This is a genomic window from Microcoleus pseudofavosus SVA1_A4, assembly GCF_036700565.1.
GTDB lineage: Bacteria > Cyanobacteriota > Cyanobacteriia > Cyanobacteriales > Microcoleaceae > Microcoleus.
Map to the genome: position 1 here is coordinate 1 of NZ_JAUBPE010000072.1, position 42,120 is coordinate 42,120.

The following is a 42,120-nucleotide window of genomic DNA, read 5'->3' on the forward strand; positions in this document are numbered from 1 at the left end:
AGAGGGGGAGAGGGGGAGAGGGGGGGAGGGGGGGAGGGGGAGAGTATTTTTCTCTGTTCCCTGTTCCCTGTTCCCTGTTCCCTGTTCCTTCTGACCAATGACTACTGACCAATGACTATTGACTACTGACCAATGACTATTGACTACTGACTATTGACTACTGACCAATGACTATTGACTACTGACTACTGACCAATGACTACTGACCAATGACTATTGACCAATGACTATTGACTATTGACTACTGACTATTAACTACTGACCAACTGATTTTCCTGCCGCAGATAAGCTTGAATGAACGGTTCTAATTCGCCATTCATCACATCTAGGATGGCGGTGGTTTCCACTCCAGTCCGCAAATCCTTGACCATTTGATAGGGGTGAAACACGTAATTCCGAATTTGCTGGCCCCAAGCCGCCTCTACCATGTCGCCCCGAATCTCGGCAATTTCCGAAGCCCGCTGTTCCTTCGCAATCACCAACAGGCGCGCTTTCAGCAGTGCGAGAGCTTTTTCCTTATTTTGTAACTGACTGCGTTCTTCGGTGCAACGGACGGCTAAACCAGTCGGAAGGTGAACGATGCGGACTGCGGTTTCTACCTTGTTAACGTTTTGTCCGCCCTTGCCGCCTGCGCGGGAAGTAGTCACTTCCAAATCTTTTTCTGGGATATCCAATTGTACGGATCGATCGAGCACTGGCATCACTTCCACGCCCGCAAAACTGGTTTGACGCTTGTCGTTAGCATTAAAAGGCGAAATTCTGACCAAGCGGTGAGTGCCTTTTTCCGATCGCATATAACCGTAAGCGTAGCGGCCGACAATTTCCAAAGAAGCAGATTTAACACCTGCTTCCTCTCCCTCGGAAATTTCCATTAAATGTACTTTGTAACCTTGACTTTCCCCCCAGCGGGTGTACATCCGCAGCAGCATTTCGGCCCAATCTTGAGCATCTGTGCCGCCGGCCCCGGCGTTAATCGTCAAAACAGCGCCGCCTTCGTCGTAGGGCCCCGATAGTAATTGTTGCAGTTCCCACTGGTCGAGTTCGCGGGTTAACTGAGAAAGACTCGATGAGGCTTCTTGGAACAGGGACTCGTCAGCTTCTAACTCCAGCAGTTCTAAAATAGCTCTAGCGTCTTCCAAGCTCGTTTGCCAGCCGCGATATTGGTCTAAATGAGATTTGAAGTCATTAAGTTCTTGGAGGGTTTCTTGAGCTCGATCTTGGTCGTCCCAAAATGCTGGCTGGGCGCAGATTTGCTCTAAGTCTTGAATTTTGGCTGTAAGTGCGGGGATGTCAAAGATAGTCCTGGGTTGTACCCAGTCGATCGGACAAAGTTTCGATATTGTGTTTGATGTCTAGAACTTCCACTGTGAGTTTTCCTAGTTGTGGGGTGTTATATTAATTTTAGCTTGCTGCTGACTTGTTGTTGCACAAATACTAAGAACGTTTTTTAACGGCAGATGAACGCGGATGAACGCAGATGTTTCTAAATATACTGCGAACCTGTTGAATTGAAAGTTTTACCGCATTCGTGAGCGCATACGTCCAACCTTTTGGAACATGAAAAACTTTTTGTGAGGTCTTCGCGAAACCAATCTCTGGCGATCGCATCTTTCACCGATTGAGTTCTGAGAGAATTAAAACCATTTCCGTACTTTTCAATTAAAGCCAGCATTTGCGGTCTGTAAGTGTGGTTGTAAACAGCGTATTTAGTATGGCTTACCCAACAGCAAGGCCAGAGTTCCGCTTCAAAACTGATGAAAATCTCTTTAGTGGCTTGAGTTTGACAGCTAATTTCTACATTTCGGTAGTAATTGTTTAGGCTACCAAAATTTTCTACAGCTTGGATAAATTGGTCTCCCTGGGGATTTTTATATTGTTCCAACGATGGGGGTTGGAGTTCTTCGCTGGCTGACTTTGATGGAACAGAAGGAGTTGGTTCTGGTGCTTGAGAACTTTCGATAGCTATCGCTTGATACCAAGCATAATTTGCTTTTTCTGGTTGCCCCAACTGCGTCAAAACTTTAGCTAAATTGCGATAAGCTCCTGCAAAATTGGGTTTAAGCTCGATCGCCTTTTGGTAATAAGCACTAGCTGGCTGCCACTGTTGCTGTTGAGCATAAAGACTGCCGACATTAGCATAAACTTCAGGAAAATTAGGCTGAATTTTGAGGGCATTTGCGTAACAATCTGCTGCTGCTTGCATCTTCCCCAAACCTTGAACAGCGTTGCCTAAAGTTTTCCAGGCTGCTGCAAAATTAGGTTGAATTTTCAGGGCTTTTTGGCTGGCTGCGATCGCATCTGACAGTTGCCCTTGTTTCAAGCATTCCTCAGCTTGTCGGTGGAACTGAAGCGCGGCCTGTTCTTGATGCTGAGGGGCTGCTACATTAGCTGTTGCTGGTTGGTTTGGGCGATCGCTCTTAGCCTCTATCTGAGAGTTTTCTGCCTTCTGAGGCTGTTGATTGGCGGACTCTTTGTCATAAATCTCTTTCGCCGCAAAACGAGAAGTAGCTTTCGGTACAAACTCGACAAATCCTAATTGTTGGGCTAAATCGCGTGCTGCTTCTACTTGGTGCTGGTTGTGTTCAAATATCAAGTAGTGCCATACAGCTTTTCCGCCTGCTTGGATAAAGGCATTAACCGACTGCATTATCCTGTCCCAGTTGGTATTTTGGCGGTAGATGCTGTTAGTATCTGCCAACCCGTCGATACTAAAAATTACGCGATCGTGTTCTCCTGTCATCGCCTTTGCCAGGGCTTGCCACCAGTCTGGATTGCGTCCGCTACCGTTGGTGTACAGGCTGATATGAGGAACTCCCATGCGGTGCAAATACTCGATCGCCGGAATTGTGGTATTGCTAGTCATAGCATCGCCGTAGTTGCCGCACATATAAACCAAATCCAACTGAGAGCAAAAATCTTTTGGGAAAATTCTCTCAATATCCTCCATCTTTAATTCCGCCCCCGGCAAAATCGGGTTGCCGGTGCGGGGACACTGGGGGCAAGCTGCATTGCACCTGGAGGTAATTTCTACGCTGACTATCCTGATATCTTTATATTTTAAGTACAAGAGTGTTCTCCTATGGATTTTTTATTAATTCTGAAAGCAGACGCCACGAGCGCTATCTTAGTTCCTAAACTTAATAATAAAAAAAAACTGCGGCTCGATCGAGCCGCGGTTTTTTTTTAAGCTAAAGTTTCAATTATTAATCGCGGCTGTTGATAGCAATCAGCAGGCGCAGAATAAAGATGAACAAGTTGATGTAGGTCAAGTACATCGACAGAGCAGCGGGCAAATACTGGTCGTCGCGGTAGCTGCGGGGTAATATGTAAAAATCGACGATCGCAGCGCCGGCGAACAGAAATACGCCGATGCCGGAAATGCCAATTTCCAACCAGGTTGGGGTGTAGATGCCAAATAGTGAGAGCAGAAATTGACCGCCAACGACGACTAACAAAGCAATGACACCTAAACTGATAGTTTTGGTGAGGGCCATGCCGTCTGTTTCGGACAAGTTGGAGCCAATTTGGCGGGCGGCGATAAAGGTAATGCCGCAGCCGAGTGCTGCAAAACCGATCCCGGAGATGCCGACGCCTTGGGTTCTGAGGGCTGTAAATACCAATCCGCTGAGGGTGTAGCCGGAAAGCAGGCTGTAGGTTGCCAGCAGGGGCAAAGCGGTATTTTTGTTGCCTTGTTCGGCGGCACCGCGGGCGACGAAGAACAGAATTAATTCTACGACGATCGCGGCGATGAAGGTGGGAAAGAAGATTGCCGGGTAGTTGCGGATCACTCCGAGGCCGCCGTAGGCGCCTACCGCAGTTAAGACGAGTCCGCCGCCCACGAAGGGGAGAGCGTTGGCGATGACGTTGGGCCCTACTAGCGCTTGGTTTTTGGCCTCGCGCACGGCTTCGCGAAAATTGCTTGTGTTACTCACGAGGATTTACCTAATTTTGGCTGAGAATTGCTATCTATATTTTGACAGCTTTACAGTTTGTTTGCAAAACCTGAAAGAGTTTAAAGATTTGATAAAGAACGGGGGTGAAATCACTCCAAAGCAGGGATCGATTGTTTATAATCGACTGCGTACAAGTCTGTGCCGTGTTGCCCTCTCGCACCGTTGCGCGTCGCTGCAGAGCTATCATTGAGGTTCAAGGGCCGGCGCTATCTGCGGGAGGGGCAAGCTGAGAGTGGATGGAATCGCAGATAGCTGAAGTCAATCAATTTTGGATTTGGGATTTACGATTTGGGACTGAGGACTCTATGCTAGAGGTAGGGGCCGCAGTTGATTTTAGGTTTTTGATTTGCGACGCGAGTTGAAACTAGGGACGGGAAACTGCAATCATCTAAAATCTCAAATCGCTTGGGTTAGTTGCTAAGGTAGCTCAGACAGGGAAGGCCCAAAAAATTAACGATCGAGAGATCGAGTTCGATCGACAAAATGCTAAATAGGTAATGTCCAATGCCCACCTTTTTTCCTAGCAAATTATTGCCAACTGCCGCCGGAATTTTATTGGCCGCCGCCGCTGTGATTTCCGGCGGTCAAGCTGCCGTTGCAGCTAATGTCCAAGCCGTTTCTACCGCTGCTTCAGGGCAGGGTTCAGAAAATTTGTTGCTGGCTCAAATCAGTCAACTCCGCGACGGTACAACTTCTCCAAGCCCTAGCCCGGGAACCGTAACGCCGGTGCCTCGGCCCGTGAGAATTCCTGAGCCTTCGACGGTGGTAGGGTTGGGTTTAGTTGCGGGTTCGCTGGCGGTGACTCGCCGGGGTCGATTGAAAAATTAGACTTTTCGCGAAAAGTCTAATTTTGGGATTTTTAACCGCAGATAAATACGGGTATCAGGATTTTAGCCGATCGCATCGCGCAGAGCATTTTTAGTCATAGCTGCGATCGACTGTTCGGTAGCTTTCGGCAAGTGATAGTATTTCCCGCCAGAAGTCTTGGCCAACTCCTTCGCAAAGCCAGTAGAAATAAACTTGCTCTCGGTATCAATCACCAGCAACTGCATTCCCAACCCGCGAATTTTGGCAGCAATTTCTAACAATTCCTTCTTAATATCCGGCTTTTCTCCATCTACAATCGGTTCCCCCAAAGAACGAGCCAAAGGAATATTCCCCCGCCCGTCGGTAATTGCGACAATCGCCACTTGACCGATATCTCCAGACTGCCGCGCGTTGACTCCCACGCGCACGGCTTGAGTCAAACCGTGGGCCAGGGGGGAACCGCCTCCGCAGGGGAGTGTTTCCAAACGCTTGCGGGCCAAAGCTATCGAGCGCGTGGGCGGTAGCAGCACTTCTGCTTGTTCTCCGCGAAAGGGAATCAGAGCAACTTGGTCGCGGCTTTGATAAGCTTCCGTGAGTAGCTGCATGACTGCACCTTTCGCCGACTGCATCCGGTTGAGGGCCATCGAACCGGAGGCATCGACGACAAATACGACTAAAGCTCCAGCTTTTCTGGCCAAGCGCTTCGCCCGAATGTCTCCCTGTTCCACAAATACACGGCGCTCAACCCCCCCTTGCCCCCCCTTGCTAAGGGGGGGTTGACTTGCCTGTTGCCCCCCCTTAGCAAGAGGGGGTTGGGGGGGGTGAGAATTCCTGTCGCGGCGGGCCTTTTGGTAGGGTGCGGCGGCTCTGAGGGTGGCGTCAACGGCGATGCGGCGGACGGGGCCTTTGGGCAATACTGGCTTGACGTAACGGCCTCTATCTTCCGAGAAAATGGTGCTGCGGCTGCCCGATTTGCCTTGGCGGTTGGCGGCTTGGGCGAAGAAAAGCACGCTGGGGTCGAGAATTACGCCTTCGGGGTCGAAGAGAAATTCTTCGGGAATGGTATCTTTTTCTGGTTCTTCTTCAGGTTCCGGGTTGTCTTCATCCTCTTGGTTTTCTTCGTCTTCTTGCTCGTTTTCTGGTTCGTCTTGTTCTTGTTCTGACTGCTTTTGGGGTGGCGGCGGCGGGGGGGGAGGAGCAGAGTTTTCGTCTGGGGGGGATTGGACGATGGTGGCGCGGGGTACGATGACTAATTCTACGGCGCGGCGCAAGTCTTCGGCGTTAACTTCTGTGCGTCCCTCGATGGCGGCGGCAGCTTTGGCGACGCGGACTGCGAATATTTCGGCGCGGTGTCCTTGAACTGCGCCCCGGATGGCTTCTTCTACTAGGTAGGCAATTTGTTCGCGTTTAATGCTGACATCTTTGAGCCATTCTCTGGCTAGGATGATTTGGGTTTTGAGGTTGTCGGTGTCTTCGGTGTATTGATTCAAAAATTCTTGGGGGGAGCTGGAGTAGGATAAAGCTTGTTCTACTGCATAGACTCTTTGTTCTAGTTCGAGTGCTGCGTCGGCTGAAAGTACGATCGCGATGCGATCGAGCAAATGTTCTCTGAGCGGCCCTTCTTCGGGGTTGTAGGTGGCGATGAATAGAGGTTTGCAGGGGTGTTGAAAGCTAATGCCTTCGCGCTCTATTTGGTTGCGTCCTTCGGTTAATACTGTTAGCAATTGGTTGGAAATATTGTCATCGAGGAGGTTAATTTCGTCTACATAAAGTACGCCTCGATTTGCTTGGGCCAAGAGTCCTGGTTGAAATACGGTTTCGCCGAATTTTACTGATTGTTCGACATCGACTGAACCTAAGAGTCTGTCTTCGGTGACACCCAAAGGAATTTGAATGAACGGTGTGGGAATTATTTCTGTATTTGGGGAATTAGTATCGGTGGTGCGGACCTCTTGCCCGCTTTTTTCAAATAGAGAAGATGCCTGTTCGGCAATATTTTCATCAGGTTCGGCGTTGCAAAAAGAGTCTTTAACAATTTCAATTGGTGGCAGTAAGGAGTGCAAGGCGCGGGCCATAACTGATTTGGCTGTGCCGCGGCGGCCTGCGATCGCAACTCCTCCCAATCCGGGATCGACTGCTGCTAACAGCAGGGCTAATTTGATTGCTTCTTGCCCGACTACGGCTGTGAGGGGAAAGGCTGTGGTGGAAGGGCTAATGTTGGCTGCGGGCATAGGATTTTCGTTAAAATTTGAACTTAATGTTTAGCTTACTTCTTGGAGTATTTTAACTTCTTGCGGCAGAATCACGGTAAAAGTTGAGCCGACTCCTATTTCTGATACTAACTCGATTTTGCCTTGCAGCAGCGTGACGAGCCGCGATACTATTGCTAATCCCAGCCCGGTGCTTTCGGAGGGAAAGTGCTGTTGGCCGGCTTCTCCTGCTTGAAAGAAGGGGTCAAAGATGCGGTTTGTATCTTTGGGGGCGATGCCAATGCCGGTATCTGTAATTGCGATCGCCCAATTTGCTTCTCCAGCGTGGTGGCAACTTAATTCGATGGTACCGGATTCTGTATAGCGAATGGCATTGCTCAGCAGGTTGGTCACAATTTGTTGCAGCCGCTGTCTGTCGGCGATTACTTGTTTTGGGGCGCAGTCGCTGTTAACAGCGAGCTTTAATCCTTTAGCATCAGCCATTGGCTGCATCATTTCTACTACGGTGTTAATTACAGATCGTACATTAGTTTGCCGCAGGTGAAGTTTAATTTTTCCGCTGTCGGCGCGAGAAAGTTCTAGTGCGTCGTTAATCAGGCGCAGCAACTGTCTGCCGTTGCGCAATACTCGCTCGATGTGTTCGATGCCGGGGAGGGTATCTTTGATTTCAGATTGCCATTTTTCTTGGCGCAAAAACAGTTCGGAATAACCGATAATTGAGTTGAGGGGAGTTTTTAGTTCGTGAGCTAAATGGTAGACGTTTTCTTGGTTGACGCTGACGAGGCGATTGAGTTCTTGATTTGTGAGTTGTAACTGAGTTTGGATTTGTTGAAGTTCCCGCAGCCTCTGAGCGACGTAGCTATCGAAACACTGGGCAATTGCTTCGTCTACTACCGCATCTATCAGCCGAAAAGCTCTGAATACTTCTGCGGCCGTTCCGGCTAGCAATTCTGCTTCTAATTGGGAGAATATTACTTGACGCAATAAATGGTATTCCCGGGCTAGTTCTGCTGCGTCGTAGCCTTGTTCGGCTCTGAGAAATCCGTGATCTAAACTGGCTTCAATTATTAGTTTTATTTCGCTGGTTTGATGTTGGGAAAGCACTGTGGCCATCGCCTCCAGCAGGTAAGGTATGTGATTTTCGATCGCTGACTGCGGTAAGCTGTCAGCGGTTTCAATTTTCCGATCCAAGCGTACTGCTTCAATCCAGTTTTTGAGGATAGTATCGGTTTTTTCGGCGAGCACTTGGCTGTAGTCCATGATTTCTGCGTGGGGGTTGAGTTTGGCAGATATTGCCCATGCTTCATTGTAGTTGAGCGCTCGCCCGATCGCCATACCAAACTTCGGGCGATCGCGACCCTGCCAAAAGAAGTAGTTTTGAGGTGATTTTTTCCCCGTGCCGGATCTCTGTCGAGTGCTCGTTGCCAGCTTGTTGCTACCAAAACCAGCACTTAAACTTATTGACAGAAAAGCCATAAAGTAGTATAATCCCTAAAACCGATAATTTTTAATTTTTAATTTTTAATTTTTGCAGGGGACTAAATGGAAAACGTGCAAGCTGCGATGGCTGCGGCAACATTTATCGGTGTAGTTTTCTTAATAATTACAGAATGGATACACCTAACAGTTGCGGCATTTCTGGGAGCGCTGATTCTGGTTTTTACCCACGTAATGACGTTAAACGACGCGATCGAATATATCGGTCGCAGTCACGGTACGCTGGGCTTATTCTTCGGCGTTATGGTAATGGTGAGAGCCTTTGAGCCTACCAAAGTATTCGACTACTTGGCAACTCAAATGGTGCTTTTGGCTAAAGGCAAAGGTAAAAATCTATTGCTGGGCATTGTCGCGATTACTACGCCAATTTGTGCAGTTTTGCCCAATGCCACGACAGTCATGCTGCTAGCCCCATTAATTCCGCCAATGGCAGAAGAAGTCGGAGTAGATTTTGTGCCGTTACTGATTTTAATGGTATTTGTGGCTAACAGTTCGGGGCTGCTGACAATCGTGGGAGATCCGGCGACATTCATTGTCGGCGATGCTATTAACATGAGCTTTGCAGATTACCTGGTAAAGTTAAGTTTGGGCGGGGCGATCGCAGTAGGAGTGATAGTAGTTATTCTGCCGTGGCTGTTCCCCGAAATCTGGCACAAAGAATTAGACGATTTGGAACACTTGCCGCACCCAAAAATCAATCACCCGCGAGTCTTAGCAGTGGGCGGTTTAATTATAGCTTTCGTGCTGACATTTTTTGTAATAGGAGAGTCGATGCCGGTGCCTATTTCACCGGCATCGGTTGCTTTGTTGGGGGCTGCTTTGGCAATGCTCTTAGCTCACCATTCCCAAATTGATTCGGTTAACAATATTTTGCGGGATTTAGATTGGAGCACGCTGCTATTTTTTATGTCTATCTTTGTGCTGATTGGCGGTTTGGAAAAAACCGGAGTCATCGCCAGTATATCTGGAATATTAGCAGTAATTTTAGGTAAAAATATTTTTGTTGGTTCCCTAGCTTTGTTATTTTTTGTGGGTTTGATGTCGAGCGTTGTGCCAAATATTCCGCTGGTAGTGGCTATGGTGCCGCTGCTAAAACAGTATGTTGTCAATGTCGGGCTCGCACCTGCCCAGGTGCTGGCGCCGGATTTTGCAGGGCAGTTTCCACCTGCTGTGCTGCCGCTGTTTTATGCGATGATGTACGGAGCAACTTTAGGCGGAAATGGCACTTTGGTAGGAGCTTCTTCTAATATAGTGGCGGCGGGAATTTCTGAACTGCACGGGCGCCGGATTTCTTTTCAAACTTTTTTGCGTTACGGGCTTCCTGTGATGGCGCTGCAATTAATAAGTGCGACTGTTTATGTAACGATTCGGTTTCTAATTTGAAGAAGTCATTAGTGATTAGTCATTGGGCATTGGGCATTGGGCATTGGGCATTGGGCATTGGGCATTGGGCATTGGGCATTGGGCATTGGGCATTAGTTATTGGTCATTAGTCATTAGTTAACAGTCAGCAGTTAACAGTCAACAGTCAACAGTCAACAGTCAACAGTCATCTAAAATCCCTCCAATTCTAAGGGGAAAATTACAGTGAAGGAGGAGCCAACTCCTACTTCAGAAACTAATTCGATTTTACCTTGCAAGAGGTTGACTAATCGAGCGACAATTGCTAGCCCTAAGCCGGTACGGTCAGGAATCCCAGAAGCCAGGGAGTTGTCGGCTCGAAAATAGGGCGTAAAAATCCGATCGCAGTCTTCTGAAGCAATGCCAATTCCTGTATCGGTGATGCAGATAGTCCAATGTTTGTCAGACAATAATTCGGTTTTTATGGTAATAGTACCGGCTTGGGTGTAGCGAATGGCGTTGCTCGCCAAGTTGGTGATAATTTGCTGCAAGCGCAAGTAATCTGTCATAACTCGATCGAGAACCGGATCGCACTCAACGGCGATCTCTAAATTTTTTGCTTTAGCCAAAGGCTCGATTATTTCGACAACAGTGCCGATCGCCGATCGCACATTTGTCGCAGTTAGCTGCAATTTTATGCGTCCCGCGTCGTACCGCGAGATTTCGAGAGTATCGTTAATTAATCTAAGTAAGCGTCTGCCGTTGCGGAGGACTTTATCAATATGTGCCAAATTGGGAGCAGAATCTTTAACTCTAGGATTGTTTGTTTGGCGCAAAAACAATTCTGAGTAACCAATAATAGAATTGAGGGGGGTTTTCAATTCGTGAGCTAAGTGAGATAGAGTTTCTTGACTGGCGCTAAGTAAGCGAATCAGCTCTTGATTTGTAAGCTGCAATTGGTTTTGCAAATCCTGTAGTCCTTGCAATCTTTCCTGAGTATAGGTTTTGAAACAGTCAGCAATTACTTCGTCGAGGGCACTGTCAATTAAGCGGTAAGCTCGGTTCACTTCAGCGGCTGAGCCTTTTAGCAATTCTGGCTCTAAAGCCGAGAAAATTACCCTCCGCAGCAAGCGGTATTCCCGCGCAATTTCTTCGGCTTCGTAGCCTTGTTTTGCCCTGAGAGTCCCGTGGTCTAAACTTTCTTCTACGAGTGTCCCAATGTCGCTTTCTTCTGATTGGGACAGCATAGTTACGATCGCTTGCAGTACGATGGGAAGGCTGTCGCGCACGGAAGTGTAGGTGAGTTGCTTGGCGGTTTCGATTTGCTCGTCGGAGCGAACAGCTTCGATCCAGTTTTGGATAATTATGTCAATTTTATCTTGTAGCGCTTGGCTAAAATCAATCATGGCTCTTAGATATAAATCAAGTGAGCGATCGCATTTTATATCTCTAGGTTAGTTTAATAATTAATTTTTTGAATTTTATCTCAACTTTTGAGCTTCGCTGAGCGCAAATAGCTACTCCTAAAGACATATTGACAAAATTATACGGTCGTGCTAGCTTAATATAAATTGGCTTAAAAAGTCAAGCCTAATCCAGCACTGCGCGATCGAACCAAGCGTGTGGCTGGAGCGGAGGAACCAATTTTCGGGGCGAATCTCTACAGAATTATAAAGCAAAGTTAAAAATTGCCAAATTTGAGTGTAATTTTTGATTTTGAAATCTAAGGAGAAGGACATCTCTCAGTCCTAGCCCGTCAGCTAACTTCGCAGGCATTGAGAAGAGACTGAAGAGTCAACTTGTCTTCAATAGATAGTTTGGCTTCATCAGTGTCTCCGGTTGGTATTGTTCAAGATTTCTTGTACCGCCCCTGACTCTGAAGGAGATTGAAATGTTCGTACAGCTTAATTTATCTGCGATCGCACTTGCAGGAGTTGCAGCGTGGAAGCGTGTAAAACCCGTTGTCATCCGAGATGCCGTTTTGTTGCCTGCTGCGGGTTTTTTGGGAATTATTGGCTTGTGGTGGATTGTTGCCAGCTTCAACAGCGATTTGATTCCCACTCCGTATCAGGCATTAATCGCTAATTTAGATTACATATTGCATCCATTTTACCAGCGCGGGCCTGGAGATTTAGGCATAGGCTGGCTGTTGCTAGCGAGTTTGCGACGGGTGTTGGTGGGATTTTTCCTGGGTGCAGCAGTTGCAATTCCCGTGGGATTTCTGATCGGGATGTCGAAACCGGCAATGATGGCGCTCAATCCGCTGATTCAAATCTTCAAACCGGTGTCGCCGCTAGCTTGGCTGCCGATAGCTTTATCGATTTTTAATTTAGCAGAGCCGTCGGCAATTTTTGTCATATTCATCACGTCTTTGTGGCCGACAATTATCAACACAGCTTTGGGAGTTTCTAGCGTTTCCCAGGATTATCTGGATGTGGCGCGAGTGTTGGAAATGCCGCGCTGGAGGCGGATTACCAAGATAATTTGGCCGGCGAGTTTGCCATACATTTTTACAGGTTTGCGGATTAGTTTGGGGATTGCTTGGCTGGTGATTGTGGCGGTGGAAATGCTCACAGGCGGTGTAGGAATAGGCTTTTTTGTGTGGGATGAGTGGAGCCGTTTGAATCTGAGTTCGGTATTTTTAGCGGTGTTTGTAATTGGCTTAACTGGATTGTTGCTCGACGCTGCTGTTGACAAAGTTCAGGAATTGGTCACGCATCGATCGGTCATTAATCATTAATCATTAGTTAGTTGGCAGTTGTCAGTTGTCAGTTGTCAGTTGTCAGTTGTCAGTTGTCAACAGTCAACAGTCAACAGTTAACAGTCAACAGTCAACAGTCAACAGTTAACAGTCATTAGTCAAATTAAATATGAGTGACAAGTTTTCCAATGAATGGAAGCGCCGAGAGTTTTTGCAAGCAATGGGCTCGGCGGCGGGAATGGCTTTATCTGGTTGTGGAATTAGCGCGGATCGATCGGCAAAAGGACTCACTGAAGAAGCCGAAGCGGTAAAGCCGGTCGTCGATTCCCGAACCTTAGAAAAACCAAATTTAACCGTAGGATACGTGCCGGTTAACGATTGTGCACCATTTGCGATCGCCTGGAAAAAAGGCTTTTTCCGCAAATACGGTTTAAACGTCAAACTCAACCGCGAAGCAAGCTGGGCAACCTCCCGCGACGGCGTAATCTTCGGCCGCCTCGACGCCTCCCCAGTCGTATCCGGCGCCGTCACAAACGCCCGAATTGGCGCCGAAGGAGCGCGGCACGCACCCCTGTGCGCGGCAATGACAATTCACCGCCACGGCAACGCCATGACCATGAACAAAGCTATGTGGGATTTCGGTTTACGCCCGTGGCACGAATACAACGGCAATTTGGAAGAATTTGGCAAACAATTTCGAGCCTTTTTTGATAGTCAGCCGTCGGAAAAAAGAGTTTGGGCAGTGGTTCTGAGTTCTGCGATTTACGAATACTTTGTCCGCTACATATCGGCGGCTGCCGGTGTCGATCCGTTCAAAGAATTTCGGGTAATTATTGTGCCGCCGCCGCAGATGGTAACTAATATCAGGATTGGCGCCATGCAGGCTTACATGGTGGCCGAACCTTGGAATACGCGGGCAATTCAAGGCAATTTGGGAGTGGGTTTTACCTTCGTGCAAGGCAAGGAAGTTTGGCTGGGACATCCCGATCGCCTTTTGGGAGTAATGCAATCATTCATTGAGGAAAATCCGAAGACTTATTACTCGCTTGTTAAGGCAATGGTGGAAGCTTGTCAGTATTGCAGCAAGCCGGAAAATCGCAATGAAATAGCGGCGCTGCTGACTGAGCGATCGTTTACGGGGGCGAAACCGAAAAAAGGGGCGATCGACAAATTTACGCGGCCGGGAATAGTTGGCGAATACAATTATGGAGGGTTTGACGGAAAAGATCGCACTATACAATCGGAAGATACAACTATTTTCTATGACATTCCTAAGAATTTGCCTCAAATACCGGGAAATCATTCAACATTTATGTGGCAGTCTCAGAGTCTGTGGTTGATGACTCAAGCCGCTCGCTGGGGACAGATTAAAGAAGTTCCCAAAAATGCTGAGGAATTAGCTAAAAAAGCTTGGAGAACCGACCTTTACCGCAAGATTGTTGCCGAAATGGCGATCGGTTGTCCCCAGGAGGATTACAAAGTGGAACCTGCGGAAGTTTTCATTGATAAAAAGGCATTCGATCCTAGCGATCCGGTGGGTTATTTGAATAGTTTTGAAATTCGAGCCAACCGCCCTCAGTCTTTTTTTCAGTCTTAATTTCTACATTCCTGAACGCAGAAGCTAAGGGAGCATCCCAAGTAGGGTGCACAGTGCGCTATTCAGTTTTTCGACCCCGAGTCAACAGTCAACAGTCAACAGTCATTCCGGTGTAACCGGAATTGATATTACTACTTTTTAGGAGAATACCGTGAGTCAATACACTTCTACTTCTACCAGTACCAAAAGTTCCGTCAATAGCGATCGTCTATTTCTGGAAATTGACAAGTTGTTCAAGTCGTATAAAAATGCTGATGGTAGCGAATTTAAGGTCTTGGAAAATATCAACTTAAGTATTGGAGAAAACGAATTTATTTCGGTAATCGGTCACTCGGGTTGCGGCAAATCAACGCTGCTGAAAATAGTGGCAGGTTTGGAAAAACAGAGCGGAGGAATAGTGACACTGGAAGGAAAAGAAATTCGCAAACCGGGAGCCGATCGCATGATGGTATTTCAGCACTACGGATTGCTGCCTTGGCTGACGGTGCGGGAAAATATTCGGCTGGCAGTTGATGAAGTTTTGCAAAGTCTCAGCCGTTCCGAGAAGATTAGTCTTGTCAACGAACACCTAGCAATGGTAAACTTAACAGCAGCAGCCGATAAATATCCAGACGAAATTTCAGGAGGCATGAAACAGCGGGTTGGGATTGCGCGAGCTTTGGCGATTCGACCGAAAATGTTATTAATGGACGAACCGTTTGGAGCGCTGGATGCTCTGACTCGCGGCAAGTTGCAGAAACAGGTGCTGGATATCTGGGAAAATCACAGACAAGCTGCAATGATGATTACTCACGATGTGGATGAAGCTATCTATATGTCCGATCGCATTGTGCTGATGACAAACGGCCCGGCGGCGACAATAGGGGAGATTTTGTCAGTGCCGTTTGCACACCCGCGCGATCGCCAGGAGTTGCGGGAATCTCAGGATTATTACGAACTGCGCAACTATGCTTTGAATTTTCTCGATCGCTACTTTACCCAAGACGAATAACGCCCGACGGACAGACAAAACAATTTACTTAAGAGAGGTCAAGCCTGTGAATCTCAAAACAATTTTAGCGCGTTTTGAAAGTGCATTGGGATACCAAAACTTAGCAGAAGAAATGGTGTTGCTGCCGGAGCCACAAGTGCAAAGATATCAGAAATCAAAAGCTACAAAACAGGCAAAAACCATCAATTTCATTGTCGGTTACAACAGTTCTCCCCAAAGTCAAATAGCTCTGGACATTACCCTTTGGATGGCGCATCAAACTCGTTTAGTAACAACTAAAGAAGTCACAGTTCAAGTCGTCTACGTTATCGACGAAGCGCCCAAAAGTTACGGAGAAGATACTTGCAAATTGGCTGTAAAAAATGCCTTGGCAGCCCAGAAAGTGTCGGATTTAGAGGAAACATTCGCCCTTAATCGTGCAGCGCCTGCGATCGCTTTACCTCCAACCGAAATCCAATCAGTATCCCAGGAAAAAAGTTGGATCGATCCACTGTATTTCCAAGCAATTTTTGGTCAAAGTAATGAGTACGAGGTAGCAGATAAGTTGCTGTGGCAAGCGCGCTGTTTGGCTGAGGAATGGCGCGGTTTATTCAAAGCTCATTTGCGCATCGGGCGGGTTGCTACAGAACTGAGAAATGTGGTTGAATTAGAATCTGCAAATTTACTGTTCTTGGGCTGCGATTCGGGCAACCACTCGCTGGTTAGGGAACTAGGAAATAATTTTCCGTGCTGCGTGCTCGGGATTCCTGCGGCACTCAGCTATCAGATGGATATTCACCCTGAAGAAAGTGCGAGCAAGTTGCAGTTAACTACAGCTATGTCTGCACATTAAGCTTGGGGAGCACTTACGCAAAACTATATGTAAGGTTCGCAGTGCAAACCCTACCGCTATAAATTCGCGCGCCGAACCTTTTTTTGCGTAAGTTCTATATCGATCAAAAATTAAAAAGGGTTCCTTGCTCGAAGTCCTAATTATGAGACAATTAGGACTTTTTTTGATTGTGGAAATTTGAAAAATTATCGTCAATGAAAATTATCGGCACATATCTGATCGTAGACAGTTCGTTAACTAATTTTATCCTTCCCCGGCACACAGAGCGCAGCAGCCGATCGATCGAGCGTTTGTCTTCCTCAGTCAAAGTTTCATCAAAAATAGCAGCCATCAAACCGTACCGATCGGCTAAAGTAATGTAGCCATGATGATTGACTTCGGCAAACAGCTCGCCCAAAGCAGATGGAATCAAGTGGATAGGAGTTTGCATAGCGATTGAGTCTGAACTCGACGATCGCGCGAGCGGGCGTTTCTGCGTTAACAAAAGGCGATCGCACTCTCATATCTTGTCAGTGTATTGCCTTAAAAGATGTGACAATCAACAGCAAAAACTTGTGACAGCAAATAGCCCAGTTTGTGAACTACATCACATTTAATATTTCCGACTTATGATAGAGCTTGCAGTTTCGTTTTAGCGAAGACAGAGCAACTGCAAACTTACAGCATATTCCAGGTTCATGAAGTACACTATAAAGCTATATTGTGTGGTACGTGTTATGTAGGGTGCGTCGCCGCTCCGCAGGTTCAATGGAACTTGCAGATTGACCGGTGGCGACGCACCTTACTTACGACAAGATTGTGTGTACCACATATACATGGAATAAGCTGTCGCGCATTTAAATTGCATATTCGAGGCGGGCGAGACGCCCACCCCACAAGAATTAGATAGTTTTTTGACAGACAATTTAAATGCAGAACAGCTTATGCTGTAATTAGTTCTAAAGATTGTAAATATGCACTTCCTCCACAGGTTCAGCTAACTCAAACTTAAACACCCGGGAATAGAAATAGAATTCGCCATCAAGAGTTCTTTTGATATTTTCAGCGCGGCGAAAACCGTGCTGTTCCCCTTCATAAGCAACGTAAGCAACCGGCAAACCTTTAGCTTTCAATATCTCTACCATCATTTCCGCTTGATTGGGGGGAACCACTTTATCTTCTAATCCTTGAAAGAAGATAACGGGACAAGATAAACGTTCGGCGGAATGAATGGGCGAACGAGCTACATACAAATCTTTTCTTTCAGGATAAGGCCCAATCAATCCATCCAGATAGCGCGCTTCAAACTTGTGAGTATCCCCTGCCAAAGCTTCCAAATCGCTAACTCCATAATAGCTCGCACCGGCCTTAAACACATCGCGGAAAGTAAGAGCGCACAGAGTGGTGTATCCCCCTGCGCTGCCTCCGGCGATCGCCATTCTTTCGCCATCAACTAAACCTTTTTGAGCTAAATATTTAGCACCGTTAGCGCAGTCGTCAACATCCACAATCCCCCAACTATCTTGCAGTCTTTTTCTGTATTCTCGGCCGTAACCAGTGCTGCCACCGTAATTAACATCGAGTACGGCAAAACCGCGACTCGTCCAATATTGAATTTTTAAATTCATGCTGCTAGAAGTAGCAGCAGTTGGGCCGCCGTGACTTTTGACAACAAGCGGGGGTTTTTCACCCGCAGGTGCTGCGAAATCTTGATTTTTTGGAGGATAGAAGAAACCGAAAGCAGTCAAATTATTTTCCGTGGGAAATTCGAGCGGTTCCGGTACAGATAAATAACCCGAATTGATGCTTAAATTGCTCGATTGGCGCAAGATTGACCGTTGACTTGTTGCTAAATTTAATTGTACAATAGCAGTAGATTCAGTCGGCGAACCTCCCAAAAAAACAACAGTTTCCCCCCGCGCTTGGAGCGACGAAATATCAGTGTAAGGCGTCTCAATTGTTGTCAAATGCTTTGTCGTTAAATCGAGACTCGCTAAATGCCACTTGCCTTGCTGAGTGTAGGTGCAAATAATTTTGCTTTCCGAGACAACGGCATAAGTAGACATTCCAAAAACCCACTGAGGAAGGCCGAATTCAGCCGCCATTTCGCACAAAGGTTCAATTTCTTGTCGTTCCCTGGGTAAACTGGGATTAGCGGTTCTATAGAAATTCCACCAGTTCGACTTGTCAGAAACAAAATACAAAACTCCATCAAGCGACCATTCCGGTTGAAAAATAGACTCATCAACCCCGCCAGCAACTAAGTTTTTTTCACCTAAAGAACCATCAGCATTAATTTCTGCCACCCACAAATCTGTGCCATCCCACGGCATATTTGGATGGTTCCAACAAATCCAGGAAAGTAGAGAACCGTCTGGACTTAAACGAGGGGAAGCATAAAAATCATTGCCCTGAGTTAAGATTTGAATATCTTCGCCGTTATCTAAATTAATGCTAACAATAGTATTGACAGGTTCGCCCTCACCTGCATGGTCTTCGCGCACGCAAATCAAGCGATTTCTTTGCTTGTCAACTATCGCATCTGCATAGCGAGAATTAGCAGCAGGAGTCAGAGGTTCTGGTTGAGAATCTAATGCTTGAGAATAAATACGTTGGTCGGCAAAATGAGAAAAATAGACAACACCGCCAGCAACTGCAAAAGCAGCGCCGCCGTATTCGTTAACGCGAGTGCGAACATTAAAAGGAGGGGGTGTCACGTCGCTGATTGTACCGTCAGGAGTGCGCCGCACGAGGACGCTCCGCCCCGCTTCCGAAGGCCTTCCCTCAACCCAGTAAATATCATCGCCGTCAATAGCAATTTGTCCGAGTCCGACAGTTCCCGAAACAATTAAATCTGAGGTAATGGGAGATTTCCAAGAGCCGTAAGGTGCTACTGTATTCATATAGTTAAGGTTGTTGTGTTTGACGCACAAAAAAAATTAATATTTGTACTTTACACTAATTCAGTCACCGGGGAAGCAAAATGTCTAAAAAACTCGTACTGATGGATCACGACGGTGCAGTTGACGACTATCTCTCAGTCGTGTTGCTGATGACAATGGAAGAAGTCGAAACTCTGGGAGTAATTGTAACTCCTGCGGACTGCTACATTCAACCGGCGGTGAGTGCAACGCGCAAAATCCTCGATTTGATGGGGCGTTCAGATGTTCCGGTGGCGGCGAGTACCGTGCGGGGACTCAACCCATTTCCGGTGTTATTTCGGCGAGATTCCTTTGCGTGCGATCGACTTCCCATTCTAAATGAAAAAGCAACCATTGACACGCCGTTAATATCAGAACCCGGACAAAACTTTATGGTGCGAGTTTTGCAAGATGCAGCCGAACCAGTCACATTAATGGTAACGGGGCCGTTAACAACAGTAGCGCAAGCTTTAGATATCGCGCCAGAAATTGAAAGCAAAATTCAAGAAATTGTCTGGATGGGAGGCGCCCTCAATGTTATCGGCAATGTTAGCAAAGATATGGAACCGGGACAAGATATGTCGGCAGAATGGAATGCTTACTGGGACCCGATAGCAATCGAGAGAATTTGGCAAACCCAAATCCCCGTTGTCATGTGTCCTTTAGACATCACGAATAATGTACCGCTGACTGTAGAATTTTCCAATCTCTTAGCAAAACAGCGCACATATCCAATTTCCGACTTAGCAGGACAGTGTTATGCCCTAGCAATATCTCAAGATTACTATTTTTGGGACATTTTGGCAACCGCTTATTTAGCGCATCCAGAATTTTACCAACTGCGAGAATGGGAAACCGAAATTGTGACCGAAGGTATCAGTCAAGGACGCACAAAAATTAAAACAGGAGGACGCCAAATTCAAGCAATGGATAAAGTAGACACCGGAAAGTTTTACAATTACATATTGCAGCAGTGGGCGCGTTAAGCATAACAATATCTGCGAGGGGCGGGTTGAGCGGGAAATATCCGTACAAAACCCGCCCTGACCGGAATATTTACGCGATATTCTCTTTCCTCTCTTTCTCTGCGCCCTCTGCGGTTAATCAAAAAAAAATCTCATTCACAAATCAAACAAAATTGCGATAAGTGGCGCGGACTTGGTTTGTCTATTGTCGATATTGGAAAAAAGGTCGGATGAAATTATTCTCAAAAAATTTCTGGATTATTGCCTCTGTTTTGTACTTTTTAATTATTCTCAGTATCATGCTTTTAGCAGATATGGGAAAATTAGTTAACTTTCCTCTCGCTCATCCGCCTTATGACAAACTCGGCCACTTTGTTTTGTACGGAATAGCATCTTTTTTGTGCCATAGAGCAACTGGCAAAAAAAAGATGAATTTGTTTAATTATTCAATTCCTTTCGGGCCTGCAATTTTTACTGTGTTCGCTGCTGGGGAAGAAATGCTGCAAGGGATTTTACCCAATCGTACTGCTAGTATTGAAGATTTTTTAGCTAGTTTTGGCGGGATTGCAGTTTTTTATTGGATTGGAGAAGTTTGGGAGAGAAAAAAAGGGAATTGATATAGCAGAAGGAAGAAGGAAGAATCGCAATGGTTTCACCAATTTAAAATGTCCTAACCGGCTTGGCCGTTGCTATAAAAACTTGCTAACCGTCAGGACACTTGCTATATCAAATCAAATCCGGTAACATCGGAATTAATATTACCCACAGTCAGGACACGGCAGTGCCGTTTCCCTACAATTAATCGGGCGATGGTTACATTTTTTATAGAGGAAGATTGATTATTTTGGGGTAAGGAAACGGCACTGCCGTGTCCTGCGTTGCCTATAATGCGGCTGCAACCGGAATTCATATTATTGATGCCTAAGTTCTGAGATTTTGATGAAAAATAGTCAATTAGGGTGCGGCGCGGGGTGCGCACCCTACATGAGTTACTTTGTTATGTCTTTGATAATTTGTTCGAGTGTATTTGCTTCTTGAGTTTTGCCTTGGTTTCTAAATAAATCCCTGGCTTTTTTTACCGACTCTACTGCATCTGCCACTTTATTTTGTGCGTACAGGACTTGCGCGAGCATATAATAAAATTCTGGGACGTTAGGTTTGAGGCGAATTGCGGTTTGAAAATTGGGCAGTGCTTCTGCTAATTTGTTTTGATTGGCTAGAATGCTGCCTAAGTTAGCGTAAGCTTCGGCAAAATTGGGGTCTATTTGAATAACTCTGCGAAATGCTGCTTCTGCACCTTCTCTGTTTTGTTGGGCGGCAAAATTTAAGCCTTGTTGGAAATATTCGTTTGCTCCCGTATTTTGAACTAAACTATTTTTTACAGGTGACTCTGCCGGTCGCACGGGTAAAGAGATATTTGCAGCACAAACAGGAGCAACTGTCAATACGCTGGCGGCTGCTGCCGCAGTTAAAAATTGATTTTTTTTGAACTTGTTTAACATTCGTAATTAACCGGGATTTCCCATCTGGACAATGTGTTTGAGAGCGTTCAATTACTCTCTTCCAAAAAGGTTTGTACTCGACCGTTCGGTCTCAAAACAACTCGAATTTTAGGGTTTTTCCCATTAGAAACGGCGGAAACAAACGGCTCGCCGACTAATGGCATATTAGTGCGATCGATATAATCTGCTGCTGCTTTTCCCATCGGCACAATACTTTGAATTGACCCAGTTTCATCGATCTGCACGCTGTATTCCAAAGTTTGTTCCATGCCTTCTGGTGGCTTCCAGCGTTCCTCAAAGTAAGTTCTAGCTTCTGAAACTTGAGGAATTGTATCAAATAAAGTGCGGTTTTTTTTGCTCGCCGCCACCTGGTTGTTATCCTCGGACTCGGCGGTTGGTTGAGTGTCCTCAAGGGCTGGGAGTTCGGTACTGGCGGGGGGGACGATCGGCTCGATGCGACCGGGGAAGGGTTGCGGCGGGGGAACGGGAAATCGGGAAGCAGATAGGGAGGGGGGCAGAGGCGGCGGTACGGCGGGAGCTAGTCTGGGCGGTACGGGGGGCAGCAGGTAGGGTACTGCTGCGGGCGCTTGGGAGGCGGAAATGGGCGGTTCTTCGGGGGCGGGAATAGTGATTGTTTGCCCTTGAGGGAAAGCTGGGGCGCTCTGTGGGGCGCTGGGTGCGCTGCCGTTGGGGGGAAATAGGAGGGGTGGCTGCTGGATGGGGCTGGGTTTGTTGGTGGGGGAAGTTGGGGTGAGGGCGATGGGGGGCAAGCTGGGGCTGGGGGAGGCGGCGGTGTTGATGGGCGGGGGCGGTAGGGGCGGTAAACCGGGTGTTGCTGCGGGTGTTGGTGCTGGGGGTGTCGGTTGGGCGAGAAGGGGACTGGGGGAGACGCGGGCAGCTAGCTGGGGCTGTCCTGGAGCGGGGGCTGAGGCGGTTTGTGGCGCGGTGGCGGGTCGATCGAGCATTTTGATAGTTCCTGTCGTCAGGCCCGCCATCGCGACCAGCATTGCTGCCACCTTGATCCCGGGTAGTGCTTTCTGCCGTCCGCGCTCGCGGTTGAGGTTGGGAAGCGCCATTACTTCGGCGGCGCTGTCATCTAGTGCTGTGGCCAAGTCAAACAGTTGCAGGGTGCTCAAGGGAACTACCGGCCCGGATTCTCCAGCGCTCAAAGAGCCTAAAAACAAGTTGTGGGCGAGCAAGCCGCGGGGCTCTAAGCGGGGGGGAACCGGAAGGTAGGAAGTTGGGAGAGAGTAGGGGTTGGAAGTTGCTAGTTTGGAAGTGTTGACGGCTCGATCGAATATCACGGCGTTACGCGCGGCTTCTGGCGAGTCGGGGCCTGCTGCGGTAAGCCCGGTTTGAGAGTTGAGGTTGTTTTCCCAATCGCGGGATTCGCCGAGCAAGTTTTGGACGTAGGTGCTAACAGCTTCGTGGAGGGTTTCGAGTTGAAGTCGATCGCCCCTGAGAGTAACGTGTTCGGTATCTGGTAGCCGCGGATCGTCGAGTCGCAGCTCAAAACTTAAAGATTTAAACACGGGTTGGCCCGCCCAGCGAGAGAGAGGCGAACTTTTGGCTGTAATTTCCAGCGTGCAAGTGGGGGGCGTGTACCGTTTGAGAACCATAGCAGAAAGTCTGTTGACTGTTGACTGTTGACTGTTGACTGCTGACTGTTGACCGTTGACTGTTGACTGTTGACTGCTGACTGTTGACTGCTGACTGTTGACCGTTGTTTAATTTTTAGCACGGTCTAGAAGAGCCAGCCAGAGGCGGCGGTGGCCCCCGGGACTGCTGTAAAACAGCAAATCGATCAGGAGTTTGAGGGCCAAATCAGTCAATACTCGGGCCGATAAATTTTCTGCATCTTCCATGCGCGAGGCATAAGTGTTGCTGAACCTGTCAATATAATCTCCCAACAAAGCGACTGTGTGAGGTTCGCGGTTTTGCTCTGCCATTTGTTCTAGCAAAGCAACAGCGCGGCGGATTAAAGCTTGGTGCTGTTTTGCCAAATGACAGCTTATCAAAACGAGCGATCGAGCTTCCTCAACATCAAGTTTTTTGCGCCCTCCCTGGCCTTTCCGCAGCGGGTTAGACTGTCGCAGCCGCCACAAAGCAACCCGATCGGCAACCATTGGCTCTAAATTCAGTTCGGCTGCTACCTTGAGCATCGCCTCTGAGCCAATTTCTGCCAGTGCTTCTAGGGCTAACAGCACTAAATCCAGTTGGGCTTTAATGTTGTCCAACTGGGTAGGTTCTGGTGCTTTTTGGGTCAATTCTTCCCAGTTGGGAGATGGGCCCGTTTCGTTTGTGGGAGCGGAGGGCTTTACGGTCGAGCGCATGGCTTCAGCACGGGAAATAAGACAGCTTGAGGCAGGATATCGAACAGTATGCAGCGATGAAAGCTTGGCGGGCGATCGGACAAAAGCATATCTGTTAATTAATTTGTCTCCATAGCTCGTTGCTTTGATTCCGGCAATCCTAACTGCTGGACGGATTTGCCAGTGGAAAGTTGCGGTTGCAAGTTCGATCGATCGCAACCAGCAAAACCCATAAATTTTCACCCCTAACCATGCTACGCCACAAAGTGACCGAAATCAAATCAGTGCTTTGAAACTATCGGGACTTATATCAATGCCAAGATCCTAGCGCTCTCGAATGCTACTTATAGTCTGTCGCTACTTATAGTCTGTCAGATTATAGTTGTCATTGCTTAATCTGGCGCAATCTATGGATATTACCGAGCAATTTGGTAAAAAAGTTAGACATTTCAGAAAGCTCAGAAATCTTTCCCAAGATCGGCTTGCAGAACTATCTGAATTACATCGCACCTATATTGGTTCAGTTGAACGAGGTGAAAGGAATATAACGCTGCTTAATGCCAGCAAAATAGCCAAGGCATTATCCGTTAGTCTAGCCGATCTGGTAATTGATGATGACTGAAAGAAGACCAGAGCAAATTTTAGCAAGATACCAAAACTCATTTACCAAAAAAAATTATGCAGAAGAGAATGAAGAACACGATATTTTAATGGATGTGTTTGGTATTTCTCCCCTAATAAAAAAAGAAACTAGGCAATATTGGGGACGTGAGTTAGGTATGTGTTGGCAATTGTTAGTTACTGAAACGTGTAAAACATATTGCAGTAGCTTTCAGTCAGTATTGAAAGTTGAAAGCGGTGAGCCGTGCGGTCTGATTGTTGATAGGTACGCAATAGATACAAAATATCGTATTGGCTCAGGAGACTCGGGAACACTGAATAAGTTCAAAAATAATGGCAAACTACTTCGTACTTATAATTACGAACCCATATTTTTAATTCTTAGGCAAGATAATTTGCCCGCAGCTATTACAGCGTGCCAAGTAGGGACTTGGAAAGTTTACACTGGGGAGGATTCGTTTGAGTTCATAAAAACAATAAGCGGGTTTGATTTAAAGTCATTTCTTATTGAAAAAGTGGGAGAATTCCCTGTATACCGCTGAAACTATCAAGGCGCTTGTTGATAATCTCTATGTAGTCAGGTACAATTTCAATGCCAACATACCTAATGCCAAATTCTTTCGCCGCCAGCAATGTGGTTCCCGATCCAGCAAAAGGATCGATGAGAATAGAATTTTCCAAACGCGGTACAAATATTTCGACCAGCTTTCTCATTAGAGCAATTGGTTTAACTGTACAATGGACGTTAAACTCCTCGGTTTTCTCACGCTGTATACCTTCTAAAATATTTGACTGAAAACCACCGCACCTATCTTTAGTATAAAAAAGACCAGTACCGTACTCCTGTAGAGTTTCCAAGTAATTATTGACCAGTGGTTTTTGAAGTACGCAGATTGCTTCCCATTCGTTCCTCAGACAACTGTGCCAACCATCCCATTTTTCAGAATTTTCATATCCTTTCTTCTCCAACTGTTGTTTGATATTGACACCTTTAGGGATACCGCTCGATCTTTTATAAACAAGAATATCTCTCGCATAGAAACCAGCATTTTCAAGTGCTACTTGTACGTGAGCAACAGTCCGCGTGCTGTTGAAAACTAAAACTGTCGCACCCGGTTTGCATATCCGAAAAAGCTGCTCGCCCCAATCAAAGCACCACTTTTCATAATCCAGAGTGTTGTGGCGATTCCTTTGATACCATTTTTCGTTTCTGACTCCACCTGCTAAACCACTGCCATAGGGAATGTTTTTAACAAGGGTTTTATTTCCCTTGCCATTGACTCTTTCAATACGCCTTTGAATTTCTGAGTCATCCCATTTATGACCAATAAATTCATAATTATAAGGTGGGTCAGTGATACACGCAGAAATATAATTTTCTGGCAATGTCTTCATCACTTCACGACAGTCGCCCACCAAAACTTCATTTGAGGGAATTTTTTTCATTAGTCAGGCAGTTACTAAAGTGGTAAATCAACTCTTAATTATGCCAGATTTGCAGTATAGTATCCATTCCGGTTGCATCAGTATGATATGTTCCGTGCGACTTATTTTGCTGCATACAACTATACAATTACGAGTCAACCGGAAATGCCTAAATCCTGACTATTTCAAATAAACCACCGTCACACCTGCACCTCCTTCTTTTTGACTGGCCAACTCGTAGCGGGAAACCTGCGGGTGAGAATCGAGGAACTCGTGAACCCCGCGCCGCAACTGTCCCGTACCTTTGCCGTGAATTATCCACAGCGCACCGTATTCCACGGCTTTGGAAAGAGCTCTGTCTATTTCGATTTCGGCGTCTGAGACTCTCGCACCCCGCAAGTCGATCGAATTATTAGCAGTGCGAATGGCAATTTCGGGATTGGGTTTTGCAGTTTCCGACGCTGCTTGCTTGGCTTTAGCGGTAGCGAGTGCTTGGGCTGCAACCTTGGCTAATTGGGCTTTAGTTTCCGGTTTTTGACCGTCGAGGGATTCAATTTCTCCCAGTTTCACAGTCATTTTCATAATCCCAAACCGCACGCTCAACTCTTCGTTAGCATCGGGGCCGCTGAGCACTTCGGCGGTTTGGCCCAAGCTGGGAATGCGGATGCGATCGCCCGCTTTCGGCATAAAACCCGGTTTGGGTTTCGCCGGTTGTTTCCGAGAGGGCAGATGTTTTTCAGAAATTTGATTTAAGGTATATGTTGCTTGTTGGGCATTTTGAGCCGTCGGGTTGCCCGACTGCAAGCGACGAATGATTTGAGCAATTTCTGATTTTGCCGACCCTATCGCCTCATTTACTGCCACTTCCTGAGCTATTTTTAGTTCTCGCTCCCGCTCTTGCAAAGCGGCTGCTTTTTGAGAAACTTCTCTGTGCAGTTTTTCGGTTTGGTGTAGCAGTTGAGTTGCTTCTCTGGCCTTGGTTTCCTGTTTCCGTCGCTGTGCTTCGAGTCCGGCAATCACTTGATTGACATCTTGAGACGCTCCCCCGACATAGGTTTGAGCTTCTTCGACTATTTCTGTTAGCAAACCGAGTCTTTTGGCAATAGTGAGAGCGTTGGAACGTCCGGGAATTCCCCACAGCAACCGATAGGTTGGCTGCATGGAATTGTCGTCAAATTCTACTGAGGCATTTTCAAAGCGGGAGTCTTGATATTTGAGGGCTTTGAGTTCGCCAAAGTGGGTAGTTGCAACTGTTAATAGGGAATGTTGGGCGAGATATTGCAACAGGGCGATCGCCAATGCACTGCCTTCAGATGGGTCTGTCCCCGCTCCTACTTCGTCTAACAAGACTAAAGATTTGGGAATTGGGCATGGGGCATGGGGCATGGGGCATGGGGCATGGGGCACTTGTGCTGAGCTTGTACTGAGCTCCGTTGAAGTGCGTAGCCGAAGTATGGGGCCTGGGGAACTTGTACTGAGCGTAGCCGAAGTATTAGTAATTGGAAGGTTTGAACTTTCTTCCCCTTCAGCCTGCGATTTATTGTGTAAAACTTCTAAAATGCGGCTGATGCGGCGGATGTGGCCGGAGAAAGTAGACAAACTTTGCTGCAAAGATTGTTCGTCGCCGATATCGGCAAGAATGTTGTCGAACCAAGGCAATTCTACGGGTTCGCGGGCGGCGACAAACATTCCTGCTTTCGCCATTAAAGCTGCCAATCCCAAGGTTTTGAGGGTGACAGTTTTGCCGCCGGTGTTGGGGCCGGTGATGGCGACGACGCGGATGTGCGGCGCGATCGTTAAATCGACCGGCACGACTGCAAAGCCTTGCTCGTATTGCTGCTGCCAAACTAACAGGGGATGGCGCAACTGGCGGAGGGTAATTTGCGATCGCAGGTTGGGAATTAATAAGTGACTGTTTTTTGAGTTTTCCTCATCTACTTGTTCTGCTTTTTCCTCATCTAATTTTTCTCTATTTTTTGGTGCTAATTCAGGCTCTCCTAATTCGATAAATTTCGGCGGATTTGCTTCCAACCAAAAACTGTAACGGGCTTTAGCGGCAGCTAAATCTAAGGTTGTAACTACAACCAACAATCTGTCTAAATCTGGTTTGACTGCTGCGACTTGCTCCGTGAGGGCGCGGCGGACTGCTTCTTCTTCGGCTTGTTCTTGCCTGAGCAACTGCCGCATTTGATTGTTGAGATTGACTGTGCTGTGGGGTTCTACGTAGAGTGTCGCGCCGCTGGCCGAGGAGTCGTGAACGATGCCCGGTATGGCATCTTTTTGGGGAGCTTTGACGGGAATGACAAAGCGCGAGCTTCTTTGGGTAATTAGCTGTTCTTGTACGGCGTTGGATTGGCGCTGCAAAATGCCTTGCAATATTTGATAAATGCGATCGCGCAACTGTCGCATTTGCACTCTAATTCCTGCTAATTTAGGAGTGGCTCTATCTGCTACTTGGGCGCGATCGTCTATACAGCGGTGGATTTCTTGCTCGATTTCGGGATAAGTCCGCAATTGAGCTGCGAGTTCTTTGAGTGCCGGTACGTCTGCCTGAGAGTCAATTATCCGGCGCAATTGCCTCGCCCCGGCGAGGGTGGTAGCAATGGCCAGCAATTCTTCGCCGCCGAGCAAACCTTGCAGTTCGGCTCGCTGCAGGGAATTGCCGATGTCTTGGATTCCTTCAAAACTCAAAGCACCGCCAGCGCGGCTCTCTAACCGATAAGCTTCCTGAGTTTGGGCTAGGAGTTCTGCTGTCTGAGCTTGAGTTGCCGGGATTTGGAGGTCGAGGGCGGCGGCGACGCCGAGTTTGGTGGCCGCGAAGGTAGCCAAGTGCTGACACAGGCGCGGCCATTCTAATAGTTCTAGTGTTTCGGATTGAATCAAAGTTGAGGTTGTGTTGGTAATTGGCATTCCCAGGCGCTGACCGAGAAGGTGAATTTGACGATACTATTAATTAATTTTAAAGTTTTTTATCGTTTCCGGGCGCAACTTGAGAAAGTATCTGCGATCGCCGTCAGCAGTCTTTCGCCAGAAAGCTCTTATCTAAAGACTACGAAGGCGAGAATTTGCTTTTTTGCGTTGCGCGTCTAAAATTATACCTTCTACCGAGCTATTTTTGCGTTTGAGGGAGGTAGCATCCGCTGTTTTTTGTAGGATTGAACTACTTTGGAATTTTAAATATGTCCGCGCAATTCTGGCGGTTGTATCCTGAAAAGTAATTGGTGGATCTGGTAGAAGTATGGCAAAGATTCTGGCGATCGCGGATGCTGCGACTTTGGAAGTCGTGCAAGAGTTACTGGGGAGGGAGGGACATCAGGTGAGAGTCACTCCCGATGGCAACGAGGGTTTAGAATTGGCGAGGGAATTGTCCCCGGATGCGATCGTTTGCGACGGGACTTCGCCTCAAATCAACTGGTTGGAGGTGTGCCGGCTGGTGAAAGTCGATTCCCTTCGGGATAGCTTCGCTTCACGAGAATTGGCGAGGGCCTATTTTATGCTGCTGACAACACCCGATCAATTTGCAGAAGTCCAAGAATTGGACGCGCCCTTTGACGATTTTCTGTTTAAACCGATAGTTAAGCAGGAATTGTTGGGGCGGGTGCGCGCCCTTTTGCGATCGGGCGAGTTGAGGGCGCAGTTGGAGAAAGCCCAGCAAGAATTGCAACTGTCGCGCGAGCGAATGCTGCAAGCTGAAAAAATGTCGAATTTGGGCGAATTAGTATCTGGTATCGCCCACGAAATTAACAACCCAATTACTTTTATTTACAGCAATCTAACTCACGTCCAAAGTTACGCTACCGATTTAATTGAACTGCTGCGATTGTATCAAAAACAGCTCGTCATTCCCGGAGCGGAAATTATGCAAAAACAGCAAGATATGGATGTGGAATTCGTACTCGACGATTTATTAAAAATTGTGAGTTCCATGCGTACCGGGAGCGATCGCATCCGCCAAATAATCTTGTCGGTACAGGATTTTTCCCGCAGCGACCGATCGGGCTGGCAGTTATTCGATATTTCCGACGGTTTAGAAAACACTCTGTTGTTGTTGCAGCACCGCTTGCCGGCTCGCGAGGGAAGGCGAGACATCAAGGTGATGAAGGAATACGGAAATTTGCCGCAAGTTGAGTGTTACGCCGGTCTGCTAAATCAAGCTTTTCTGAATATTATCAATCACGCGATCGATGCTTTGGAAGAGTCGAGTCAAGAGTTGGAGGAACCTGAATCGGTCAAATTTAAGCCTGTGATTTTGATTAGCACTCAGGTAATCGATGCTCAGCGAATTTCTATTGATATTGCTGATAACGCCATGGCCATCAGCGAAGATATCACAGCGCAAATTTCTGACCCATTTTCGATTGCGCAACCTGCGGAACACAGCAGCGCCTTGGGACTGGCTGTCAGCTATCGGATAATTGTAGAGCAGCACAAAGGAGAGTTAAAGTGTTTTTCGGAACCGGGGAAAGGTACTAGATTTAGGATAGAAATTCCGCTGCGGCACAGTTAATTAATAGTATTGACTGTTGGGTGGGGGCGGTTTTTGAGATTGTTGGTTTGAGCCAGAGATTGTTGGTGAACCCGCCCCTAAAATGACTGCACAAAATTTGTCAATTGAGTTCGACAATTAGCCGAGAATTGACTTCGCTGCTAATTTTGTACTCGCACTGCTTTTGCAGCGGACACTCGCTGCAACGGGGGTTTTTTGCAGTGCAAACTGCCGCCCCAAAGTCCAGCAGTCCTAAATTCCAAGGCCCGACTTGCTGTTTGGGAGCAACTCTATCTGCTGCTGACCAAAGTTCGGGCGATCGCGATTTTACCTTACCGCCGTCAATCCCAAAAAAACGCTGCAAAATCCGAGCAACATTCGTATCGAGCACCGCTTTTGGCTGTCCGAAAGCATTAGCGCAAACCGATCGCGCAATATACTTGCCAACTCCCGGAAGTTCTAGCAACTGAGCTTCCGTGCGGGGAACATTTCCCTGATAATTTTCTAGGATAACCAGCACCGATTCCCGCAGCTTTTGCGCCCGAAAAAAAAGACCCAAAGGCTGCAACAAACTAGCAACTTCCGCAGCAGGCGCGGCCGCCAGATCGGAGAGAGTCGGATATCGATCGACAAATTCTTGATAAATCGGAGCCACTGTAGCGGCAGCAGTTTTTTGCAGCAGGAACTCAGCCACCAAAATCGCGTAGGGGTCGCAGGTGCGCCGCCAAGGAAAATCACGGAAATTCTGCTCGGCCCAAGCTTTCAGCCGGCGTTGAAACCACCGGATTTTAGCAGCGTTCAAATGCTTTGACCCAGGCTCGACATCAGAAGAAAAAACAACGGCATTTAATCCAGGCATTTGATTTGTACTTTTGAGAAATTGCCAAGTTTATATCTATATAATAGCAGATTTCAATAACTTGTAAAAATCTCTTTTTCGGCTCTCGTTCTTCTGGAAACTATTCGTACTCGGCGCACTCTGCGGTTTATAAAAAAAATCTTATCAACCACCCGCCAGACCCAGAAAACTAGAAACAACGTTGATTTCAAATATTTGAAAAATGTAAAATTTTGTATAGCAAACAGCACAACTGCCAAAGAATAGACGATAGTTGATATTCAAGAGATTTCAAGCCTCCGCGAAAACAAGTTTTAATTAGGTAATAAAATGGTAGTAGCAGCACCTGTTCAATCCGGCAATCAGTCGATTTTTCAAGCTCGTTACGACAACTTTATCGGCGGTAAATGGGTAGCACCGATCGAAGGCAAATACTCGGAAAACCTGTCTCCAATTACCGGAAAATCAATTTGTCAAATTCCCCGATCGACCGCCGAAGATGTAGAATTGGCACTGGATGCCGCCCACGCCGCGAAAGACAAGTGGGGCAAGACTTCCCCAGCCGATAGGGCGCGGGTTTTACACAAAATTGCCGATCGCATCGAAGAAAACCTCGATCGCCTCGCCATCGCCGAAACCTGGGACAACGGTAAACCGATCCGCGAAACCCGCCTCGCAGACATACCGCTGGCGATCGACCATTTCCGCTACTTCGCAAGCTGCATCCGAGCCCAAGAAGGTTCGATCGGCGAACTCGACGAAACCACCGTCGCCTACCACTTCCACGAACCCCTAGGCGTCATCGGACAAATCATCCCCTGGAACTTCCCGATATTAATGGCCGCCTGGAAACTCGCCCCAGCCCTCGCCGCCGGCAACTGCGTCGTCCTCAAACCGGCAGGCCCCACCCCCGCGTCAATCTTGGTACTGATGGAAATCATCGCCGACTTAGTACCAGACGGCGCAATCAACGTCGTCAACGGGCCAGGTGCCGAAATCGGCAAAACCCTCGCCACCAGCCCCCGCATTGCCAAAGTAGCCTTCACCGGCGAAACAACTACGGGCCGGCTGATCGCGCAGTACGCCTCCCAAAACGTCATCCCCGTAACACTAGAATTAGGCGGCAAATCCCCCAACATTTTCTTTGAAGATGTCTGCGCCCAAGACGACGAATTCCTCGACAAAGCAGTCGAAGGATTTGTGATGTTTGCGTTCAACCAAGGCGAAGTTTGCACCTGTCCCTCCCGCGCCTTAATTCAGGAGTCAATCTACGATCGATTCATGGAAAAAGCTCTCTCCCGCATCCGCCAAATCAAGCAAGACAACCCCTTAGATCCGACAACCGCACTGGGTGCCCAAGTCTCCGTCAACCAGATGGAAAAAATCGCCGAATACGTCAAAATCGGTCACGCCGAAGGCGCAGAATGTCTCATTGGTGGCGAAAGAAACATCTTATCCGGCGACTTGCAAGACGGCTATTATTTCCAGCCGACAGTCTTCAAAGGAAACAACCAAATGCGTATTTTCCAAGAAGAAATCTTCGGCCCAGTATTAGCAGTCACCACCTTCAAAGACGAAGCCGAAGCATTAGAAATTGCCAACGATACTCTCTACGGTTTAGGTGCAGGAGTTTGGACTCGCGACATCAACACCGCCTACCGCATGGGTCGCGCCGTTCAAGCCGGCCGCGTGTGGACAAACTGCTATCACCTATATCCAGCCCACGCAGCATTCGGCGGCTACAAATCATCTGGTATCGGCCGCGAAAATCACAAAATGATGTTAGATCACTACCAGCAAACTAAGAATTTGTTGGTCAGCTACAGTCCAAAAGCTTTAGGTTTCTTCTAAGGTTTTAGTCATTGGGAAGGAAGAAAGAAGAAGGACAAACTTCAATGATTCGTGAACTCCTTCTTTCTCTCTTTCCTCTCCTTCTCTGCGCCCTCTGCGGTTCATTAAAAAAAAAGCTCATTCACAAACGAAATATAATGGCTACACAAACAGGATAAAATGGAAAATATCAAAAAAGTCACCGCAACAGAAGCCGCTTTAAAATTAATCAATCATCTCAAAACTCAACACGGAGAATTGATGTTTCACCAATCCGGCGGCTGCTGCGACGGTAGTTCCCCCATGTGCTTTCCCGATGGCGAATTGATAATCGGTGATGGTGACGTATTGCTGGGCGAAATAGGCGGTTGTCCCTTTTATATTGCAGCGCAGCAGTACAAATATTGGCAGCACACGCAGTTAATTATAGACGTGGCATCGGGGCCCGGAGGGAGCGATTTTTCCCTGGAAGGGCCGGATGGAGAGCGTTTTATTACTCGTTCTCGCTTGTTTGTTAATGCTGATTAATTAGTTATTGAAAACGCAAGATATGTTAGATTTACGACTTTTTAAAGAAGTCGGGAATCTGGGTATTTTTTTATGAGGCTTAGTTATACACGCATTTCCTCAATAAATGAGATGCCATCAAAAACACCATCTTTAAAAGCTTGAGTGCTGCGAACTCGGTGATTTTCAGCCAGTAAAGTCATTGTTTCCACAAAAGTAATCAGTGCGTCATCCTGAGTTTTAGTTGCTCGAAAGCAAATAACTTCCTGGCCCGCATCCCACGCGATCGCCGAAAAATCAGAATAACTGCTAGAAAACAATTTCAGAATCCGATTTTCAAATTCCCCTTGAAAATTTAGCTGGAGGCGAGAACCGTCTGAGTATTCATAATTATTAACTTGTCGGTAGTGACTTCCCTCAATCGAGATGCTAAAACTACCGAAAAAGCTGCGAGTAAAATGTCCGCGAGTATCAGTCTTAATATACTCGCCTTTCCACGTACCGAGATGACGGGTGAAAATTTCAGGAACTTTGTCTAAATCAGGAGAGTAAGCTATATTTGCCGACATGGGGATTGCTCCTATTTTCTATTTCTAGCGGCGACCTATTTTCAAACTCATTTCGCGGCTAGTGCGTTGATATTCGTGGACAATAGGTAATCTTTCAGCTTGAAAATTTTCCAGCGCTTCGGCAATGTTAGCACTGTCGGTGAGATGTTGGGCTAAAGACAGACCATCTTCCCAACCGGAAGTCATGCCTCTAGCGCGTGTGGAACTTTTGGCGTGGGCTGCATCACCTATTAGGATAACGCGCCCGTCATAGATTTTAGGTAGGGGGTCAATGTCGTAGGAAAAACGACAGACAATATTTTCTGAAGGGGTTGACTCAATCACTTTTCGCGCATCCTCTGGGAGTTTTGCTAGTTCTTGGGGAGGAATGGTGATATTAGTAGGTTGTAGTTTCCCGATTTCGGATTCAGTCCGCTCTTTTTCGATAAAGAAACCCCAATGGGTGCGACCTCCGCCAATGTGAAAGAAGTTAGCATAAATTCCCCTACCGCGCACGTAAACAAAAAAGTTTCCTTCGGGACAGAAGCTATTATCTTCGACAATTCCTCGCCAGACAATATCGCCTAAATAGAATAGTTCAACACCTGGAACTATATATTGACGAACTTTGGAGACAATTCCATCTGCACCAATTAAAAGATCGCCTTCCCATTTACTGCCATCTTTAAAGTGCGCGATCGCGCTATGCTCTGTTTGGGCGATCGATGCTACTTCCGCATTAAAATGAATACACTCAGGGGGTAACTCGTCGAGGAGTGCTTCTAGAATAGCTTTGCGGTGTACCAGCATTCCTGGGAGTTCATTTTCTTCATAGGTAACGGGTTCGGAATTGATGACACCGCCGCGCAGGTTGCGAAACTCGAATACTTTGACAGCATCGCCTGAGTTGATAATTTTTTGGGTGACTTGATGGTTTCCGCGATCGAGTGCTTCCATACCTGCTTGTACGATCAGGATACCGCAGCCATCGGTGCGCGGATAAGGGGCTTTTTCAAACAAGTCAACTTCAAACCCTTGTTGAATCAGCAGAATCGCCAGATAAGATCCTGATGTTCCTGCGCCGATAATACCTATCCTGCTTTGGGACGAAACCATTTGTGCTTCTCCTGATTTAAGATTGCCGATCGGTTCTCAACCAATATTATAATTCAGGAAAATCAAATGTTGGCGATCGCTCAATTGCGGATTGAGCTTTTGTTGATAGCGGCAGCTTGAAACCTGTCGCTAAAATCAGTATCTGACGTGATGCAGGATTAATTATTAATTGGCGACTTCAAAATTCACGCACTCACCACTTAACACTACTTTAAGCTTGAGTATTTTTAATTAAAGCCAATTCAATTTTGTCATCAGCCTTTTGACTCACTTTTGCGCGCAAACCCGGGCCAAAAAAAGTAGCTATTTTTTGTTGCTTTTCTTCCCAGAGGTCGATCGGGATCAGGGGCGAATAAAACTCTAGAATTAACGCATAAGCACCGTCAACATCAACTTCCCGCAACCCTTGCAGGAGGGGGCGTTCCTCGTCTGTCGGGGCCAGGCCCAAGCGCTCCAAAGCATCATCTAAGTGCGCGGGTTGGCCGTAGCGAAATCGGGTGATATCTTTGCGGACTTGGTTTTGAGTATCTGTGGCCTGACTTTCTCTCAGGAGGAGAACTTCGCCAGAAGTCGGTTCGGTGAACTCCACCGGTTCGAGTTCGGCCGCTTTGAGGGCCAAACCTCCCAGCAACAGCGGAATTCCATAAAAAAAACCGGCTAGGTTCAGGGTAGGTTTGTCTGTGAAGTAGGCTCCGAAACCGACTGCTGCTATAATACCGCCCACAACTAAGGCTAGGTTTGCTAAAGAAATTTTACGTAACATATTAGTGAGGTAAGTAGTCGGACAGAAATAATATACTTTAATTATTATCTGTCAAAAAGTCTTGCATAAATTTAGTTTTTTTGCTAAAAGACCTGCAAAAACTGCTAGCATCTATGAGCGCGGGAGCGGTGTGCATCCACAGTCTTGTCTATAGCTTCAGAAGCTTATCCTGCCGGACTCGCCCGGGCGCGCCACCGGTAAATATCCGTGTTAATTGCGCGGCGTTGGTTCCAGAAGGCAATCGAGATCGGCAGTATCATCAAAGTATACAGAGTGGCGATCGCGATCGACCCTCTTGCCCTTTCAACCACTTTTGGGACATGATTAAAGACGAAGACAAACAAACTGCTGGAGCAAACAAGTCTGTTCTAGAGCAGATTAACTCGCTCAAACGGGAAGATGAAAGGCTTTATAATATCTTAGCCATAGATGTCTGGGCCCTAGCCAAGACAATGGATGAATATCAACCGGGATTTTGGTCTGCTTTTATGAAAAACCGTGAGAAGGCCCTGAAGCGATTTTTAACTGAAGTGATGAAAAACAAACCCGCAGATACTAAGCGTCCGCCTTTTTTGCGCTAAAAATTGGCTGAAGTTTAGCTGAAGTTTTGATGTACAATCAGGCTAGAACACAGACCCAAAAACCCTGAGCACGTTCATCACTTACAATATAAAAACAGTGAAGGATTGGCTAAAAAAAGGTAGTCGGTGAATTAAGAATTCCTGTCTGTTCGCAGGGGAATGTCAAATATTTTTGTTAATAGTAGCAAAAGGCAAAAAAACAATGGATGCACAGACAATCAAAGAACGCGTAGCAGAGATCGAAGTCAAGCGGGAATCTCTCGTGCGGCTGTTAGACCGATCGGACTTGGGAGCCCTGAGAATAGATGTGAGTCAGGCGATCGAGGAAATTGACGATCTCTTAGAAGAATTCAAGCGCACTTTTAACAGTTAAGTAGTCAGTAGTCAGTAGTCAGTAGTCAGTAGTCAGTAGTCAGTAGTCAGTAGTCAGTAGTCAGTAGTCAGTAGTCAGTAGTTGTCAGTGGTCATTAGTTGTCGCGCATTTAATTTGGATAGTTATGTTACTAAAAATCTTGTGGGTGGGCCGGAGAGCCCGCCCAAAAAGTTAAAATTAAATGCAGTACAGCTTAATAGCTAACAAGAACCGACAACTGCTAACTGCAAATTTGACAACTGACAACTGACAACTGACAACTGACAACTGACTAATTCATCACCATATCCATCAAAATTTGCTGAGAACTCACTTCCGGGCAATTAGCAGGCGGCCGCCGCTGAGAGTAGTGTCCGCCAGACTGCAAATCCCAAGCTTGGCGGTTATCCGCCAGCATCACTCCCAAAATTTCTTGCAACTCCTTAGCAATTGTCGGATCTTCTACTTGTACGATCGCCTCAACCCGCCTTGTGAGATTGCGCTGCATCCAGTCAGCAGAACCAATATACACCTCTTCGCTGCCACCGTTGAAAAAATAAAACATCCGAGAATGCTCTAAAAACCGACCGACAATACTGATAACTCTGATATTTTCGCTAACACCTTCAACGCCGGGACGCAAACAGCAAATCCCCCGAATAATCAAATCAATTTTAACTCCCGCTTGCGAAGCTTCGTACAAAGCAACAATAATTTGAGGGTCAACTAAAGCGTTCATTTTAGCGACAATGCGGCCGCAGCTACCGCTACCAGTTTCGGCATTCAAGTGGCAGAATTCGATCTCGCGGCGGATTAAAGCTAAAAATCGATCGCGCATATTGACCGGGGCTACCAATAATTTTCGATAAGATACCTGCCGCGAATAACCAGTCAAATAATTAAACAAATCCGCCAAATCCGATCCTAAATCCTCGCGGCAACTCAACAAACCAACATCGGTATACAGTCCGGCCGTCTTCGGATTGTAATTGCCGGTGCCGATGTGGACGTAGCGGCGGATGTACCCGTCCTCGCGCCGCACTACCATCACAATCTTGGTGTGGGTTTTGAGTCCCACCAAACCGTAAACTACGTGGACTCCAGCTTGTTCTAACTTGCGAGCCCAATTAATATTATTTTCTTCGTCGAACCTAGCTTTGAGTTCTACTAAAACGGCTACCTGCTTGCCGTTTTCCGCTGCTTGAATTAAGGCGCTGACGATCGGCGAATCTCCAGAAGTGCGGTATAAAGTCATCTTAATCGCTAACACGGAGCGATCGTGCGCCGCCTCAGTAATAAACCGCTGCACCGTCGCGGCAAACGAATGATAGGGATGGTGCAGCATCACATCCCCCTGGCGGATCGCAGTGAAAATATCCTCCCCCTCGTCAGCATTTAACATTGATTTGTTGTCTGCAATCCTTGCCGATTCCGAGTTCCGCAAACGCGGCGGCACAACCGGAGTCCAAGGCTGGTCTTTGAGTTCCGGCACCGGCAGCCCGATAAAAGACATCAAATCCTTGAGGCCTAGCAGCCCCTCTACGACGTAAACATCCTGCTCTCCGAGCACCAACTCATCCCTCAGCATATCTCGCAGCGCAGGTGGCATAATCGCTTGAATTTCCATCCGCACCGCAGAACCTGCAAACCGCCGCTTGCGGAGTTCCTGTTCTATAGCCAGCAGCAAATCCTCTGCCTCATCTTCCTCCACCGTCAAATCGGAATTGCGAGTAATGCGGAACGGGTGATATTCCTCAACGTCCATCCCCGGAAACAAAGCTTCTAAATTGTGGGCAATCACCTGTTCTAGGGGCACGCCAGTCCAAACAGGAGATTTGCCCCTCTGCTGCCACTGCAAATCTCCCGGCAGTGTCAAAAACCTGGGCAACACCTGCGGTACTTTGACGCGGGCAAACAATTCTTCGCGCGTGTCGGGGTCTCTGACTACTACTGCTAAATTGAGGCTGAGATTGGAAAGGAAGGGGAAAGGGTGGCTGGGGTCAACTGCTAGGGGAGTGAGTACGGGAAATACTTGTTCTTTGAAGTAGCGGTGCAAGTAATTTCGCTGTTCTTGATTGAGGTCGATGTAGTCGAGAATGTAGATGCCGCTTGCTGCTAATTTTGGCCGCAGGGTTTGCTCGAAATAGGCGTGCTGCTGAGTAACCATCGGCAAAAGCCGCTTGTTGATGGCATCTAGCTGTTCTTGGGGCGTGCTGCCGTCGGAGGTCAATTTGCTGACTTTTGCTTCTACTTGCTGTTTGAGGGCGGCCACGCGCACCATGAAGTATTCGTCTAGGTTGGAGCTAAAAATAGCGAGAAATTTGAGTCTTTCTAGGAGGGGCGTGCGGGGGTCGAGGGCTTCGTGGAGTACGCGGTTGTTGAACTCCAGCCAGCTTTGTTCTCGGTTGAAGTAGTATTGGGGGTCGCTGAGGTTGATTTCAGTGTAGGTTTTGGCGGGGGTCTTTTTTGGTTTGGGCATGGTTTGGGGGAGTCTTTGGGAGGCTCGGTTGATGGCATCTGTGAATTAGTATCGCAGGTTAAACTATTTGTTCGCATCTGCTTTTGATCGATCGCGCATTTTTGTCTGTTATCCGCGAGGGTCTGGTACGCAATATGTGTAGGGACACGGCAGTGCCGTGTCCCTACCGTATTTCATCCGATGATATGTGGTGTTCGATCGCACGTTTTTGTAATACCTGTAGGGAAACGGCATTGCCGTGTCCGACCCCTGGATCGCGAACCCATCCCTCCCATCCAATTCTGTACCGCATTCGGCAAGTCCTCTTGATTTGGCGGAAAACCTGTTAAGGGCAATTCCAGCGGTGGGTTAAGCGTGCCATGCTTGATAAAATTCTGGGTAAGTCATATTTTCGGCACACTCCCAGATGACTTCGTGACATCTTTCATTCCGACCAAAATCATTTTTGTAGATTTCCGAAGTTAGGCGACTTTTCAAACCTGAGACTGCGGTGGCGAAGTGTTTACCTTTCATAATTTTCAGTAAGCTATCTGCCGGGTCAAAAATAGAATATTCAGGGTGATAATTAGGAATCAACTCTATTAAAGTCGCGATCGCAACTGGGTGATATTTCTCTATTCTCCCTAAGCTAGATGCCGCTCGACACCGGGTATCTGCATTACCTGAATTGCGGATTAACTCGACTAAGGTGGCGAGCGCAACTGGGTTATTTTTGTCTATTTTCCCTAAGAATTCTGCCGCTTGAAGCCTGGTCAGTTCATCACCTGAATTGCGTATTAACTCGACGAAAGCGGCGATCGCAACTGGGTTATTTTTGCCTATTTTTTCTAATTTATTTCCCAATTCCCACAGATGATATGCATTCTGAGAAGTGCCGAGCAACTCGACTAAAATGGAGAGCGCAACTGGGTTATTGTTATCTATTTTCCCTAAGCTAGATACCGCTTGAAGCTGGGTATATTCACCTTGAGAAGTACCGAGCAACTCGACTAAAGCGGAGATTGCTTCTGGGTTAGTTTTGCCTATTGCCCCTAAGCTTTTTATCGCTTGACACCGGGTACTTTCAGCACCGGAATTGCGGATTAACTCGACTAAAGCGGCGATCGCAACTGGGTTATCTTTGCCTATTTTACCTAAGCTATCTGCCGCTGACCACCGGGTCCTTTCATTGGAATTGCGGCTTAACTCGACTAAAGCGCTGATTGCAACTGGGTTATCTTTATCTATTTTCCCTAAGCATTCTGCGGCTCGCCACCGGGTAACTTGATTGCGAGAAGTGCTTATTAACTCGACTAAAGCAGCGATCGCAACAGGGTTATTTTTGCCAATTGTTGCTAATCTTTGTGCCGCTTGATAACGATTATCTTTCTCACGATAGTTGCGGATTAACTCCAATAAAGTTTCGATCGCTACTGGGTTATCTTTGTCTATCTTACCTAATATTTCTGCTGATCGCCCTTGGGCAACTTTATTATCTGAATAGCGGATTAAATCGACTAAAGCAGCGATCGCAACTGGGTTATCTTTGCCTATTTTCTCTAAGCTATAAGCCGCTATCTTCCAGGTATCTAAGCCATACAACAGTTTGTACCCGATCAACCAGATATCGGTATCTCGCTCAACTGAATTGCGGATTAAATCGACTAAAGTGGCGATCACTTCTGGGTGATGGGTGCCTATTTTTCCTAAGCTATATGCCGCTCGCTTCCAGGTATTTTTCTCAAGTGAATTGTGGATTAACTCCAATAAAGTATTGATCGCCACTGGGTTATCTGTGTCAATTGTCAATAAGCTATCTGCCACTTGCCATCGGGTAACTTCATCCTGAGAAATATTGATTAATTCGACTAAAGCGGAGATCGTTTCTGGGCAATGTTTGCAGATTTCCCCTAAGCTTTTTGTCGCTCGCCTCCGGGTATATTCATCACCTGAATTGCGGATTAACTCGACTAAAGCGGAACCCGCTTTTTCCCGATCCGTCTCTTTCAGAACTTCCCTTGCTCTATCAACAATTGGATCGAGAAATGTCCGCCACTCCTGTTTTTGCTTATTAAAATAACCAAATCCCAAAATAACAATCTGCGACACAATCTCATCAGCAAGACTACAATCTTTAAACTCAGCAATCCCCGCAGCCGCTAGAAAATATGCCCGATATCCATAAAATTTATCCCACCCAACCTTAAACTTAACCAACGCCTTAATAAACGCTTCCTTTTCCTCCTTCCCAACCTCCTCACGCCCCAACCACAGCAAAATCACCTCTTTCCACTGCTTCTCAAAAATGCGGTATCGAGCATCAGGATGTTGCGGATTCTTAGGAATATGATTCAAGAAAAAGTGCCAATCCTCAACCGCCAACGCCGCAAAATATTCCTGAAACGTCGGATGGTAAAAAGCATAAATCCCTTCCAGCGTCTCCCCATCCCTCGCCACTAAATTCAGCCAACCCAAACGACAAGCTAACTCAAACTGCGATGCACCCATCACCCGATATCCCACACTTTCTCGCAACTGAAACCGCGACGTTTCATTTAGCATCCCTGAAAGTGCCAATTTCCCCAAAGCCACATTCAATTCCTGCTGCTGAATCCAATTCAGGCGCGTTTTTTTCCACTGATACAAAGCTGTCACAAACCGCCGATAAAGCTTAGCCTTAGTATCCGGTAAATCCCCATCCAAGGATTGCCAAGTGCCGCACAATAGCGAACATCTCAGGGGATTTTTCACTAAATCTCGAATTCGCTCTTTCCCGGATGCTGCTAATGCTTCCCGTAGCTGTTGAGCAAGAACCCCCCCAGCCCCCCTTGCTAAGGGGGGAGCAAGAGGTTCTGCTTCTCCTGTCACCTCTTCTTCCTCTCTTGTCCCCCCCCTTAACAAGGGGGGGTTAGCAGGGTGGATTAATTGTCAACGCAATAATGTATCATAGAAGAGGCAATCAGATATTACCATCGGGTAAGACTATC

At 47.1% G+C, this 42,120-nt stretch carries 36 protein-coding genes and 1 riboswitch; of the genes, 15 read left to right on the forward strand and 21 right to left on the reverse strand.

Features of this window, described 5'->3' with window-relative positions:
• Positions 1-251 precede the first annotated feature (251 nt).
• The 3 genes from prfB to QUA02_RS25420 all read right to left on the reverse strand — a co-directional run bounded on the left by prfB (position 252) and on the right by QUA02_RS25420 (position 3,932).
• Positions 252-1,365, reverse strand: a protein-coding gene (gene prfB / locus QUA02_RS25410; protein WP_333031824.1) for a peptide chain release factor 2 whose coding sequence is annotated in 2 segments (ribosomal slippage) — positions 252-1,292 and positions 1,294-1,365 — 1,113 coding nt in all. Because the reading frame shifts where the segments join, the coding sequence is not laid out codon by codon here.
• A gap of 118 nt (positions 1,366-1,483) precedes the next feature.
• Complete coding sequence (locus QUA02_RS25415; RefSeq protein ID WP_333031825.1) at positions 1,484-3,067, reverse strand: radical SAM protein; 1,584 nt, start codon at positions 3,065-3,067, stop codon at positions 1,484-1,486.
• A 136-nt stretch (positions 3,068-3,203) separates the two neighbouring features.
• Positions 3,204-3,932: a Bax inhibitor-1/YccA family protein gene (locus QUA02_RS25420; RefSeq protein WP_333031828.1), complete on the reverse strand. Its 729-nt coding sequence runs from the start codon at positions 3,930-3,932 to the stop codon at positions 3,204-3,206.
• A 525-nt stretch (positions 3,933-4,457) separates the two neighbouring features.
• On the opposite strand from QUA02_RS25420, the gene QUA02_RS25425 reads away from it, so the two are divergent.
• Positions 4,458-4,781: a PEP-CTERM sorting domain-containing protein gene (locus QUA02_RS25425; protein WP_333031829.1), complete on the forward strand. Its 324-nt coding sequence runs from the start codon at positions 4,458-4,460 to the stop codon at positions 4,779-4,781.
• A 62-nt stretch (positions 4,782-4,843) separates the two neighbouring features.
• Here QUA02_RS25425 and QUA02_RS25430 read toward each other — a convergent pair whose 3' ends face one another.
• Positions 4,844-6,991 carry a VWA domain-containing protein gene (locus QUA02_RS25430; RefSeq protein ID WP_333031831.1) on the reverse strand — a complete coding sequence of 716 codons (2,148 nt, stop codon included), beginning with the start codon at positions 6,989-6,991 and terminating at the stop codon, positions 4,844-4,846.
• 30 nt (positions 6,992-7,021) lie between these two features.
• Positions 7,022-8,446: a sensor histidine kinase gene (locus QUA02_RS25435; RefSeq protein WP_333031832.1), complete on the reverse strand. Its 1,425-nt coding sequence runs from the start codon at positions 8,444-8,446 to the stop codon at positions 7,022-7,024.
• A gap of 66 nt (positions 8,447-8,512) precedes the next feature.
• On the opposite strand from QUA02_RS25435, the gene QUA02_RS25440 reads away from it, so the two are divergent.
• Complete coding sequence (locus QUA02_RS25440) at positions 8,513-9,850, forward strand: ArsB/NhaD family transporter (protein ID WP_333031835.1); 1,338 nt, start codon at positions 8,513-8,515, stop codon at positions 9,848-9,850.
• A gap of 170 nt (positions 9,851-10,020) precedes the next feature.
• On the opposite strand, the gene QUA02_RS25445 is transcribed toward QUA02_RS25440, so the two are convergent.
• Positions 10,021-11,214, reverse strand: coding sequence for a sensor histidine kinase (locus QUA02_RS25445; protein WP_333031836.1), 1,194 nt, complete (start codon positions 11,212-11,214; stop codon positions 10,021-10,023).
• A gap of 171 nt (positions 11,215-11,385) precedes the next feature.
• Positions 11,386-11,598: riboswitch (cyclic di-AMP (ydaO/yuaA leader) on the forward strand.
• Between the two features lie 101 nt (positions 11,599-11,699).
• On the opposite strand from QUA02_RS25445, the gene ntrB reads away from it, so the two are divergent.
• The 4 genes from ntrB (at position 11,700) to QUA02_RS25465 (ending at position 15,929) form a co-directional block, all read left to right on the forward strand.
• Positions 11,700-12,548 carry a nitrate ABC transporter permease gene (gene ntrB, locus QUA02_RS25450; RefSeq protein ID WP_333031839.1) on the forward strand — a complete coding sequence of 283 codons (849 nt, stop codon included), beginning with the start codon at positions 11,700-11,702 and terminating at the stop codon, positions 12,546-12,548.
• A gap of 130 nt (positions 12,549-12,678) precedes the next feature.
• Positions 12,679-14,106: an ABC transporter substrate-binding protein gene (locus QUA02_RS25455; RefSeq protein WP_333031841.1), complete on the forward strand. Its 1,428-nt coding sequence runs from the start codon at positions 12,679-12,681 to the stop codon at positions 14,104-14,106.
• A gap of 151 nt (positions 14,107-14,257) precedes the next feature.
• A complete protein-coding gene (locus QUA02_RS25460; RefSeq protein WP_333031842.1) occupies positions 14,258-15,097 on the forward strand; it encodes an ABC transporter ATP-binding protein in 840 nt (279 codons plus the stop codon).
• Between the two features lie 46 nt (positions 15,098-15,143).
• Positions 15,144-15,929: a universal stress protein gene (locus tag QUA02_RS25465; protein ID WP_333031844.1), complete on the forward strand. Its 786-nt coding sequence runs from the start codon at positions 15,144-15,146 to the stop codon at positions 15,927-15,929.
• 151 nt (positions 15,930-16,080) lie between these two features.
• Here the strand turns inward: QUA02_RS25465 and QUA02_RS25470 are convergent, their stop codons facing one another.
• Positions 16,081-16,359 (reverse strand): hypothetical protein, encoded by a 279-nt coding sequence (locus QUA02_RS25470; RefSeq protein ID WP_333031846.1) that lies wholly within the window; start codon positions 16,357-16,359, stop codon positions 16,081-16,083.
• A gap of 508 nt (positions 16,360-16,867) precedes the next feature.
• Complete coding sequence (locus tag QUA02_RS25475; RefSeq protein WP_333031848.1) at positions 16,868-18,811, reverse strand: S9 family peptidase; 1,944 nt, start codon at positions 18,809-18,811, stop codon at positions 16,868-16,870.
• A gap of 80 nt (positions 18,812-18,891) precedes the next feature.
• On the opposite strand from QUA02_RS25475, the gene QUA02_RS25480 reads away from it, so the two are divergent.
• Both QUA02_RS25480 and QUA02_RS25485 read left to right on the forward strand, forming a co-directional pair.
• A complete protein-coding gene (locus QUA02_RS25480; protein WP_333031852.1) occupies positions 18,892-19,815 on the forward strand; it encodes a nucleoside hydrolase in 924 nt (307 codons plus the stop codon).
• Positions 19,816-20,024: 209 nt separating this feature from the next.
• Complete coding sequence (locus tag QUA02_RS25485; protein ID WP_333031855.1) at positions 20,025-20,411, forward strand: VanZ family protein; 387 nt, start codon at positions 20,025-20,027, stop codon at positions 20,409-20,411.
• Between the two features lie 104 nt (positions 20,412-20,515).
• On the opposite strand, the gene QUA02_RS25490 is transcribed toward QUA02_RS25485, so the two are convergent.
• The 4 genes from QUA02_RS25490 to QUA02_RS25505 form a co-directional block, all read right to left on the reverse strand.
• Positions 20,516-20,704, reverse strand: coding sequence for a hypothetical protein (locus QUA02_RS25490; RefSeq protein WP_333031858.1), 189 nt, complete (start codon positions 20,702-20,704; stop codon positions 20,516-20,518).
• 79 nt (positions 20,705-20,783) lie between these two features.
• Positions 20,784-21,296 (reverse strand): tetratricopeptide repeat protein, encoded by a 513-nt coding sequence (locus QUA02_RS25495; protein WP_333031859.1) that lies wholly within the window; start codon positions 21,294-21,296, stop codon positions 20,784-20,786.
• A gap of 47 nt (positions 21,297-21,343) precedes the next feature.
• Complete coding sequence (locus tag QUA02_RS25500) at positions 21,344-22,915, reverse strand: DUF4335 domain-containing protein (protein WP_333031860.1); 1,572 nt, start codon at positions 22,913-22,915, stop codon at positions 21,344-21,346.
• 108 nt (positions 22,916-23,023) lie between these two features.
• On the reverse strand, positions 23,024-23,851 hold the full coding sequence (locus QUA02_RS25505; protein ID WP_445305207.1) for a DUF3038 domain-containing protein: 828 nt from the start codon (positions 23,849-23,851) through the stop codon (positions 23,024-23,026).
• 166 nt (positions 23,852-24,017) lie between these two features.
• Between QUA02_RS25505 and QUA02_RS25510 the strand changes: the two genes are divergently transcribed.
• Positions 24,018-24,230, forward strand: coding sequence for a helix-turn-helix domain-containing protein (locus tag QUA02_RS25510; RefSeq protein ID WP_333031862.1), 213 nt, complete (start codon positions 24,018-24,020; stop codon positions 24,228-24,230).
• Positions 24,217-24,771, forward strand: a complete 555-nt coding sequence (locus tag QUA02_RS25515) for a hypothetical protein (RefSeq protein WP_333031864.1) — start codon at positions 24,217-24,219, stop codon at positions 24,769-24,771. The genes QUA02_RS25510 and QUA02_RS25515 overlap by 14 nt, the downstream gene beginning before the upstream one ends.
• On the opposite strand, the gene QUA02_RS25520 is transcribed toward QUA02_RS25515, so the two are convergent.
• Positions 24,734-25,675 (reverse strand): DNA-methyltransferase, encoded by a 942-nt coding sequence (locus QUA02_RS25520; protein WP_333031866.1) that lies wholly within the window; start codon positions 25,673-25,675, stop codon positions 24,734-24,736. The genes QUA02_RS25515 and QUA02_RS25520 overlap by 38 nt on opposite strands.
• A gap of 159 nt (positions 25,676-25,834) precedes the next feature.
• Positions 25,835-28,537, reverse strand: coding sequence for an endonuclease MutS2 (locus QUA02_RS25525; RefSeq protein WP_333031868.1), 2,703 nt, complete (start codon positions 28,535-28,537; stop codon positions 25,835-25,837).
• A 355-nt stretch (positions 28,538-28,892) separates the two neighbouring features.
• Between QUA02_RS25525 and QUA02_RS25530 the strand changes: the two genes are divergently transcribed.
• Positions 28,893-30,161: a sensor histidine kinase gene (locus QUA02_RS25530; RefSeq protein ID WP_333031870.1), complete on the forward strand. Its 1,269-nt coding sequence runs from the start codon at positions 28,893-28,895 to the stop codon at positions 30,159-30,161.
• A 100-nt stretch (positions 30,162-30,261) separates the two neighbouring features.
• Here the strand turns inward: QUA02_RS25530 and QUA02_RS25535 are convergent, their stop codons facing one another.
• The gene (locus tag QUA02_RS25535) at positions 30,262-30,999 is read right to left on the reverse strand and encodes an iron-sulfur binding domain-containing protein (protein WP_333031873.1); all 738 of its coding nucleotides are present in this window, start codon (positions 30,997-30,999) and stop codon (positions 30,262-30,264) included.
• Between the two features lie 309 nt (positions 31,000-31,308).
• Here QUA02_RS25535 and exaC point away from each other — a divergent pair, with 309 nt between their 5' ends.
• Both exaC and QUA02_RS25545 read left to right on the forward strand, forming a co-directional pair.
• Positions 31,309-32,829, forward strand: coding sequence for an acetaldehyde dehydrogenase ExaC (gene exaC / locus QUA02_RS25540; protein WP_333031875.1), 1,521 nt, complete (start codon positions 31,309-31,311; stop codon positions 32,827-32,829).
• A gap of 159 nt (positions 32,830-32,988) precedes the next feature.
• The gene (locus QUA02_RS25545) at positions 32,989-33,336 is read left to right on the forward strand and encodes a DUF779 domain-containing protein (protein ID WP_333031878.1); all 348 of its coding nucleotides are present in this window, start codon (positions 32,989-32,991) and stop codon (positions 33,334-33,336) included.
• Between the two features lie 83 nt (positions 33,337-33,419).
• Here the strand turns inward: QUA02_RS25545 and QUA02_RS25550 are convergent, their stop codons facing one another.
• From QUA02_RS25550 to QUA02_RS25560, 3 genes are all read right to left on the reverse strand, one after another.
• Positions 33,420-33,884, reverse strand: a complete 465-nt coding sequence (locus QUA02_RS25550) for a DUF3598 family protein (protein WP_333031879.1) — start codon at positions 33,882-33,884, stop codon at positions 33,420-33,422.
• A 24-nt stretch (positions 33,885-33,908) separates the two neighbouring features.
• Positions 33,909-34,979: an FAD-dependent monooxygenase gene (locus QUA02_RS25555; protein WP_333031880.1), complete on the reverse strand. Its 1,071-nt coding sequence runs from the start codon at positions 34,977-34,979 to the stop codon at positions 33,909-33,911.
• Positions 34,980-35,190: 211 nt separating this feature from the next.
• Positions 35,191-35,742, reverse strand: coding sequence for a DUF2854 domain-containing protein (locus QUA02_RS25560; RefSeq protein WP_333031881.1), 552 nt, complete (start codon positions 35,740-35,742; stop codon positions 35,191-35,193).
• Between the two features lie 320 nt (positions 35,743-36,062).
• Here QUA02_RS25560 and QUA02_RS25565 point away from each other — a divergent pair, with 320 nt between their 5' ends.
• Both QUA02_RS25565 and QUA02_RS25570 read left to right on the forward strand, forming a co-directional pair.
• On the forward strand, positions 36,063-36,323 hold the full coding sequence (locus tag QUA02_RS25565; protein WP_333031882.1) for a hypothetical protein: 261 nt from the start codon (positions 36,063-36,065) through the stop codon (positions 36,321-36,323).
• Between the two features lie 202 nt (positions 36,324-36,525).
• Positions 36,526-36,696 (forward strand): hypothetical protein, encoded by a 171-nt coding sequence (locus QUA02_RS25570; protein WP_333031883.1) that lies wholly within the window; start codon positions 36,526-36,528, stop codon positions 36,694-36,696.
• Positions 36,697-36,967: 271 nt separating this feature from the next.
• Here the strand turns inward: QUA02_RS25570 and ppk1 are convergent, their stop codons facing one another.
• The 3 genes from ppk1 to QUA02_RS25585 form a co-directional block, all read right to left on the reverse strand.
• On the reverse strand, positions 36,968-39,154 hold the full coding sequence (gene ppk1 / locus QUA02_RS25575; protein ID WP_333031884.1) for a polyphosphate kinase 1: 2,187 nt from the start codon (positions 39,152-39,154) through the stop codon (positions 36,968-36,970).
• Positions 39,155-39,317: 163 nt separating this feature from the next.
• The gene (locus QUA02_RS25580) at positions 39,318-39,446 is read right to left on the reverse strand and encodes a hypothetical protein (protein ID WP_333031887.1); all 129 of its coding nucleotides are present in this window, start codon (positions 39,444-39,446) and stop codon (positions 39,318-39,320) included.
• A 56-nt stretch (positions 39,447-39,502) separates the two neighbouring features.
• Entirely contained in the window at positions 39,503-42,001 is a 2,499-nt protein-coding gene (locus QUA02_RS25585) for a HEAT repeat domain-containing protein (RefSeq protein WP_333031888.1), read from the reverse strand.
• Between the last annotated feature and the right edge of the window lie 119 nt (positions 42,002-42,120).

Bases quoted from the DNA above. Each gene is read 5' to 3' on its own strand.
- QUA02_RS25425 (WP_333031829.1), top strand. From the start codon at position 4,458: ATGCCCACCTTTTTTCCTAGCAAATTATTGCCAACTGCCGCCGGAATT.
- QUA02_RS25430 (WP_333031831.1), bottom strand. From the start codon at position 6,991: ATGCCCGCAGCCAACATTAGCCCTTCCACCACAGCCTTTCCCCTCACA.
- QUA02_RS25435 (WP_333031832.1), bottom strand. From the start codon at position 8,446: ATGGCTTTTCTGTCAATAAGTTTAAGTGCTGGTTTTGGTAGCAACAAG.
- QUA02_RS25440 (WP_333031835.1), top strand. From the start codon at position 8,513: ATGGAAAACGTGCAAGCTGCGATGGCTGCGGCAACATTTATCGGTGTA.
- QUA02_RS25445 (WP_333031836.1), bottom strand. From the start codon at position 11,214: ATGATTGATTTTAGCCAAGCGCTACAAGATAAAATTGACATAATTATC.
- ntrB (WP_333031839.1), top strand. From the start codon at position 11,700: ATGTTCGTACAGCTTAATTTATCTGCGATCGCACTTGCAGGAGTTGCA.
- QUA02_RS25455 (WP_333031841.1), top strand. From the start codon at position 12,679: ATGAGTGACAAGTTTTCCAATGAATGGAAGCGCCGAGAGTTTTTGCAA.
- QUA02_RS25470 (WP_333031846.1), bottom strand. From the start codon at position 16,359: ATGCAAACTCCTATCCACTTGATTCCATCTGCTTTGGGCGAGCTGTTT.
- QUA02_RS25475 (WP_333031848.1), bottom strand. From the start codon at position 18,811: ATGAATACAGTAGCACCTTACGGCTCTTGGAAATCTCCCATTACCTCA.
- QUA02_RS25480 (WP_333031852.1), top strand. From the start codon at position 18,892: ATGTCTAAAAAACTCGTACTGATGGATCACGACGGTGCAGTTGACGAC.
- QUA02_RS25485 (WP_333031855.1), top strand. From the start codon at position 20,025: ATGAAATTATTCTCAAAAAATTTCTGGATTATTGCCTCTGTTTTGTAC.
- QUA02_RS25490 (WP_333031858.1), bottom strand. From the start codon at position 20,704: ATGAATTCCGGTTGCAGCCGCATTATAGGCAACGCAGGACACGGCAGT.
- QUA02_RS25495 (WP_333031859.1), bottom strand. From the start codon at position 21,296: ATGTTAAACAAGTTCAAAAAAAATCAATTTTTAACTGCGGCAGCAGCC.
- QUA02_RS25500 (WP_333031860.1), bottom strand. From the start codon at position 22,915: ATGGTTCTCAAACGGTACACGCCCCCCACTTGCACGCTGGAAATTACA.
- QUA02_RS25510 (WP_333031862.1), top strand. From the start codon at position 24,018: ATGGATATTACCGAGCAATTTGGTAAAAAAGTTAGACATTTCAGAAAG.
- QUA02_RS25520 (WP_333031866.1), bottom strand. From the start codon at position 25,675: ATGAAAAAAATTCCCTCAAATGAAGTTTTGGTGGGCGACTGTCGTGAA.
- QUA02_RS25530 (WP_333031870.1), top strand. From the start codon at position 28,893: ATGGCAAAGATTCTGGCGATCGCGGATGCTGCGACTTTGGAAGTCGTG.
- QUA02_RS25535 (WP_333031873.1), bottom strand. From the start codon at position 30,999: ATGCCTGGATTAAATGCCGTTGTTTTTTCTTCTGATGTCGAGCCTGGG.
- exaC (WP_333031875.1), top strand. From the start codon at position 31,309: ATGGTAGTAGCAGCACCTGTTCAATCCGGCAATCAGTCGATTTTTCAA.
- QUA02_RS25545 (WP_333031878.1), top strand. From the start codon at position 32,989: ATGGAAAATATCAAAAAAGTCACCGCAACAGAAGCCGCTTTAAAATTA.
- QUA02_RS25550 (WP_333031879.1), bottom strand. From the start codon at position 33,884: ATGTCGGCAAATATAGCTTACTCTCCTGATTTAGACAAAGTTCCTGAA.
- QUA02_RS25555 (WP_333031880.1), bottom strand. From the start codon at position 34,979: ATGGTTTCGTCCCAAAGCAGGATAGGTATTATCGGCGCAGGAACATCA.
- QUA02_RS25560 (WP_333031881.1), bottom strand. From the start codon at position 35,742: ATGTTACGTAAAATTTCTTTAGCAAACCTAGCCTTAGTTGTGGGCGGT.
- QUA02_RS25565 (WP_333031882.1), top strand. From the start codon at position 36,063: ATGATTAAAGACGAAGACAAACAAACTGCTGGAGCAAACAAGTCTGTT.
- QUA02_RS25570 (WP_333031883.1), top strand. From the start codon at position 36,526: ATGGATGCACAGACAATCAAAGAACGCGTAGCAGAGATCGAAGTCAAG.
- ppk1 (WP_333031884.1), bottom strand. From the start codon at position 39,154: ATGCCCAAACCAAAAAAGACCCCCGCCAAAACCTACACTGAAATCAAC.
- QUA02_RS25580 (WP_333031887.1), bottom strand. From the start codon at position 39,446: ATGCGGTACAGAATTGGATGGGAGGGATGGGTTCGCGATCCAGGGGTC.